This window comes from Micromonospora sp. C95, assembly GCF_018070465.1.
Taxonomy (GTDB): domain Bacteria; phylum Actinomycetota; class Actinomycetes; order Mycobacteriales; family Micromonosporaceae; genus Micromonospora.
Genome location: NZ_JAGPXT010000019.1, coordinates 55,889 through 112,611 on the forward strand (window position 1 = coordinate 55,889; position 56,723 = coordinate 112,611).

50 protein-coding genes, 5 tRNA genes and 1 pseudogene (2 of these 56 running past the window's edge) are annotated in these 56,723 nt (G+C 71.3%); 28 read left to right on the plus strand and 28 right to left on the minus strand.

Going from position 1 to position 56,723, the window contains the following annotated elements; genetic code table 11:
* From KBX00_RS20505 to KBX00_RS20520, 4 genes are all read right to left on the minus strand, one after another.
* A protein-coding gene (locus KBX00_RS20505; protein ID WP_210829340.1) for an ABC transporter permease crosses the window boundary here: on the minus strand, positions 1-626 show its 5' portion. Its footprint begins 127 nt before the window's first position; the window shows 626 of its 753 coding nt (coding positions 1-626); the start codon lies at positions 624-626; its stop codon lies beyond the left edge, outside the window.
* Positions 623-1,549, minus strand: a complete 927-nt coding sequence (locus KBX00_RS20510) for an ATP-binding cassette domain-containing protein (RefSeq protein ID WP_210829344.1) — start codon at positions 1,547-1,549, stop codon at positions 623-625. Before KBX00_RS20510 ends, KBX00_RS20505 begins: the two co-directional genes overlap by 4 nt.
* Positions 1,550-1,634: 85 nt before the next feature.
* Positions 1,635-2,813, minus strand: coding sequence for a cytochrome P450 (locus KBX00_RS20515; protein ID WP_210829346.1), 1,179 nt, complete (start codon positions 2,811-2,813; stop codon positions 1,635-1,637).
* Positions 2,814-2,822: 9 nt separating this feature from the next.
* A complete protein-coding gene (locus KBX00_RS20520) occupies positions 2,823-3,491 on the minus strand; it encodes a methyltransferase (RefSeq protein ID WP_210829348.1) in 669 nt (222 codons plus the stop codon).
* 176 nt (positions 3,492-3,667) lie between these two features.
* On the opposite strand from KBX00_RS20520, the gene KBX00_RS20525 reads away from it, so the two are divergent.
* Positions 3,668-4,564, plus strand: a complete 897-nt coding sequence (locus KBX00_RS20525) for a hypothetical protein (RefSeq protein ID WP_210829350.1) — start codon at positions 3,668-3,670, stop codon at positions 4,562-4,564.
* Between the two features lie 54 nt (positions 4,565-4,618).
* Here KBX00_RS20525 and KBX00_RS20530 read toward each other — a convergent pair whose 3' ends face one another.
* Together KBX00_RS20530 and KBX00_RS20535 are read right to left on the minus strand one after the other, a co-directional pair.
* Entirely contained in the window at positions 4,619-5,194 is a 576-nt protein-coding gene (locus KBX00_RS20530; protein WP_210829352.1) for a TIGR03086 family metal-binding protein, read from the minus strand.
* A 92-nt stretch (positions 5,195-5,286) separates the two neighbouring features.
* Entirely contained in the window at positions 5,287-5,889 is a 603-nt protein-coding gene (locus tag KBX00_RS20535; protein ID WP_210829354.1) for a TetR/AcrR family transcriptional regulator, read from the minus strand.
* A gap of 175 nt (positions 5,890-6,064) precedes the next feature.
* Between KBX00_RS20535 and KBX00_RS20540 the strand changes: the two genes are divergently transcribed.
* From KBX00_RS20540 to KBX00_RS20560, 5 genes are all read left to right on the plus strand, one after another.
* Positions 6,065-6,137, plus strand: a tRNA-Gly gene (locus tag KBX00_RS20540).
* A 34-nt stretch (positions 6,138-6,171) separates the two neighbouring features.
* A tRNA-Cys gene (locus KBX00_RS20545) sits at positions 6,172-6,242 on the plus strand.
* A 15-nt stretch (positions 6,243-6,257) separates the two neighbouring features.
* Positions 6,258-6,332 (plus strand) — tRNA-Val (locus tag KBX00_RS20550).
* 137 nt (positions 6,333-6,469) lie between these two features.
* Entirely contained in the window at positions 6,470-7,066 is a 597-nt protein-coding gene (locus KBX00_RS20555; protein ID WP_210829355.1) for a PadR family transcriptional regulator, read from the plus strand.
* Complete coding sequence (locus tag KBX00_RS20560) at positions 7,063-8,283, plus strand: FAD-dependent monooxygenase (RefSeq protein ID WP_210829356.1); 1,221 nt, start codon at positions 7,063-7,065, stop codon at positions 8,281-8,283. The genes KBX00_RS20555 and KBX00_RS20560 overlap by 4 nt, the downstream gene beginning before the upstream one ends.
* 82 nt (positions 8,284-8,365) lie before the next feature.
* On the opposite strand, the gene KBX00_RS20565 is transcribed toward KBX00_RS20560, so the two are convergent.
* Complete coding sequence (locus KBX00_RS20565; RefSeq protein ID WP_210829357.1) at positions 8,366-8,611, minus strand: DUF6458 family protein; 246 nt, start codon at positions 8,609-8,611, stop codon at positions 8,366-8,368.
* Between the two features lie 155 nt (positions 8,612-8,766).
* Between KBX00_RS20565 and KBX00_RS20570 the strand changes: the two genes are divergently transcribed.
* From KBX00_RS20570 to KBX00_RS20585, 4 genes are all read left to right on the plus strand, one after another.
* Positions 8,767-8,839, plus strand: a tRNA-Gly gene (locus tag KBX00_RS20570).
* Between the two features lie 39 nt (positions 8,840-8,878).
* Positions 8,879-8,950, plus strand: a tRNA-Val gene (locus KBX00_RS20575).
* Between the two features lie 703 nt (positions 8,951-9,653).
* Entirely contained in the window at positions 9,654-12,023 is a 2,370-nt protein-coding gene (locus KBX00_RS20580) for an alpha/beta hydrolase-fold protein (protein ID WP_210829359.1), read from the plus strand.
* A gap of 145 nt (positions 12,024-12,168) precedes the next feature.
* On the plus strand, positions 12,169-13,185 hold the full coding sequence (locus KBX00_RS20585) for a LacI family DNA-binding transcriptional regulator (protein ID WP_301548318.1): 1,017 nt from the start codon (positions 12,169-12,171) through the stop codon (positions 13,183-13,185).
* Between the two features lie 115 nt (positions 13,186-13,300).
* Here the strand turns inward: KBX00_RS20585 and KBX00_RS20590 are convergent, their stop codons facing one another.
* From KBX00_RS20590 to KBX00_RS20600, 3 genes are all read right to left on the minus strand, one after another.
* Positions 13,301-13,969: a polysaccharide deacetylase family protein gene (locus KBX00_RS20590; protein WP_210829361.1), complete on the minus strand. Its 669-nt coding sequence runs from the start codon at positions 13,967-13,969 to the stop codon at positions 13,301-13,303.
* A 98-nt stretch (positions 13,970-14,067) separates the two neighbouring features.
* Positions 14,068-15,261, minus strand: a complete 1,194-nt coding sequence (locus tag KBX00_RS20595; protein ID WP_210829363.1) for an endo-1,4-beta-xylanase — start codon at positions 15,259-15,261, stop codon at positions 14,068-14,070.
* Positions 15,262-15,691: 430 nt separating this feature from the next.
* Positions 15,692-17,314, minus strand: coding sequence for a glycoside hydrolase family 43 protein (locus KBX00_RS20600; protein WP_210829365.1), 1,623 nt, complete (start codon positions 17,312-17,314; stop codon positions 15,692-15,694).
* Positions 17,315-17,566: 252 nt separating this feature from the next.
* Here KBX00_RS20600 and KBX00_RS20605 point away from each other — a divergent pair, with 252 nt between their 5' ends.
* From KBX00_RS20605 to KBX00_RS20620, 4 genes are all read left to right on the plus strand, one after another.
* A complete protein-coding gene (locus KBX00_RS20605) occupies positions 17,567-18,859 on the plus strand; it encodes an extracellular solute-binding protein (RefSeq protein WP_210829378.1) in 1,293 nt (430 codons plus the stop codon).
* Positions 18,860-18,958: 99 nt separating this feature from the next.
* A complete protein-coding gene (locus KBX00_RS20610) occupies positions 18,959-19,996 on the plus strand; it encodes a LacI family DNA-binding transcriptional regulator (RefSeq protein WP_210829380.1) in 1,038 nt (345 codons plus the stop codon).
* 128 nt (positions 19,997-20,124) lie between these two features.
* On the plus strand, positions 20,125-21,138 hold the full coding sequence (locus tag KBX00_RS20615; RefSeq protein WP_210829382.1) for a LacI family DNA-binding transcriptional regulator: 1,014 nt from the start codon (positions 20,125-20,127) through the stop codon (positions 21,136-21,138).
* Positions 21,139-21,413: 275 nt separating this feature from the next.
* A complete protein-coding gene (locus KBX00_RS20620; RefSeq protein ID WP_210829384.1) occupies positions 21,414-22,430 on the plus strand; it encodes an NAD-dependent epimerase/dehydratase family protein in 1,017 nt (338 codons plus the stop codon).
* On the opposite strand, the gene KBX00_RS20625 is transcribed toward KBX00_RS20620, so the two are convergent.
* A complete protein-coding gene (locus KBX00_RS20625; protein WP_210829386.1) occupies positions 22,427-23,401 on the minus strand; it encodes a nitroreductase in 975 nt (324 codons plus the stop codon). The two genes, KBX00_RS20620 and KBX00_RS20625, sit on opposite strands and share 4 nt — an antisense overlap.
* A gap of 264 nt (positions 23,402-23,665) precedes the next feature.
* On the opposite strand from KBX00_RS20625, the gene KBX00_RS20630 reads away from it, so the two are divergent.
* Complete coding sequence (locus KBX00_RS20630; protein WP_210829388.1) at positions 23,666-24,304, plus strand: response regulator transcription factor; 639 nt, start codon at positions 23,666-23,668, stop codon at positions 24,302-24,304.
* A gap of 10 nt (positions 24,305-24,314) precedes the next feature.
* Here the strand turns inward: KBX00_RS20630 and KBX00_RS20635 are convergent, their stop codons facing one another.
* Positions 24,315-25,988 (minus strand): GAF domain-containing sensor histidine kinase, encoded by a 1,674-nt coding sequence (locus KBX00_RS20635; RefSeq protein WP_210829504.1) that lies wholly within the window; start codon positions 25,986-25,988, stop codon positions 24,315-24,317.
* Positions 25,989-26,110: 122 nt separating this feature from the next.
* Positions 26,111-27,145 (minus strand): nitroreductase family protein, encoded by a 1,035-nt coding sequence (locus KBX00_RS20640; RefSeq protein WP_301548302.1) that lies wholly within the window; start codon positions 27,143-27,145, stop codon positions 26,111-26,113.
* Between the two features lie 148 nt (positions 27,146-27,293).
* Between KBX00_RS20640 and KBX00_RS20645 the strand changes: the two genes are divergently transcribed.
* On the plus strand, positions 27,294-29,213 hold the full coding sequence (locus KBX00_RS20645; protein WP_210829398.1) for a heavy metal translocating P-type ATPase: 1,920 nt from the start codon (positions 27,294-27,296) through the stop codon (positions 29,211-29,213).
* A gap of 23 nt (positions 29,214-29,236) precedes the next feature.
* Here the strand turns inward: KBX00_RS20645 and KBX00_RS20650 are convergent.
* From KBX00_RS20650 to KBX00_RS20665, 4 genes and pseudogenes are all read right to left on the minus strand, one after another.
* Positions 29,237-30,124, minus strand: a pseudogene (locus tag KBX00_RS20650) (universal stress protein).
* 13 nt (positions 30,125-30,137) lie between these two features.
* A complete protein-coding gene (locus tag KBX00_RS20655) occupies positions 30,138-32,531 on the minus strand; it encodes a phosphoketolase (RefSeq protein WP_210829400.1) in 2,394 nt (797 codons plus the stop codon).
* Positions 32,532-32,648: 117 nt separating this feature from the next.
* Entirely contained in the window at positions 32,649-33,479 is an 831-nt protein-coding gene (locus tag KBX00_RS20660) for a universal stress protein (protein ID WP_210829402.1), read from the minus strand.
* A gap of 97 nt (positions 33,480-33,576) precedes the next feature.
* Positions 33,577-34,347: a protein phosphatase 2C domain-containing protein gene (locus KBX00_RS20665; RefSeq protein ID WP_307868980.1), complete on the minus strand. Its 771-nt coding sequence runs from the start codon at positions 34,345-34,347 to the stop codon at positions 33,577-33,579.
* Between the two features lie 123 nt (positions 34,348-34,470).
* Here KBX00_RS20665 and KBX00_RS20670 point away from each other — a divergent pair, with 123 nt between their 5' ends.
* The 6 genes from KBX00_RS20670 to KBX00_RS20695 all read left to right on the plus strand — a co-directional run bounded on the left by KBX00_RS20670 (position 34,471) and on the right by KBX00_RS20695 (position 39,877).
* Positions 34,471-34,707 carry an HTH domain-containing protein gene (locus KBX00_RS20670; RefSeq protein ID WP_013732409.1) on the plus strand — a complete coding sequence of 79 codons (237 nt, stop codon included), beginning with the start codon at positions 34,471-34,473 and terminating at the stop codon, positions 34,705-34,707.
* The gene (locus KBX00_RS20675; protein WP_210829406.1) at positions 34,707-35,285 is read left to right on the plus strand and encodes a Clp protease N-terminal domain-containing protein; all 579 of its coding nucleotides are present in this window, start codon (positions 34,707-34,709) and stop codon (positions 35,283-35,285) included. The genes KBX00_RS20670 and KBX00_RS20675 overlap by 1 nt, the downstream gene beginning before the upstream one ends.
* Positions 35,286-35,455: 170 nt before the next feature.
* On the plus strand, positions 35,456-36,451 hold the full coding sequence (locus KBX00_RS20680) for a diacylglycerol kinase family protein (RefSeq protein ID WP_374225340.1): 996 nt from the start codon (positions 35,456-35,458) through the stop codon (positions 36,449-36,451).
* Between the two features lie 39 nt (positions 36,452-36,490).
* Positions 36,491-37,507: a YihY/virulence factor BrkB family protein gene (locus KBX00_RS20685; protein WP_210829417.1), complete on the plus strand. Its 1,017-nt coding sequence runs from the start codon at positions 36,491-36,493 to the stop codon at positions 37,505-37,507.
* Positions 37,508-37,578: 71 nt separating this feature from the next.
* Positions 37,579-39,069, plus strand: a complete 1,491-nt coding sequence (locus KBX00_RS20690) for a phosphatase PAP2 family protein (protein WP_210829419.1) — start codon at positions 37,579-37,581, stop codon at positions 39,067-39,069.
* A gap of 7 nt (positions 39,070-39,076) precedes the next feature.
* The gene (locus KBX00_RS20695; RefSeq protein ID WP_210829421.1) at positions 39,077-39,877 is read left to right on the plus strand and encodes an endonuclease/exonuclease/phosphatase family protein; all 801 of its coding nucleotides are present in this window, start codon (positions 39,077-39,079) and stop codon (positions 39,875-39,877) included.
* Positions 39,878-39,997: 120 nt separating this feature from the next.
* On the opposite strand, the gene KBX00_RS20700 is transcribed toward KBX00_RS20695, so the two are convergent.
* The gene (locus KBX00_RS20700) at positions 39,998-40,960 is read right to left on the minus strand and encodes a TIGR03557 family F420-dependent LLM class oxidoreductase (RefSeq protein WP_210829429.1); all 963 of its coding nucleotides are present in this window, start codon (positions 40,958-40,960) and stop codon (positions 39,998-40,000) included.
* Positions 40,961-41,304: 344 nt separating this feature from the next.
* Here KBX00_RS20700 and KBX00_RS20705 point away from each other — a divergent pair, with 344 nt between their 5' ends.
* A complete protein-coding gene (locus tag KBX00_RS20705; protein ID WP_210829431.1) occupies positions 41,305-42,708 on the plus strand; it encodes a cellulase family glycosylhydrolase in 1,404 nt (467 codons plus the stop codon).
* Between the two features lie 71 nt (positions 42,709-42,779).
* On the opposite strand, the gene KBX00_RS20710 is transcribed toward KBX00_RS20705, so the two are convergent.
* Complete coding sequence (locus KBX00_RS20710; RefSeq protein WP_210829433.1) at positions 42,780-43,196, minus strand: MerR family transcriptional regulator; 417 nt, start codon at positions 43,194-43,196, stop codon at positions 42,780-42,782.
* 152 nt (positions 43,197-43,348) lie between these two features.
* Here KBX00_RS20710 and KBX00_RS20715 point away from each other — a divergent pair, with 152 nt between their 5' ends.
* Positions 43,349-43,927: a hypothetical protein gene (locus KBX00_RS20715; RefSeq protein ID WP_210829435.1), complete on the plus strand. Its 579-nt coding sequence runs from the start codon at positions 43,349-43,351 to the stop codon at positions 43,925-43,927.
* Positions 43,928-44,159: 232 nt separating this feature from the next.
* Positions 44,160-45,161, plus strand: a complete 1,002-nt coding sequence (locus KBX00_RS20720) for a sporulation protein (RefSeq protein ID WP_210829437.1) — start codon at positions 44,160-44,162, stop codon at positions 45,159-45,161.
* An 85-nt stretch (positions 45,162-45,246) separates the two neighbouring features.
* Here the strand turns inward: KBX00_RS20720 and KBX00_RS20725 are convergent, their stop codons facing one another.
* On the minus strand, positions 45,247-45,624 hold the full coding sequence (locus KBX00_RS20725; protein ID WP_210829439.1) for a hypothetical protein: 378 nt from the start codon (positions 45,622-45,624) through the stop codon (positions 45,247-45,249).
* A 198-nt stretch (positions 45,625-45,822) separates the two neighbouring features.
* Positions 45,823-47,865, minus strand: coding sequence for a glycerophosphodiester phosphodiesterase family protein (locus tag KBX00_RS29420; protein WP_307868984.1), 2,043 nt, complete (start codon positions 47,863-47,865; stop codon positions 45,823-45,825).
* Positions 47,866-48,037: 172 nt separating this feature from the next.
* Here KBX00_RS29420 and KBX00_RS20735 point away from each other — a divergent pair, with 172 nt between their 5' ends.
* The gene (locus KBX00_RS20735) at positions 48,038-48,439 is read left to right on the plus strand and encodes a hypothetical protein (RefSeq protein WP_210829441.1); all 402 of its coding nucleotides are present in this window, start codon (positions 48,038-48,040) and stop codon (positions 48,437-48,439) included.
* 139 nt (positions 48,440-48,578) lie between these two features.
* Here the strand turns inward: KBX00_RS20735 and KBX00_RS20740 are convergent, their stop codons facing one another.
* From KBX00_RS20740 to KBX00_RS20750, 3 genes are all read right to left on the minus strand, one after another.
* Positions 48,579-50,801 carry an AAA family ATPase gene (locus KBX00_RS20740; protein ID WP_210829508.1) on the minus strand — a complete coding sequence of 741 codons (2,223 nt, stop codon included), beginning with the start codon at positions 50,799-50,801 and terminating at the stop codon, positions 48,579-48,581.
* Between the two features lie 161 nt (positions 50,802-50,962).
* Positions 50,963-52,948 carry a tetratricopeptide repeat protein gene (locus KBX00_RS20745; RefSeq protein WP_210829443.1) on the minus strand — a complete coding sequence of 662 codons (1,986 nt, stop codon included), beginning with the start codon at positions 52,946-52,948 and terminating at the stop codon, positions 50,963-50,965.
* Positions 52,949-53,016: 68 nt separating this feature from the next.
* On the minus strand, positions 53,017-53,478 hold the full coding sequence (locus KBX00_RS20750; RefSeq protein ID WP_210829445.1) for a MarR family winged helix-turn-helix transcriptional regulator: 462 nt from the start codon (positions 53,476-53,478) through the stop codon (positions 53,017-53,019).
* 48 nt (positions 53,479-53,526) lie between these two features.
* Between KBX00_RS20750 and KBX00_RS20755 the strand changes: the two genes are divergently transcribed.
* Positions 53,527-54,048, plus strand: a complete 522-nt coding sequence (locus KBX00_RS20755; RefSeq protein WP_210829447.1) for a VOC family protein — start codon at positions 53,527-53,529, stop codon at positions 54,046-54,048.
* A gap of 49 nt (positions 54,049-54,097) precedes the next feature.
* Entirely contained in the window at positions 54,098-54,952 is an 855-nt protein-coding gene (locus KBX00_RS20760) for a hypothetical protein (RefSeq protein ID WP_210829449.1), read from the plus strand.
* A gap of 108 nt (positions 54,953-55,060) precedes the next feature.
* On the opposite strand, the gene KBX00_RS20765 is transcribed toward KBX00_RS20760, so the two are convergent.
* From KBX00_RS20765 to KBX00_RS20780, 4 genes are all read right to left on the minus strand, one after another.
* Entirely contained in the window at positions 55,061-55,234 is a 174-nt protein-coding gene (locus KBX00_RS20765; protein ID WP_093402924.1) for a DUF4236 domain-containing protein, read from the minus strand.
* Between the two features lie 88 nt (positions 55,235-55,322).
* Positions 55,323-55,835 carry a GNAT family N-acetyltransferase gene (locus KBX00_RS20770; protein WP_210829451.1) on the minus strand — a complete coding sequence of 171 codons (513 nt, stop codon included), beginning with the start codon at positions 55,833-55,835 and terminating at the stop codon, positions 55,323-55,325.
* On the minus strand, positions 55,835-56,290 hold the full coding sequence (locus tag KBX00_RS20775; protein WP_210829453.1) for an Rrf2 family transcriptional regulator: 456 nt from the start codon (positions 56,288-56,290) through the stop codon (positions 55,835-55,837). The genes KBX00_RS20770 and KBX00_RS20775 overlap by 1 nt, the downstream gene beginning before the upstream one ends.
* 84 nt (positions 56,291-56,374) lie before the next feature.
* Positions 56,375-56,723, minus strand: partial view of an AraC family transcriptional regulator gene (locus KBX00_RS20780; RefSeq protein WP_210829455.1) — the 3' end only. Its footprint extends 551 nt past the window's final position; 349 of the gene's 900 nt are visible here — the last part of the coding sequence; its start codon lies beyond the right edge, outside the window; it ends in the stop codon at positions 56,375-56,377.

Consider the following 56,723-nt stretch of genomic DNA (forward strand, 5'->3'; position numbering starts at 1 on the left):
GCCTCGCCCGGGAAGGCGTCGGCAATCCGGTGCAGCGCGGTGATGTCCGGCTCGCGCAACGACAGCGGCACGATCATCAGCACCGCGAGGAGCACCGTCAAGGTCAGCACGGCGCTGCGCAGCACGGCGCCGAGGCCGAGCGCGAGGACACCGATCAACGCCAGGTAGGCGGCCAGGGCGACCACATCGCGGAGGGTGCCGGCCACCGGCGCGGCGCCCCATTCGCCGAGCACCGGCGAAGCGACAAGCGCGCCGACGCCGCCGAGCAGCAATCCGAGCCCGAAGGTCACGGCCGCCGTCACCGCCGCCTTGGCCAGCAGTACCCGACCCCGCGACGGCGTGCACTGCAAGGTGGTGCGGATCGTCCCGGTGGTGAACTCGCTGGTGATCACCAGTAGGCCGAGGGCCAGCACGGCGTACTGGACCAGCTCCAGCGAATCGATAAGCACGCTGCCCAGCGGGACCACCCCGGCGTCGTCGCTCGGATCGTCGTTCGTGTTGCCGTTGGCGACGTAGATCGCCAGCTGTCCGGCGGTGGCGGCCATGAGCACCACCGCGGCGAGCACCGTCCACCAGGTGCTGCGTACCGTCCGGAGTTTGGTCCACTCCGCTCGGATCGTGGTCATGCCGCACCTCCCGCGCCGGCCGGGTACTCGACGTGGTCGGCGGTCAGGGCCATGAAGGCCCGCTCCAGGGACGCCTCGTGCGAGGTCAACTCGTGCAGGGGCACCCCGATGTCGTACGCCAGCTCGCCGACCCGCTCGACGGTGCTGCCGGTGACGGTCAGCTCGTCAGTTCCGCCGGACTCGACAACTGCACCGGCTGCGGTCAGTCGATCGGCGAGGGCAGCCAGCCCGGCCGGTCGCGGGCTGCGGACCCGTACGGCGAGTCCGCTACCGGCGATCACCTGGGCGGTCGGCGCGTCGGCGATCAGCCGGCCCTGGCCGAGCACCACCAACCAGTCCGCGGTCTGCTGCATCTCGCTCATCAGGTGGCTGGAGATCAGCACGGTCCGGCCCTCGGCGGCCAGCGACCGGCTGAGCTGCCGGATCCAGCGCACCCCGTCCGGGTCGAGGCCGTTCACCGGTTCGTCGAACATCAGCACCGCCGGGTCACCGAGCAGCGCACCGGCGATGCCGAGCCGCTGCCCCATGCCGAGGGAGAGCGCGCGAGCCGGCTTCGCCGCCGCCCGACCGTCAAGCCCTACGGTGGCGAGCACCTCGTCCACCCGGCGTTCCGGTATGCCGTTGCTGGCGGCCATCGCGGACAGGTGGGCCCGGCCGGAGCGGGCGGGATGCAGGGCCCGCGCGTCAAGCAGCGCACCGATCTCGTGCAGTGGCCGGCGCAGCTCGCGGTACGGTCGCCCGCCGATCAGCGCCTGGCCGGCGGTGGGCCGGTCCAGTCCCAGGATCAGCCGCATGGTGGTCGACTTGCCGGCGCCGTTCGGCCCGAGGAAGCCGGTGACCCGGCCGGGAGCGATGTCGACGGTCAGCTCGTCGACCGCGGTGGTCTCCCCGAACCGCTTGGTCAACGCACGTAACGTAATCATGCCCGGACGGTAGGTCCGCGACTGCCCGGCCCACCGTGCCCGAAAGGCACCACCGGGCACTGACTTTCGTCAACTGACGCCCGGGTCAGCGGCGGACGACGAAGGCGTCGGGCATCCGGAAGGTGAGATTGTCGGGGTAGTGGGGCGGGCGCAGCACGCGCACCCCGGACAGCAGCGGCGCGGCCTCGCGCACCAGCGTGGTGGCTTCCATCCGGGCGAGTTGGTCGCCGACGCAGCGGTGCACGCCCGCCCCGAAGGCCAGGTGCCGGCGTGACCCGCGCTGCCCCGGTCGGAACTCGTCCGGCGACTGCACGACCGCCGGATCGCGTCCGGCGCCGGCCAGCCACAGCACCACACTGGTGCCCGCCGGCACCACCGTCCCGCCCAGCGTGGTGTCCACGGCGGCGACCCGCCGCCAGGTGACGATCGGCGGTTCCAGTCGCAGCCCCTCCTCCACCACGTCAGCGACGTCGACTGAGCCGTCGCGCAGCCCGGCGAGCACCGCCGGCTCACCGGTGAGCCGATGCAGCAGCAGGGTGAGGAACTGCGAGGTGGTTTCCTGCCCGGCGACCAGCAGGAAGAACAGCGCGCCGACGACCACGTCGGGCGGGTGCCCGGCGGTGCGCAGGGCCGCGACCAGGCCGTCGCCGGTGGCCGCGAACTCCCGCAGCAGCCGGTGGAAACGCCCCACCTCGGCGGCGAGCGCCTGCTGCCGGTCGGCGTCCAGCGGTGCCCAGAAGAGTTCCAGCGCCGCGCGGGCGAACTCCTTCACCGCCGCGAGGGGCGCGTCGGGCAGGTCGACCAGCCGGGCCAGGACCAGCAGCGGCAGGTCGGCGGCGAGGCCCGCGTGCAGGTCGACGGGTGCGCCGGTGTCCAGGGCGGCGGACAGCCCGGCGACCCGCTGCCGGACCAGCGTGGCCAGCCAGTCCCGTTGGGCGGCCACCCGGGTCGGGTGCAGGGCCTCGGCGATCAGGGCGCGGATGGCGGGGTGGCTGGCACCACCGTTGTTGGCCAGCGTCGGCGGCAGCCTGAACCGGTGGGCGGCGAGTACCCGCAGCGCGGCCACCGGCATCGGGGTGACCGCGTCCAGCGCGTTGTCGGGTCGGAACGTGGTGGGGTCGGTGAGCACCTGCCGGACCAGAGCGTGCCGGGTCACCAGCAGGTGCTCGACGCCCACGTGGTCGACGACCCGGGCCACGTCGGGCCAGTGCGCGACGCCGACCCCGGTACCGGCCGGGGCCTGCTCCCAGCTGCGGAACAGCACGGCGTCACGCTAGTCGGCCGCCGTCGGCCGCCCGGCGCGCAACCGCCACACCGTGGTGTGCTTCACCCGTATGCTCTCCAGCGCCTCGCTCACCGGCACCTGGTAGGCGGCGAGTTCATCGAAGCGTTCGCGGGGCAGGAAGGCTCGTCCCGGGTCGCCTACCAGCACCGCAGCCCCGTTCCGGGCGGCGCGCAGCAGGAACCGCAGCACCCGGTTGGTCATCGCCTCGCTGTAGAAGACGTCACCGGCCAGGACCACCTCGGCGTCGCCCGCGTCGCCGTCGAGGATGTCGCCGAGTTCGGCGTCGACGCGTACCCCGTTGGCCTCGGCGTTGAGCGCGACGGCCGCGACGGCCAGTTCGTCGATCTCCGCGGCGCGGACGGCGGCCGCGCCGGCCCGGGCGGCGGCGATGGCGACCAGGCCGGAGCCGGCGGCCAGGTCGAGTACCCGGCGCCCGGTGACCGTCTCCGGGTGGTCGGTGACGTAGCGCGCCAGGCCCTGGCCGCCGGCCCAGGCGAAGGCCCAGAACGGTGGCGGCCGGTCGCTGCTGAACTCACCCTCGGTCAGCTCCCACAACCCGATCGGCTCGTCCGCCTGGTGCAAGCGCACCTCGGGGACGAAGGCGACGGGCGTGAGCCGGGCGTGCAGCCGGACGAAGGCGGCGGAGAGCGCGGACATCCGGTGATTGTCCACCGTCACCGTGCTCGGCGTGTCGCGGGTGATCCGTAGGCGGTTCAATACCGTACGTGAAATCGGGCATCTTGCTTCACGGTACGTGCGAACACGCCCGTCTACCGGGTGGCTTGCCGCGCTCCTAGCGTTGCCGATGGAGGCGACCAACGGGAGGGCGGATCGTGAAGAGGCTGTGGCGTCACACGCTACGGATCGGGGTGGCACTGGCATGTCTCACCGGGGTGGGCTTCGCCATGGTCGCGCCGGCGCACGCGGCGTTCGCCACCGAACTCGGCGGCCTGCCGGAACAGTTCACCGCCGGTGGGCGGGTGGCGACGGTCTCCGCTGTGGTGTCCCGCGACGATCAGGGTGACTGCATCAAGGTGCGCTGGTCGTTGGTGCTGGGTGTGCAGGGGTTGCGACTGGACCAGGTGCGGGTGGACCGGATCGAGGAGACCGGTTCGTTCCCGGTGGAGGTGCGTGCCGAGGGTGACGCGGCCAGGTTGACCGACCGTCGGCTCGACCCGGGCACGTTGTGCCCGGGACGTACGGTCACCGCGCAGTACCGGATCGCGTTCGATCGGGACGTCGACCGGGGGCGGGTGAGCCTCGCCGCTGAGGCGTACGACCGGAACCTGCGGTTGCTGTCCCGGCAGACAGCGACCCGCGAGGTGGTGGGTCGGGGCGGGCAGGCCCGTCCCACGACCGCGCCACCCACCCCGTCGCCGCCGCCGACGGAGGAACCGACCGAGGAACCGACCGAGGTGCCGACGGTGGATCCGACCGAGGAGGAGAGCGGCCCCGCCGACGACGCGGGGTACGCGGGTGGGGTCGCCGACCCGCCGGCCGCCGATGCGGCCGGCAACCAGACCGGCAGCGGGCTCGGTCTGACCGAGGTGGCCTTCCTCCTCGGTGGTCTGCTGCTCTTCCTCGGGGTGGGCCTGCTGCTGCGGCTGCGGCAGCTCACTCGTGAGCCCGAGCCCGCCGTCGACGGTCCGACGCCCGGCCGTTGGGAACGACGGCCGGACCCACGCAGCCGGTGGCGGACGGTACCCCGCGACGACGGCTACCTGAGTTGACCCGGGCCGCGGTGGGCGCGGTCTCGAACCGGCCCACCGTGGCGTCGCGTCACGTCACGGGGCCCAGTCCGGGTTCCGCCCGAAGGCGGCAAGGAGCCGGTCCTGTTCGTCGGACCCGGCGGGCAGCTCGACCTCGGGTTCGACGAGCCCGTTGCGCCGGTAGTCCTCGACGTGGCGGGAGTACCAGCGGGCCGCCTCGGCCACCGCGTCGGCGTCCATCGTCGGGTCGGCGCCGATCGCCACCGCCAGGTCCCAGCCGTGTACGAGATGTTCGGCCAGCAGCTGGTGCAGGTACTCCTCGGCCGGGGTGGCGCCGGCCGACAGGTGCACGGTCCGGTCCAGCGCGCCCGGGCTGGTGGCGGCGACCTCGGCCTGTGCGGCGGCCTCGCGGGCGACCTCGATCGGGTCGGTGCCGAGCTGGTCGCCGTCATAGCGGTCACCGACCTCGTCGATGGTGCGTCCGGCGAGCAGCGGCACGCTCCAGCGCTCCTCGCTGACCACGTGGTTGACAAGTGTGCGGACGTTCCAGCCGGGGCAGGGGGTGGCGGCCGACCATTGTCCGGGGTGTACCTGTTCCACCCGGTCGGTGAACTCGGCCAGACTGCGCCGGTACGTCTTCAGCAGCTCCATGTCGCAGTTGTTCCCGTCGGCGGCGCGGGTAACCCGCCGGATTCGGTGGCACGAGTAACGGTCGGCTGCCCCCGGCCGCCGACCGCGCCTGCCTACTCCAGCTGCTCGGGGTCCAGCCCGAGTTCGCGGGCGGTCACCAGGCGTACCCACTCGGCGAACTGCCGGCGGGAGATCACCCGGTCGTGCACCGCGAGCTGCACCGCCAGGCCGTCCATCACGGCGCTGATCCGCCAGGCGGCACCGGCCGGGTCGGTGCAGACGAAGCTGCCCTCCCGGACCCCGTCGGCGATCACCGTGGCCAGGTCCTGCCGCCACCGTAGGTCCAGCTTGCGGGAGACCTTCTCCAGCTCGGGGGTGCGCAGCGACTCCGCCCAGCCGTCGATCCACATGGACCAGGAGGTGGCGCGCCCGGCCGGGGTGTAGAGGCGCAGGATGCGACGGAGCTTGGTCAGCGGCGGGGCGCTGGAGCGGGTGACCGCGTCGAGTCGGGCCAGATCCTGCTCGACCGCGTACGCGAAGGCCTGGGCGAGCAGCCGCTCCTTCGTGGCAAAGTGGTAGAAGACAAGTGCCTGGCTCACCCCGGCGGCCTGCGCCACATCAGCCGTGCGGGTGTTCGCCAACCCGCGCTGCCCGATCACGTCACATGCGGTGCGGAGCAGGGCATCCAGGCGGATTTCCGCCGCACGTCTCGTCACGTCCGTCACCGTATCCGATCGAAACGGATACGGCGGGTCACCAAACCCCTGTTGATCCGGCTTGCGACAGTCGGAAGCCGGACAGTTCCGGACTCGCCGGGACGGGAGCCCGATTTGGCATCCGATCCGCCGCTCGGCTAGAGTTCTCATCCGTCACCGGGTACGCCCGGGGCGTGCGGACGTAGCGCAGCTGGTAGCGCATCACCTTGCCAAGGTGAGGGTCGCGGGTTCGAATCCCGTCGTCCGCTCGGAGCTGCCGCCACGTGTGACGGGGGCAACCTCGGTGGGGTGGCCGAGAGGCGAGGCAACGGCCTGCAAAGCCGTGTACGCGGGTTCAAATCCCGTCCCCACCTCGGTAAGAACAGCAAGGGCGATTGGCGCAGTGGGAGCGCGCTTCCTTGACACGGAAGAGGTCACTGGTTCAAACCCAGTATCGCCCACCAGCAGATCCAGCAGTTGACGGCCCGTTACCGGAGATCCGGTAGCGGGCCTTTCGCATTCTCTCCGGCATGCCGCCTCGGCAGCGGGTTGACGACACAATAGTCAGTCCTGGATAGTCAGTCCTGACTAAGGAGTGCTGGTGGAGCGACGTCGGAGAGTGCCCAACCCGCTGGCCCTGGCCGTGCTGGCCTGGCTGATGTGGGAGCCGATGCACCCCTACGAACTGGGCCGACGACTCAAGCAGACCGGTCAGGACAAGCTCATCCGGTACACCCGCAGCTCGCTCTACATGGTCATCGAGCAACTCGCCCGAGCCGGTTTCGTCGCCGCGCAGGAGACCGTCCGCGACACCGCCCGGCCCGAACGGACGGTGTACGCGATCACCGACGAGGGCCGCCACGAGGTGCTCGACTGGCTGCGGTCCCTGCTGGCCCAGCCCCGCCAGGAGCATCCGCACTTCGCCGTCGCGCTGTCGCTGCTCAGCCTGCTTCCGCCCGACGAGGCGGTGGAGGTGCTGCGCCGCCGGTCGGCGGCGCTGGCCGGTCGGATCGAGGAGACCCGCACGACCATCGACGAGGCGCGCGCCGACGGTGTCGGGTGGATCTTCCTGGTCGAGGAGCAGTACGCGCTCGCGCTGCTGGAGGCGGAGCGCCGGTTCGTCACCGAGTTGATCGAGTCCCTCAAGCAGCCGGACTACGCGAAGTCCTGGCAGGAGACCATGGGAGGTCGCGCATGACAGCCGTCCGAACCGCGCTGGTGATCGGCGGCGGAATCGCCGGTCCGGTGACCGCGATGGCGCTACGTCGTGCCGGAATCGAGGCCACCGTCCACGAGGCGTACCCGTCGGCGACCGAGGGGAGCGGGGTCACCCTGACCCTCGCGCCGAACGGACTGGCCGCGTTGCGCTCGGTCGATGCCGAGCGACCCGTCGAGCGTGTCGGCCTGCCCATGCGACGCACCGTGGTCACCGACGGTCGCGGGGGCCGCATCGGTGCCTTCCCCCACGTGACGGTGGAGCCGGTCACCCTCGGGCTGTGGCGCGACGACCTGGCCCGGGTGCTGCGCGAATGCGCCGAGGCGCAGGGCGTGCACATCGCGTACGACAAGCGGTTGGTCGACGCCGAGCAGCGCGGCGACGGCGTACTCGCCCGGTTCGCCGACGGCTCCACGGCCAGCGCCGACGTGCTGGTCGGAGCGGACGGCATCCGGTCCCGGGTGCGTACGCTCATCGACCCGCAGGCACCCGGGCCGCAGGTGCTGCCGCTGCTGAACCTCGGCGGCGCGGCCCGGTACGCGGTGCCCGACGCCGACCCGGAGGCGATGTACTTCGTCTTCGGCTCCCGGGCCTTCTTCGGCTACTGGGTGCAGCCCGACGGCCGCACCGCCTGGTTCGCCAACGTTCCGGACCGCCGGCCGACCAGCTACGCCGAGGCGAGCCGGATCCCGCGACCGCAGTGGTTGCACCGGCTCCGCGAGGTGTACGCCGACGACGTGCCGGCCCGGCAGGTGCTCGCCCACACCGAGCCGGACGACCTGGTGGCCATCGGATCGATCGAGAGCATGCCGTCGGTGCCGCGTTGGCACGGCGGCCGGATGGTGCTGGTGGGTGACGCGGTGCACGCGCCGTCGCCCAGTTCCGGCCAGGGCGCGTCGCTGGCCGTGGAGAGCGCCGTGCAGCTGGCCCGCTGCCTGCGGGACCACCGTGACGTGCCGGCCGCGTTAGCCGCGTACGAGCGGTTGCGTCGGGTGCGGGTGGAGAAGGTGCTCCGGCGGGGTCGGCAGACGACCTCCACCAAGACGGTCGGCCCGATCGCGAAACGGATGATGCGGATCATGATGCCGCTGGCGTTGCGTACCTTCCTCAACCAGGAGCGGACGCTCGGCCCGGAGCAGCGCTACCGGATCGACTGGGACGCGCCGGTCACCACGGAACTGGCCACCGGCCGCTCCTGAGTCGACGAGCTGCGCGCGCCGCGCCGGGTCGCCGACGCGTCGCGGTGGCGGCCCCCGTACGGTGACCGCCACCGCCCGCCGGTCACATCGGCGGCGTGACGTCCCGCCGCTCCTCGACCCGGCGGTACTCCACCGGCTCGTCGGTGGTGGTGGTGGCCGGCTGGCGACGGCGGCCCCAGACGAGCGTGGTCAGGATCAGGCCGAGTACGCCGGCGGCCATCAGGATCCAGCCGACCACGTCAAGATCGAGCCCGCCGATGCTGGCGTTGACCGCGAAGGTGAGGATGGCGCCGAGCGCCAACAGAAAGATGCTGGTACCGATACCCATGACAGCCTCCTTTGTCCGGGGGGTGCGGTGTGCTGTCGGGAGGGGTCTGTACCCGGGTCAGGAGCGGCGCAATCACCGGCCGTCCCGGGGGTGGCGTCCCCAGCGATCTTGTCATCGGGTACAGTGGGCCCGTTCCCGGCGCTTGTCGGGAGCAGGCGGACGTAGCGCAGCTGGTAGCGCATCACCTTGCCAAGGTGAGGGTCGCGGGTTCGAATCCCGTCGTCCGCTCGCGGTTCGGCCACACCTGCCGGTGTCGCCGATCTCCACGGGCGATTGGCGCAGTGGGAGCGCGCTTCCTTGACACGGAAGAGGTCACTGGTTCAAACCCAGTATCGCCCACCCGAAACGCGCGTACCCAGACGTAGCCCGCGCTGGCGGTGAAGCCGCTGGTCAGGTCGTTCTTGGGTGGTTCGTGCAGACAGTTCTTGTACGCCTTCGGGGCCAGGCCCCGGGAGGTTGTCGGGCTTCGGCTGCGATCTGATTGACCTGTCCGTGTGCGCCGCGCGGCATTCGGTGTCCTGTGAACGGCGGGCCCGGCGACAGTTCGGTTTCTGCACGCAACCGTCGGCGAGTACCTCGGCGTCCGCGCGCTGGAGCGGGAACTGGCCGAACACCTCGAGGACGACATTCGACAGCGCCGCCGCAGCCGGGTCGCGCGCCCGTGGGTGACCCCTTCGCTGTCGGGAGAAGTCCGGCGATGTCGAGTACAACGTCCACCACGGAGGTCGTGGGGCATGAAGAGGTGTCTTGCCATTCGCTCTACACCGGTGTAGGAAATGTATTGACTGCTGTGGATGTAGTCCGTCGCGGCTGTCGGGAAGGTCTCGGTGGCCGATCTCGATGGCGAGGCGCGTGCCTTCGATGCGGGAGGCCTTGACGCTCTGAGAGGAGCAGCAACGCGATGTCACACAGCAGGGGCACCCGAATGACCAGCCTTGTCGCAGCTGCGGCTTTGGTGGCGGTGTCAGTCAACGCGGCCGCCCCGGCGGCTGCCGCGACCGACACGTGGCATTCGAACGACGACGTCTATCACTATTTCAAGGTGCCGCAGTCGCAGGCCAGCAGCATCGTCGGCGGAACGCCGGCAACGCTCGAACTGGAGGCGAACATCGGCCCGAGCGGCACCTGGTCGGCGCTCGCGCTCGACCCGAGCGGCTCGGACTACGCCGCGAACGTCGGTCCGCTCGAGCCCGGGCTGTACCACTACCAGTACACCGCGACCATGCAGGACAGGTCGAAGGTGTCCTTCCGTCAGCCGGGCAGCCCGGTGGCGGTGACGTCGAAGCCAAGCTGGAACACCTTCTTCGTACCGGGTGAGTCGGTCGCGTGGATGGACGACATCGCTGCGGGCGGGACGGTGGAGGAACTGTCCTACCCGAGCGCGACGGCGGCGGAGGACCGTACCGCCTTGGTGTGGACGCCACCCGGCTACGACTCCGCCCGGGCCGAGGCGTACCCGGTCCTGTACCTGCTGAGCAGCGAGGGCCAGACAGCTCGTGAGTGGCTGGAACTTGGCCGGGCGAAGCAGATCCTCGACAACCTGGTCGCAGGCCGGGACGCCAAGCCGATGGTGGTCGTGATGGCTGACGCCAATTCCGCCGACCCCCGCGCCGAGCTGCTCACTGCCATCGTCCCCGCAGCACGGGCCGGCTACAACATCTCGTCTCGGCCCAAGAGTCAGGCGCTGGCCGGTGTCGCCACGGGTGCCGAGCAGGCGATCAGCATCCTCCGTAGCGATCCCGGCGCATTCGCCTACGTCGGTTCCTTCTCCGGCTCTGTCGACGGCCGGATCACCAGGGCGGCGGCCAAGGCGATCAACAAGGGCACCAAACTGCTCCGGGTGTACGTCGGCAACACGCTCGATCCGTCCTACAACGACAACTACGACCTGCTGGTGGGCCTGAAGAGGTCCGGAGTGAAGTTCGAGTTCGACGGCGTCAACCCCGACGACGGCGCCACCTGGGATGCGTGGCGGGCGAATCTGCGAGACTTCGCCGCTCGGCTCTTCGGACAGAAGGTCGTCCGCCACGGTGCCAGCAAGGGACACCGCGCGCTGACCCGGCCGTACGAGCCTCCGGCGGCCGGGTCGATCACGACCCCGCACATCGACCCGCACGGCATCGTCACGTTCGAGACCGGCACCCAGTGGGCTGGCGCGAAGGACGTCACGATCTGGGGAAACTGGGCTCCGAATGGCCAGTGGTTCCGGATCCCGATGGACAAGCAGCCCGACGGCCGCTGGCGCACGACGATTGGACCGCTCGACGGCTACTACTACTACCGGTACGTGGTCGACGGCGTCGACGAGAAGGACCCCGCCGACACCGTCAACACCCACGTGATGGAGTCGCAGCTTTTCGTGCCAGGCGAGTCCGATGCGATGCTGGCCGATGTCCCCGAAGGCAGGGGCGGCGAGGTCGCGCTGATGACCTACGACGGAGGCCAGGGCGCAGAGCGCTACGCGTACGTGTGGACGCCGCCAGGCTACGATCCTGACCGCGAAGCTGCCTACCCGGTGCTGTACCTGTACCACGGCGGGGGCCAGAACTACGGCAGTTGGCTCGAGACCGGGCGGGCCAGGCAGATTCTCGACAACCACTACCTCAACGGGACAATGGTGCCGATGGTCGTGGTCATGCCCGACCAGAATGGCGTCGACTTCTGGACCGACCTCAGCCAGCACGTGATGCCAACCGCGGCGGACAAGTACAACATCTCGACTGATCCGGATGAGCAGGCGCTCGCCGGTCTGTCGTGGGGAGGCATGAACACCCTCAGCACGTGGCTCAGCCACCCGGGCGAGTTCGCCTACGTCGGTGTCTTCTCGGGGTTCCTGTTCTCCTACCCCAGCGGCGTCGACGCCGAGGCGATCAACGAAGGCACCAAGCTGGCAAGGCTGTACTCCGGTGACGTCGACTTCACGTACACGTTCACCCAGAACACGATGCAGTGGCTGACCTCCCAGGGCATCGAGTACGAGTACGCCGGCACCTGGGTCGGACCGCATGGCTTCGACATCTGGATGGCGGATCTGATCGACTTCGTGCCGCGGATCTTCGCGCCTGAGTACCGGTTCGGCGGGGTGCGGCCACCATTGGCCGGCGACGGCTCCGACATCGTCAAAGCCGGACGCGCCGTGCCGGTCAAGTTCACCCTGACCGACGCAGACGGCGAGACGGTCACCGACGCGCGGCCGCGCCTCTACCTCGTGAAGAAGACCGACGGTGTGGCCGGCAACCGCGTTCCGGCAACACCTGTGCGAAAGAGGGCGGACAACACCGCGCGCTACAGCGCTGGCAGAGCCCAGTACATCTTCAACTGGAACACCAGCGGGCTCGCCCGGGGTGCCTACGAGTTGCAGATCGACCCGGTCCGCGGCTCCGTTCACACCATCGCCCTGACCATCAACTGACCTCGCGTCACGCGGCTGGCCCGCCCCGGATCGGGCGGGCCGGCCGCTGCGTCCGGGGGTCGTGAATGGGGCGACTTATACGCTGGCCGCGAATCGACGAGCGGCGGGAGAGGCCGTGGCACGCAAGACCAACGGGTCGGCGACGATGCGCGACGTTGCCCGACTCGCCGGGGTGTCGATCAAGACGGTGTCCAACATTCTCAACGGCTATCAGTACGTGCGTCCGGAAACCCGCGAGCGGGTGGACAACGCGATCCGTGAGCTGGGCTACCACGTGAATGTGTCGGCGCGGAACCTGAGCCGAGGCCGGACCGGGGCGATCGCTCTGGTGCTGCCGTCGCTGCGCGTTGTGTACTTCGCCGAACTTGCGGACGCTGTCATGCGAGAGGCGTCCAGGCGAGGCCTGACCGTCTTCATCGAGCAGACCAACGCTGAGCGCGACCGCGAGTTGCGGGTACTGGACGGCAGCTACCGGTCACGCTTCGACGGCGTGCTGTACTCCCCGCTCGCGCTGGGCCAGAAAGACCTCCCGCTGTTCGACGTCGACTTCCCCCTCGTGCTCCTGGGTGAGCGGGTGTTCGATGGCGGCCTCGACCACGTCACGATGAGCAACGTCGAGGGAGCACGTGCGGCGACCGAGCACGTCCTGGACCGGGGTGCGACCACGGTAGTTCCCCTGGGAGTCAAGGACGACCCGTCGCCGAGCAGCGGAACGCTGCGATTCCAGGGCTTCCGGGACGCCCTCCGGTCACGAGGGCTCGACGTCGACCCACGCGCGACCATCGGTGTACCCGACTATTTCCACTCCACCGGCGCCACGACGATCGCTCGCATCCTGGACAGCGGCGTCAAGCCCGACGCGGTTGTGGCGTTCGCCGACACACTCGCGCTGGGTGCGCTCGCCGCCTTTCAGGACCGCGGCCTACGGGTTCCCGAGGACGTCCTGCTGATCGGCTTCGACAACATCGACGAAGCGAACTATTCTCGACCTCCGCTGAGCACCATCGACCCCGGCCGCGACGTGATCGCACACCAGGCAGTCGTCCTGTTGGAAGAGCGGATCCAGCTCCAGTTCGACGGTGTGCCGCGAGAGGAACAGCCGGCGCCCCGGAGGATGGTCGTCGACTTCGAACTGATCCAGAGGCAGTCGACGCTGCGCTGAGGCCGTCCTGCCACACCGGTTGCGCAATTGCTACGACGGCGCCAGTCGGCGTACTGCTGTGACTGGCACATCTGGGCCGTGAACTGGGAACAACGCGGTTCCTATTCGGCGATCCTCAGCGACCGTCGGCGCTGGTGGGCAGGGCGAAGCGCCAGCCGTCCGCGTGCAGGGTGGGGATGGCCCGGTCGACGGCGTCGACGGTCTGGCTGCGGTCGCCGCCGCCGTCATGCAGCAGCACCACCGCGCCCGGTGCGACACCCTCGACGAGACGCCGCAGCAGTTCGTCGGTACCGGGCGGCTCCCAGTCGGTGACGGCGAGCCGCCAGGCCATCGGCCGCATCCCGAGCGCCGTGGCCACGCCGGGCGTCTGGCCCCAGGTTCCGTACGGTGCCCGGAAATAGGGGACCCGGACGTGCGGGACGGCGTGGCGGATGACCGCGTTGGTCTCCAGCAGGTCCGAGGCGATCCGGCCGGCGGTCCAGGAACCCATGTCGTCGTGGTGCATGCTGTGGTTGCCCAGCGCGTGCCCGGCCGCGACGATTCGGCGTACCAGCTCGGGGTGCTCGATGACCCGGTCGCCCTGAAGGAAGAAGACCGCCCGCACGTGGTGGGCGGCCAGGACGTCGAGCAGGCGCGGGGTGTGCTCCGGGTGCGGTCCGTCGTCGAAGGTGAGGCAGATGACCCGCTCGGTGCCGATCACCTCGGTGGGGCGTACCGGTGGCGGTCCGACGTCCAACCTGGACGCGGCACGCGGTGGGCGCAGGGGCTGCGTGGTGGACGACATCGGTCGGACCTTCCGCTGGGTGGTGGGCCGTGTGGGGCGCCGAGCGCCCCACACGGCCCGCTGGTGGTGGATGGCTGGTCCGCCCGCCGTGACGAGGGTCAGCGGCGGGGCTTGGGTGCGATGCGGGGCAGGACGAACGGCGGGCCGGCGAGGATCAGGTCAGACTTGATCTCGTGGTAGGCCAGCTTGGGCTGGTAGTTCTCGTCCATGATGGTGGCCAGGCCCTCCGGCGGGTCGTCGAACCAGCCCGGCACCCAGGAGTGCTTGTCGCTGAAGCCCCAGACGGTGTACGAGAGGCAGCTGCGGACGAGCAGGCAGGCCTTCATCAGCACGCTGTGGTTGGCGGCCGACGCCTGCAACCTCGGGTTGATCTCCTCGGAGTTGCCGGCCTGGACCGCCTCGGTCATCTGGCTGCGGACGTCGACCTCGGTGAACGCGGTCGCCACGCCGAGCGAGGTGAACTTCTTCAGCGCCTCGGTGACCTGGAAGGTGTTGAAGTTGCCGTACTGGGTGCCGAGGTGGCCCTGTGCGCCGACCCCGTCGATCGGTACGCCCTGGGCGCGCAGCCGCTTGACCATGTCGTAGACGAACTGGGTCTTGTCGTCGGCCGGGTTGCCGGAGCCGAACGCCTCGATGTTGTAGTCGTTGTAGAACAGCAGCGCCCTGGGGTCGGCGGCGCGGGCCCACCGGAACGCGTCGGCGATGTAGCCGGGCCCGAGGTTCTCGGCCCAGAAACCCTTGTAGTGCAGGGTGGGCGGGGTGTCCCAGGGGTCGCTGACCGCCTCGTTGACGACATCCCACTGCCAGATCTTGCCCTTGTAGCGCTTGACCACCGTGGTGATGTGCTTGCGCAGCAGCTCGCGCAGCTCCTGCTTGCTGATGGAGCCGTCGGCGACGCCTTCGGTCAGCCACTGCGGCAACTGGTTGTGCCAGACGAGTACGTGACCCCGTACGCTCTGGCGGTTGCGCTTGGCGAAGTTGACCAGTTGGTCGGCCGGCTCCCAGTTGTAGGTGCCGCGGGTGGGTTCGAGGCTCTCCCACTTCATGGCGTTCTCGGCGGTGACCGAGACGAACTCGGAGGCGGCGATCTTGCGGTACTCCGGGTCGGCGGTGTCGTTCAGGGCGTCCGCGCTGACCGCGGTCCCGATCTGCAGGCCATGGCGCAGGCCGAGGGCGCCCAGGGTCTGTGCGGTCGGGTCGTATGGCCGGCCGGCCGTGGCCGGCACCATGTTCAATGTCGCTGCGGTCGCGACGGCGACCGCACCGACGGCCATCCACCGTCTCAACTTCATCTGCATTCCTCTCGATCTTCGATCGACATAAGTCGATCATGAAGTGCCGGGTTCGGGCCGGTGCTGAGCAGGTTGGCAGCGTTGCGTGGCGCGCTGGGCCGGACGTGGCATGTGCCCGGGAGGAGCGCCGATATTTTTCCGGATGTCGATCGGTAACTTGGCCGAAACGTTAGGGCTATCGATGCCCGCAGTCAACCACGAAAAATTCCGGAAGTCGGTCGTATGCACTGCTGGAACGTCCGGTTTACAACCGGAAACTTCCGGATCCAACCTCCGGCTTCGCGGCCCGGCTGAGCCGCCGAACATCGCGCGGAAAGTGGCCGGGCCGGCTCGCTCCCGCGGGTTCCGTGGACGGGGTCGAGCCGGCCCGGGGCCCTGGACCCGGTCGGCAGCGGGTCGATCGGTCGGCGTGGCGGCAGGTCGATGCAGATCAGTGTTCGAGGTAGGTGGCGTGGTCGAAGTCGGCGTAGCGGCCGTCGCCGCCGATGTCCTGCACCCAGAGGCCGAGCAGGGCGCCGGTGAAGCCCCAGGCCGCCGGCTCGCCGTCGACGATCCGGGCCGCGTGTTCGTCCGAGAGGATGGTGGCGTCCAGTTCCACCGGCAGTCGTCGCCAACCGTCACCCAGGTCGTACGCGAAGTGCAGCACCGGGCCGTCGAAGGTGACCCGCAGGCCCACCCGCAGCCGGCCGCCGGTGTCGACGGTCAGCTGTGGATACGCGGTGCGGTGGCCACCGTCGCAGCTGAGCAGCTCCAGCACGGACCGTCCGTCGTCGGCCCGGGTCAGGTAGAGGTGGTGCCAGTTCTCGGTGTTGTAGTAACCGGTGATGCCCGCCAGGTGCCGGTGGTCGCCCGGGTCGAACTCGACGACGGTCTCCAGCGAGCAACGAACCGCGCCCACCGGCCGCGCGACCAGGCTCGGCGTCTGCTTACCGACGGGGGACTGGCCGCCGTGCACCCGCAGATACGACGGGCGGGAGCGCAGGTCGATCCAGTCGTCCGTCGCCGGTCGACGCAGGGTCGACCAGCCGGCACCCAGTCGCGGAGCGTCGAAGTGGTCGGTGGCCGGCTCGTCGGGCCACGGATGGGCCGGCAGGTCCGGGGCGGGGATCTCGTCGGCCGGCACCCGGCCGGACACGCACGGCCAGCCGCCCGGCGACCAGTCGACCTTCTGTATCGCGGTCTCCCGACCGAGGACGCAGTTGCCGAGCGGAGTGTAGGGACGGGCCACCAGATGAGCCAGGTACCACTCGCCGTGCTGGGTGCGTACCAGGCTGCCGTGGCCGGCCTTCTGCAGCGTCAGGTCCGGGCGGCCGACCGAGGTGAGCAGCGGCCCGGCCGGGTCCACCTCGTACGGTCCGAACAGCTCCCGCGACCGGGCCACCGTGACCTGGTGCTCCCAGCTGGTGCCGCCCTCGGCGGTGACCAGCCAGTACCAGCCGTCGTGCCGGTAGAGGTGCGGTCCCTCGGTCAGACCGACCTCGGTGCCGGTGAAGATGATCCGGGGTCGGCCGACCAGTTGCCGCCGGGCCGGGTCATACTGCTGAATCTCGATGCCACCGAAGCGGTCGCGCCCCGGCCGCCAGTCAGCACTCATCGCCAGTAGCCAGGAGGTGCCGTCGTCGTCGTGGAACAGCGCGGCGTCGAAGCCGTGCGAGTGCAGCCGTACCGGGTCCGACCACGGTCCCGTGATGCTCGGCGCGGTGGTGAGGAAGTTCTGTGCGTCCCAGTAACCGCTGGCGAAGCTGGCGACGTCGCTGTAGACAAGGTGGAACAGCCCGTCGTGGTACGTGAGGTCGGGTGCCCAGATCCCGTTGGAGTCGCCGCAGCCGCGCAGGTCGAGCAGGCGGCGTTCGGTGATGATGCCACCGAGTTCCCGCCAGTGGACGAGATCGTTCGAGTGGTGCACCCGTACGCCGGGATACCACTCGAAGGTCGAGGTCGCCAGATAGTAGTCATCGTCGACCCGCAGGATGGACGGGTCCGGATGAAAGCCGGTCAGGACAGGGTTGCGGATCGACCGGGCGATTGCCACGTCTGCGATCTCGGTCGACATGTTCGACTCCTTCAGGTCACGATCCCGGTTTCTTCTCGGAAATACTCCGGAAATGCCAGGATGGCGCTCACGGTATCGGCTGACGTCCGCTCGCGACACCCCCTTGACCGGCGACGCAAGGCCGTCGTAACGTGCCGGCCATCACGTCGAAAATATCGGTATCGAAGCGAAACTTGCGATCCCGCTTTCATGACCGCCGCTGATCGCGGCGGTGTTCCCTCCGCGTTACTACGCCTCCCGAAGGGATGAACCATGACATCGCACCTCACCCGCCGGTCGCTGTTGGGGCTGGCCGGCGCGGGCGCCGGCGCGCTCCTGCTCGGCGCCTGCGGGGATGGGGACGGCGGCGCCTCCGCGAGCCCGCAGAAGATCAGATGGTGGCACGTCCAGGACGCCGAGCCGATGCTCAGCGTCTGGGCTGATCTGGCCCGGCAGTACGAAGGCGCGCACACCCACGTCACGGTCGACGTGCAGCCGCTGGAGGTCGAGGCATTCAAGACCAAGCTGAACGGTGCGGTCGAGGCCGCGTTGCCGCCGGACCTGTTCCAGTCGTGGGGCGGCGGCGCACTGCAACAGCAGGTCGAGGCCGGCCTGGTCAAGGACATCACCAGCGAGGTCCAGGGGTGGATCGGGCAGTTGCTGCCCGCCTCGTTGCAGCCGTACACGGTGAACGACAAGATCTACGGAATCCCGTTCGACATCGGCATGGTCGGCTTCTGGTACAACCGGGACCATTTCGCCAAGGCCGGCATCGAGACGCCACCGAAGACCTGGAGCGAGCTGCTTGTGGCGGTCACCAAGCTCAAGGCCGTCAACATCGCCCCGATCGCGCTCGGCGGCAAGGACAAATGGCCCGGGCACTACTACTGGGCGTACCTGGCGATGCGGATCGGCGGCCTCGAAGCGCTGCAACGCGCGGCCGAGGACCGCAACTTCGACACCCCGGTCTTCGTCGCCGCCGGTGAACGCCTCCGGGAACTTGTCGACATGGAGCCGTTCCAGAAGGGCTACCTGCGCGCGGAGTACGGATCCGAGACCGGGCAGGCCGCGACGATGGGCAACGAGGAGGCCGCCATGGAGCTGATGGGCCAGTGGGCGCCGTCGATTCAGGCATCCTCCTCGACCAGCAAGCGTGGTCTCGGTGACCGGCTCGCTTTCTTCCCCTTCCCGGCCGTCGAGGACGGCAAGGGCTCGGCAACCGACGCGTTCGGCGGCGGCAACGGCTTCGTGGTCGGCCGTGACGCACCGCCGGCCACCGTTGACTTCCTGCGGACGTTGCTCCAGGCGAGGAACCAGCGCCGGGCCGCGCAGACCGGCGCGGTGCTGCCTACCAACCAGGCCGCGGCCGGCGGGATCAAGGACCTGAACAACCAGGTCGTGGCGGCGAACCTGGGCATCGCGACCGGCTTCCAGCTCTACCTCGACCAGGCGTACCCACCGGAGGTGGGCGCGCAGGTCAACGAGAGCGTGGCGCAGCTGATCGCGGGCACCAAGCGGCCGGACCAGATCGTCAAGGACATCACCAGGGTGGCCAAGAAGCAGTAGCGGGCGTCGCCGGCGCTCGGGCACCGCGCCGCCGCCGTTCGTCAGCTCGTCGGCGCTCCCGCCGGCAGCGTCGAGGAGTGAGCGAAGTATGGAGGGCGCATGGGTGCCAACGACAACCGGACAGTGACCATTGCGGCCATCGCCCGCCTTGCGGGGGTTTCGGTGCCGACGGTGTCCCGGGTGATCAATGGTCGTTCGGATGTGGCTCCGCAGACCCGGGAGCGGGTGGAGGAGTTGCTGACGCGGCACGGTTACCGGCGTCGGCCGCCGAGCATGCGGGCCAGCTCGGGGTTGGTGGACCTGGTCTTCAACGACCTGGACAGTCCGTGGGCGGTGGAGATCATCCGGGGTGTGGAGGATGTGGCGCACGCCGCCGGGGTGGGCACCGTCGTCTCGGCCATCCACCGGCGCTCGTCCTCGGCCAAGCAGTGGCTGGACAACATCCGCACCCGGTCCACCGAGGGGGTCATCTTCGTCACCTCCACCCTCGAACCGCCACAGCAGGCGGAGTTGCGCCGGCTCAACATCCCGGCCGTGATCGTCGACCCGGCGGGTGTCCCCGCCCAGGACGCGCCGACCATCGGCGCCACGAACTGGGCGGGGAGCCTGCGGGCGACGGAGTACCTGATCGGGCTGGGGCATCGGCGGATCGGGTTCATCGCGGGGCCGCCGCAGTTGATGTGCAGCCGGGCCCGGATGGACGGCTACCGGGCCGCGCTGGAGGCCGCCGGGATCCCGATCGACGACCGGTTGATCCAGGCGGGCAACTTCTACCACGAGGCCGGATTCTCCGCCGGGGCGCGGTTGCTGGGGTTGACCGAGCCGCCGACGGCGATCTTCGCGTCGAGCGACCAGATGGCGCTGGGCGTGTACGAGGCGGTCCGGCAACGGGGTCTGCGGGTACCGGACGACATCAGCGTGGTCGGCTTCGACGACCTGCCGGAGGTGCGGTGGTGCTCGCCGCCGCTGACCACGGTGCGGCAGCCGCTGGCCGAGATGGGCATGCTGGCGGCGCGGACGGTGCTGCGGCTGGCCCGGGGCGAGAAGGTGGAGAGCCCTCGGGTGGAACTCGCCACCGAACTCGTCATCCGGGACAGTTCGTGCGCGCCACGAGCCGACCGGGGGTCCGCGGAGTGAACTGCGCCAACTACCGATAGTCGAGTGAAATTTCCGGCACTAGGGTGTGGGCGGGCGGCTGGTTGCCCGTCCTGGCCGCCCCGGGGCATGGTGCGGGCTGTCGCCGTACCGGTTGGGTGGGGAGTGCCGTGGTTGCCAGAGACACCCGGAAGATCACAATATCCGCGATAGCGGACCTGGCGGGCGTGTCGGTGCCGACGGTGTCCCGGGTGATCAATGGTCGTTCGGATGTGGCTCCGCAGACCCGGGAGCGGGTGGAGGAGTTGCTGACGCGGCATGGTTACCGGCGTCGGCCGTCGAGCATGCGGGCCAGCTCGGGGTTGGTGGACCTGGTCTTCAACGACCTGGACAGTCCGTGGGCGGTGGAGATCATCCGGGGTGTGGAGGATGTGGCGCACGCCGTCGGGGTGGGCACCGTCGTCTCGGCCATCCACCGGCAGACCTCCTCCGCCGAGCAGTGGCTCGACGGCATGCGCCGGCGGGGCACCGAAGGCGTGATCTTCGTGACCTCGATGGTCGAGCCGCCCCTGCAGGCCGAACTGCGTCGGCTGAGCATCCCGGTGGTGATCGTCGACGCGGACGGACTGCCGGCCCGGGAGGCGCCGACCATCGGCGCCACGAACTGGGCGGGAGGCCTGCGGGCGACGGAGTATCTGATCGGGCTGGGGCATCGGCGGATCGGGTTCATCGCGGGGCCGCCGCAGTTGATGTGCAGCCGGGCCCGGATGGACGGCTACCGGGCCGCGCTGGAGGCCGCCGGGCTGTCCTTCGACGAGAGCCTGGTCTGCCCGGGCGACTTCTACCACGAGGCCGGGTTCAACGGTGGGGCGCGGTTGCTGGGGTTGACCGAGCCGCCGACGGCGATCTTCGCGTCGAGCGACCAGATGGCGCTGGGCGTGTACGAGGCGGTCCGGCAACGGGGTCTGCGGGTACCGGACGACATCAGCGTGGTCGGCTTCGACGACCTGCCGGAGGTGCGGTGGTGCTCGCCGCCGCTGACCACGGTGCGGCAGCCGCTGGCCGAGATGGGCATGCTGGCGGCGCGGACGGTGCTGCGGCTGGCCCGGGGCGAGCAGGTGGAGAGCCCTCGGGTGGAACTCGCCACCGAACTCGTCATCCGGGACAGCGCCGCCCCGGCCTAACCGACTACCGATATTTTTCCGGAAGTTGTTGACGCCGTATCCGGCGGGGCCGACGATGGGACTCGCCGTCCTTTCACCAAGGAACTGGCTGGTGGTGCCCGCCGTGCCCGCGGCACCGCCCGGCCGTGTCCGGCGGACGCCCACGCCGCCCGCCGGACACGGCACCCACCTTCCAACCGACTCGACGCAGGTCGTCGCCAGCTTCTGCCGAGGGCAGATCCGCTGACGGTGAACGAGCCGCCCCGGCACCACCGACGAGGGGCAGGGTGGCTCACATGAAACTCCTCATGCTGGGCGGGTCGGGATTCGTGGGCAGGGCGGTGATCGCCGAGGCGACGCACCGGGGCTGGGCGGTGACGGCGTTCAACCGGGGGCGGCACGGGGCGCCTCCGGCCGGCGTACGGCACCTGATGGGTGACCGCACCGCCGTCGACGGGTTGGCCGCGCTGGCCGAGGGGGAGTGGGACCTCGTCGTCGACACCTGGGATGGTGCGCCCCGCGCCGCCCAGGCGACGGCGCGGATGCTGGCCGGACGGGTCGGACACTACGTCTACGTCTCCAGCGGGTCGGTGTACGCCCAGCCGGTGCCGGCTGGCGTGACCGAGCAGGCTTCGGTTGTCGACGCCGGCCCGGACGATGTCGACGGCGACTACCCGACGCTCAAGGCCGGTGCCGAGCGGGCCCTACGCGCGGTGCTCGGCGACCGGGTACTGCTCGCCCGGGCCGGTCTCATCCTCGGACCGGGTGAGGACATCGGCCGGTTGCCGTGGTGGCTGAACCGTCTCGCCCGGGGTGGTGAGGTGCTCGCGCCCGGCCCGGTCGACCTGCCCGTGCAGTACGTCGACGTCCGCGACCTGGCCGCCTTCCTGCTGGACGCCGGTGCCGCCGGTCGTCCTGGAGCGGTGAACGTGGTGAGCCGACCCGGACACACCACCATTGGCGAACTGCTCACCGTCGGCGTGGCGGCCACCGGCGCCGCCGCTCGGCTGCGCTGGGTCGAGCCGGGGCGACTGCTCGCCGCCGGGGTGCAACCGTGGACCGATCTGCCGATCTGGATCCCGCCGGGGCACGAGTACCGGTGGTTGCAGCAGATGGATGTCAGCCGCGCGTACGCCGACGGGCTCGGCTGCCGACCGGTCACCGAGACCGTCGTCGACACCTGGGCCTGGTTGCGTCGGGTGGGTTCGGTGCCGGCCCGGGCCGGTCGACCGGCCCGGCAGCCGGTCGGTCTGGAGCCGGCCCGGGAAGCCGGCCTGCTCGCGGCGCTGACCACCGACCGCCCACCGCGCTAGCCAAGGGGCACCGGCAGGTCCAGCACCTCGTCGACGGCGCGGCGGGGGGTGGGCCAGCCCGGCTGGCCGTACCCGATCCGCATCACCATCTGCGGCGTACCGAATCGTCCCAGCGACAGCCGGAGCTGCTCCCGGGCCGATGGCACCTCGATCGGTTGGGACAGCATCGACACCGACAGCCCGGCGTCGGTGGCGGTCAGCAGCACCCGCTGCAACGCCTGGCCCGCGACCACCTGGTCGACGGCGGTGTTGCCGGCGGAGCCGAGCACCGCCACGAGCGGCTCCGGTTCGAAGTCTCGCCCGGGTGCCCGTTGGGTGCCGCCGAAGCCGCGCGACGGAAGCAGGTCCTGCGGCTCGGCCCGGGGGCCGCTGGCGGTCACCGGCACGCCGTCCGGCTCGGTTCCGGCGCGTACCCACGCCTCGCGCTCCGCCCGGTAGGCGGGGTCGCGTTCGAGGACCCGGTGCGCGCCGCGAGCGATCTCGGCGAAGGCGTTGACGGCGCTCACCCCGATCAGCAGCTCCAGCCAGCAGTGCTCGGCCCGGGCCGCCTCACCCAGCCGCCAGCGGGAGTCGGCCGGGACCGGGTCGGGCCAGAACGGGGCACGGTTGCTGAACCGGCGCGGGATGGCCGCGTACAGGTTCTGCTCGGCGGGGCTGGGTCGGCGCGGCAGGTCCGGCACCAGCCGGGCCAGCACGTCCGGCTCCGACGGGTACGGGCGCAGTCGCACCGTCGCCGGTGCGCCGGCCACCGCCAGGGCCAGGCGCAGGTTGAACAACGCCGCCCCACCGGCGACGCGGGCACCCCAACCGCTCGGGTCGGTGGCGGGCAGCCGGCGGGTCGGGTCGAGGAGCACCTCGATGCCACCGTCGCGCAGTCGGAACCGCCACGGCTGGACGTTGTGCAGGGACGGTGCCCGGACCGCGTCGGTCGCGGCGGCCCGCAGTTGTTCGACGGTGTAGCCGGTCTCCATGGTCGTGCCCCCTCGCGTCCGCCTGGTACCTCCCCACGATTGCGCCCCGCCAACCCCCGCCAGCAGGGCCACACGTCCCGACCCCCCGGGACCCACCGCCCACCCAGCTCTCGGTCGATCATGAAGTTGTTGCCCGACACGCCGAGGTGAGGTGGTAACAACTTCATGATCGACCGTCTGGAGATGTCGGGGAGGTCGGGGTGGGCGGGGAGGTTGGGACTTTTGGCCCGGGTGGGGGTGGGTGGGAGGGGGTAGAAAGGGGGGATGATCCGGGTGTTTCTGCTTGACGACCACGAGGTCGTCCGTCGTGGTCTGGCCGACCTGCTGCATGCCAGTGGGGACATCGAGGTGGTCGGTGAGTCCGGTTCCGCACCGGAGGCGGCCCGCCGGATTCCGGCGCTGCGGCCCGACGTGGCGATCCTCGACGCCCGGCTGCCCGACGGCAACGGCATCGACGTGTGCCGGGACGTACGGGCCGTGGACTCCTCGATCAAGGGGCTGATCCTCACCTCGTACGAGGACGACGAGGCGCTGTTCGCGGCGATCATGGCTGGTGCCTCCGGGTACGTGCTCAAGCAGATCCGGGGTACCGACCTCGTCGACGCGGTGCGCCGGGTGGCGGCCGGCCAGTCGCTGCTCGACCCGGCGATCACCACCCGGGTGCTGGACCGCATCCGCAGCGGCGTGGAGCAGCCCCGCGAGTTGCAGGCACTCACCGAGCAGGAGCGGCGCATCCTGGAGTACGTCGCCGAGGGGCTGACCAACCGGGAGATCGCCAGCAGGATGTTCCTGGCCGAGAAGACGGTGAAGAACTACGTCTCCAGTGTGCTGGCCAAACTCGGTCTGGAGCGACGCACCCAGGCCGCGGTGCTGGCCACCCGCCTACTCGGCAAGACGCACTGACCAGCGCGGCTCAGGCCGCTAACGGCACCGACCAGTGCAGCTCGGTGCCGTGGGGTTCGGCACCGCGTACCTCGAAGGTGCCGCCGTGCCGTTCGGCGCGTTCGCGCAGGTTCACCAGCCCGCCCCGGGCGGCGGCCGGGTCGCAACCCACGCCGTTGTCGGTGACGGTGACGGCGACCCGGGTGGCGTCCACGCGTACCGCCACCGACACCGCCGTTGCCTCGGCGTGGCGTACCGCGTTGGACAGCGCCTCGCGGAGCACGGCGGCCAGTTCGGGGCGGACCTCGTCCGGCACGGCGCTGTCGATCGGCCCGGTCAGCTCCAGCCTCGGCCGGAAACCAAGTGACTCGGCGGCGGCCTCCACCGCCTCGCGGATCTCGGTGCGCAGCGCCGCGCTCATCGGGGTACGCAGCTCGAAGATGGTGCGGCGGATGTCCTTGATGGTGGTGTCCAGGTCGTCGACGGCGGCATTGATCCGCTTGGCGACCTCCGGCCGCGCCGTCAACGGCACCGCGCTCTGCAGTTGCAGACCGGTGGCGAACAGCCGTTGGATCACCACGTCGTGCAGGTCCCGGGCGATCCGCTCGCGGTCCTCCAGCACCACCAGTTGCTCGCGTTCCTCCTGGCCACGGGCGCGTTCCATGGCCAGCGCCGCCTGGCCGGCGAAGCTGCCCAGCAGGGTCACGTCGTCGTCGGTGGCGCCGCCGTGCTCGGCGCTGTGCGCGATCACCAGCACGCCGTGCAGGGTGTCCGCGGTGGCCAGCGGAGAGATCACCGCCGGCCCGGTGTGCAGCACCGCCGGCCACGGCGCGGCGTGGGCCAGATCCTCCACCGAATCGTGCCGGCCCGCCACGACCGGCCCGGCGAAGCTGGTGTCGGCGGCCGGCAGCACCGTGCCTACCAGCGCGCGGGCCTGGGTGCCGACGCCGTCGACGACCTCGACGGTGAATTGCTCCGCCTCCTCGTCGTATAGCAGCACCAGGGCCAGTTCGGCCTCGGCCACCTCGCGGGCGCGCCGCGCCACCAGGGTCAGTGCGTCGGTACGGCGCACCTCGCCGAGCAGCAGCGAGGTGATCTCGGCGGTGGCGGCGAGCCAGCGTTCCCGCCGGTTGGCCAGCGCGTACAGCCGGGCGTTCTCGATCGCCACGCCGGCCGCACCGGCGAGCGCGACGACGATCTCCTCGTCGTCCTCGGTGAACTCGGCGCCGCCCTGCTTCTCGGCCAGGTAGAGGTTGCCGAAGACCTGGTCGCGGATGCGTACCGGCACGCCGAGGAAGGTGTGCATCGGCGGATGGTGCGGCGGGAAGCCGTACGAGTTCGGGTGCTGGGTGATGTCCGGCATCCGCACCGGCTTCGGCTCGTCGATGAGCAGGCCGAGCACTCCCCGGCCGTGCGGCAGGTCACCGATCTTCGCGTGCAGCTCCGGGGAGATGCCGTGGGTGATGAAGTCGTGCAGCATCCGGTCGGGGCCGATCACCCCGAGTGCGCCGTAGCGGGCCCCGGCCAGGTCGCAGGCCGCCTGCACGATGCGCCGCAGGGTGCTGCGCAGATCCAGGTCGGTGCCGATGCCGACGACCGCGTCGAGCAGCGCCCGCAGCCGTTCCCGGCTGGTCACCACCTCGCCGACGCGATCCAACATCTCCTGGAGCAGCTCGTCCAGGCGGACTCGGGACAGCGGGCTCAGGCCGAGCGACGGTGGCTCGTGCCGGGGGTTGGGTGCGCCGACGGTCACCCGGCGATGCTAACCGGCGACTGCCGGCATCGAAACGCCCGATGCCGGCAGGTGCGGTGGGCCGGGGTCGCGCGTCAGGCGGCGTCGCCGGACACCGCCGAGGTGTCCACCACCTGCTCGCGGGGCAGTCGCGGGGTGTGCGGTGGGCCGGCGTGCGCCGGGTCGGCCACCCCGAGACGCAGGCCGAGGTACGGGTGGCCGAGCCCGGCGAGCAGCTGGCGCAGGGTCTGCCGGGTGGCCGGCACCTCGACCACCCCGCTGAGCGGCACCATCGAGACACCCAGTCGGGTGGCGACCAGCCAGGCTGCGGACAGCGCCTCGCCGGCACGTAGCCAGTCGACCGGTTCGTCCTGGTCGCCGTAGAGCACCGCGTAGGACGCCGCCCGGTCGTGTCCCGGGCCGACCGGCAGCGTGCCGGCGCGACCGAAGTCCCGCCCCGGCACGGTGGTCTGCGCGGGCTGCTCCGGCAACACCTCGGGAGTGAGCCCGGCGCCGCCGGCACGGCTGGTCCAGTACTCCAGTTCCTCCCGCAGCCGGGAGTCCTCCGCCTCGACCGTGGCGGCCTGCGAGGCGGACGCGGCCAGTTGCAGCACCTGGTCGCGGTCGAGGACCTCCAACCGGGCACCTTCCTGGACGGCGGCTGCCGCGATGGCGCTCAACGAGTCGTCGGAGACCGGCTCGTCGCTGACCGGACGCCGGTCGGTGTGCCGCACCTGCATGCACTGCACCGCCCGCATCGCGTCCGGGTCGGCGCCGGTGGCCCGTGGCTCGGTGAGCCGGGCGAGCAGATCGGTGTCGTCGGGGTCGGGCAGCCGTTGCACACTTGTCGCCCATCCTTCGGCGGCCAACGCCAGCCGGGCGTGGTGCAGCGCCGCACCGCAGCTGAGGGTGACCAACTCGCCCTCCGGGTCGGTGGCGGCCAACCTGCTGTCGCGTACCACCCGCAGCTCCAGCGCGTCGGGCAGCACCCGCCAACGCCACGGCTGGCTGTTGTGCACCGACGGCGCGTGACCGGCCATCGCGGCGGCCTCCGCGAGCGCGGTGGTCAGCGGGCGGTGGGTAGCCGGCGTCTGGTGGCTCATCCTCACGACCTTTCCGTCTCTGCCCATCGTGCCGCACCTCGGTACGGCTGTGGGCGCGGTCCGGTTCATCGTGCGCCATCGGCCGACGCCTCGCACGATCCGCAGGTCCCGACCGGGTGGGCCGGGTGACCCGTGTTCCGCCCCGAGGGCCCGGCCCGGCTGAGACGATCCGCAGGTGGGGGAGCAGCGGTCGGCAGGTGACCGGGGCGAGTGCCTGCCGGACCGGCCGGCGCGACCCGAACCCGAGGGGCCCGGTCGGCGGCGTCGGAGCTGGTGGCTGTGGATCCCGCTGGCCGGACTCACGCTGCTGGTGCTGGCCGGTGCGGCGGGGCGACTGGCCGGGCATCCGAGCGTGGCCGACGCGCTGTGGGCGGTGGCGACGCTGGTCGCGTTGCTGCCGGCAGCCGCGTCGGTGCTGCGGGACCTGCTGCGGCGGCGGTTCGGCGTGGACGTCATCGCCGTCCTGGCGCTGGGCGGCGCACTCGTCGTCGGCGAGTACCTGGCCGGTGCGGTGGTCGCGGTGATGCTGGCCACCGGGCGGACCCTGGAGGCGTACGCGCAGCGCCGGGCTACCCGGGATCTGCGGGCGCTGCTGGAGCGGGCACCGCGTACCGCACGGCGGCGTACCCCTGACGGTGGCGTCGACGTGGTGCCGGTGGACCGGGTGGCGGCCGGTGACCGGTTGCTTGTCGGCCCGGGCGACGTGGTCGCCGTCGACGGTGTCACCGAGAGCGCCGCGACGCTCGACGAGTCGGTGGTCACCGGGGAATCCCGGCTCGTCGAGCGGGCGGCCGGGGCCCGGGTGGCCAGCGGCGTGGTCAACGCCGGGGCCGCGTTCGGGCTGCGGGCCACGGAGAGCGCCGAGCGCAGCACGTACGCCGGCATCGTGCGGCTGGCCGAGGAGGCGACCGCCCGCAAGGCACCGACGGTGCGGCTGGCGGACCGGTACGCCGCCGCCTTCGTGCCGTTCACGCTCGTGCTGGCCGGGCTGGGCTGGGTGCTCTCCGGCGAGTTCCTCCGGGCGGTGGCGGTGCTTGTGGTGGCGACACCGTGTCCGTTGCTGCTGGCCACCCCGATCGCCATCGTGTCCGGGTTGTCCCGGGTGGCCCGGCGCGGGGTGCTGGTCCGCGACGGCGGTTCGCTGGAGGTCCTGGGCCGGGCGCGCACCCTGCTTGTCGACAAGACCGGCACGCTCACCGCCGGCCGTCCCCGGGTCGCCGACACCGTCGTGGCTGCCGGGGCTGATCCCGGCGAGGTGTTGCGGTTGGCCGCCTCGGTGGAGCAACTGTCCTCGCACGTGTTGGCGGCGGCGCTGGTGCGCGCCGCCGGGGAGCACGGCCTTCGGCTGGTCACCCCGGCCGAGGTGACCGAGGAGCCGGGCCGGGGAGTGAGCGGGCGGGTGGACGGCCGGCGCGTCCGGGTCGGCCAGTTCTCCGGGACGTTGCCGGCGTGGGCCGAGCGGGCCAGCCGCCGGGCCGGCGCGGCGGGACACTCGCTGGTCTGGGTGACCGACGAGACCGGGCCGCTCGGCGCGGTCCTGCTTGAGGATCCGGTACGCCCGGACGCCCGCCGGACCGTGGCTCGGCTGCGTGCCGCCGGGCTCACCCGGATCGTGATGGTCACCGGCGACCGGCCGGAGGATGCCCGCCGGGTAGCCGACGCGGTGGGCGTCGACGACGTGCTGGCCCGGTGCAGCCCGCAGGAGAAGGCGACCCGGGTCCGCGCCGAGGCGGGCCGGGCGGTGACGGTGATGGTGGGTGACGGGGTGAACGACGCTCCGGCGCTGGCGGAGGCGCAGGTCGGCGTGGCGATGGGAGCTACCGGGGCGACCGCCTCGGCCGACGTCGCCGACGCGGTGCTCAGCGTCGACCGCCTCGATCCGCTGGCCGACGCGGTCGAGGTGGCCCGGTACGCCCGGCGGATCGCGGTGCAGAGTGCCACGGTCGGCATGGGGTTGGCGCTGCTCGCGATGGGGTTCGCGGCGGCCGGTCGGCTGCCGCCCGTGGCGGGCGCGTTCCTTCAGGAGGGCATCGACGTGCTGGTGATCCTCAACGCGCTACGCGCGCTCCGGGGCGGTTCTCGTGGGCCGGCCTGACAGCGGCCGGCCCACGGCGCACCTCAGCGTTCCCGCACCACCGCGACCGGGCAGTGGGCGTGCTGGAGAAGCTGCTGGCTGACCGAGCCGAGCAGCATGCCCCGCAGTCCGCCGCGTCCCCGGGTGCCGACGACGACCAGCTGCGCGTTGCGGCTGGCGTCGACGAGTAGACCGGCCGGCGCGGCGGCGGCGGTCTCGACCGTCACCTCCACCTCGGAAAAGGTGTCCTGCCAGCGGTGCAGCGCCTCGTCCAGCTCGGCGCGCTGGTCGGCCAGCGCCGCGTCGCGGGCCTGCTCGCCACGCAGGCTCCACTGATCGCGTCGAGGCTGCTAGGCCCGCACCACGTGCAGCGGTACCCGACGCAGGGCGGCCTGCTCGAAGGCGAAGCCGAGGGCCAGCAGTGAATGCTCCGAGCCGTCCACCCCGACGGCGACGTGCCCGGCCCGGTCACTCTCGGCCGGCCGGCGACGGACCACCACCACCGGGCAGTGCGCGTGCGCGGTGACGTTGACCGCGGTCGAGCCGGCGAGCAGACCGGCGAACCCGCCGTGCCCGCGGCTGCCCAGCACCAGCAGGCCGGCCTGCGTCGAAGCCTCCTCCAGGATCAGGGCGGGTGGACCGTCCAGCACCTCGCCGCGTACGTCCAGGCCCGGGTTGCTGGCGGCGGCGTCCGCCGCGGCCTTGCCGACCAGCTCCTCGACCTGCCGGCGGGCCTGCTCGTCGGGCCACATCCCCGGCGTGACGCCCGGACCGACCCAGCCGGCCACGGTCAACCACTCGAAGACGTACGCCAATCGGACCGGCCGGCCGTCGTGGCGGGCCTGATCCAGCGCCCACTCCAGGGCCGCCGCGGCGTCCGGCGAGCCGTCGTAGCCCACCAGGATCTCCGCTCCCGCGCCGTGCTCGCTCATGACGGGCATCTCCTCACCGATTGGTCGGGTCGGTCTCGCGGACCCACCGCCACTCGGACACCCGGGGGTCGTCCTCGCCGAACCGGCGGGTGTAGTCGCGGGCGGACTGGCGGGCGTCGGTCATCTCCTGACGCAGGTGTGCGGCGCGGGCGGCCAGCCCCGGCACCCGGTCGATCACGTCGATCACGAGGTGGAAGCGGTCCAGGTCGTTGAGCATCACCATGTCGAACGGTGTGGTGGTGGTGCCCTCCTCCTTGTACCCGCGTACGTGGAGGTTCTCGTGGTTGGTCCGGCGGTAGGTCAGCCGGTGGATCAGCCACGGGTAGCCGTGGTACGCGAAGATGATCGGCTTGTCCCGGGTGAACAGCGTGTCGAACTCGGAGTCCGGCAGGCCGTGCGGGTGCTCGGCGGCCGGCTGGAGCCGCATCAGGTCGACGACGTTGATCACCCGTACCTTCAGCTCGGGCAGGTGCTGGTGCAGCAGGTCCGCCGCGGCGAGGGTCTCCAGCGTCGGCACGTCGCCGGCGCAGGCGAGCACGACGTCCGGCTCGCTGCCGTCGTCGGTGCTGGCCCAGTCCCAGATGCCCACGCCCCGTCGGCAGTGCGCGATGGCCTCGTCCATGGTGAGCCAGCTGGGCGCCGGCTGCTTGCCGGCCACCACCACGTTGATGTAGTGGCGACTACGCAGGCAGTGGTCCATGGTGGAGAGCAACGTGTTGGCGTCCGGCGGCAGGTAGACCCGCACCACCTCGGCCTTCTTGTTCATCACGTGGTCGATGAAGCCCGGGTCCTGGTGGGAGAACCCGTTGTGGTCCTGCCGCCAGACGTGGCTGGAGAGCAGGTAGTTCAGCGAGGCGACCGGCTGCCGCCACGGAATGCCACGGGTGACCTTGAGCCACTTGGCGTGCTGGTTGACCATCGAGTCGACGATGTGGATGAACGCCTCGTAGCTGGTGAAGATGCCGTGCCGGCCGGTGAGCAGGTAGCCCTCCAGCCAACCCTGGCACAGGTGCTCGGAGAGGACCTCCATCACCCGCCCGTCGGGCGAGAGGTGGTCGTCGCCGTCGACCGTGCCGGCCATCCAGGCCCGGCCGGTGACCTCGAAGGCCGCCTGGAGCCGGTTGGAGGCGACCTCATCCGGGCCGAACAGCCGGAACGTCTGCGGGTTTGCGGTGATCACGTCCCGGACCCACTTGCCGAGTTCGCCGGTGGCGCTGGTGACCGTCGCACCGGGACGGGGCACCGCCACGGCGTAGTCGCGGAAGTCGGGCAGGACCAGATCGCGCAGCAGGGCCCCGCCGTTGGCGACCGGGTTGGCGCTCATCCGTCGTGGACCCCGGGGCGGCAGGTCGGCCACCTCGGCGACGGGTGCGCCGGTGGCGTCGAACAGCTCGTGCGGACGGTAGCTGCGCAGCCACCGCTCCAGTTCGGCCAGGTGTTCCGGATTGCTGCGCACCGCGGAGAGCGGCACCTGGTGGGCGCGATAGGTGCCCTCCACCTGCTTGCCGTCGACGTCGCGTGGCCCGGTCCAGCCCTTCGGGGTACGCAGGACGATCATCGGCCAGCGCGGGCGTTCGACAGCCGCGCCGGTGCGGGCCCGGCGTTGGATCTCCGCGATCTCGTCAAGTGCGCGGTCCAGGGTGGCCGCCAGGCTCTGGTGCACCACGGCCGGATCGTCGCCGGCCACAACGTACGGCTGGTAGCCCTGGCCTCGCATCAGGTCGAGCAGGTCGGACTCGGGGATGCGGTCCAGCACCGTCGGGTTGGCGATCTTGTACCCGTTGAGGTGCAGGATGGGCAGCACCGCGCCGTCGCGGGCCGGGTTGAGGAACACGTTGGACAGCCAGCTGCCGGCCAGCGGGCCGGTCTCCGCCTCGCCGTCCCCGATGACACAGGCGACCAGCAGGTCGGGGTTGTCGAAGGCGGCGCCGTAGGCGTGGCTGAGCGCGTACCCCAGCTCACCGCCCTCGTGGATCGAACCCGGCACCTCCGCCGCGACGTGGCTCGGGATGCCGCCGGGGAAGGAGAACTGCCGGAACAGCCGGGCCATGCCGGCCTCGTCGCGACCGATGTCGTGATACAGCTCGCTGTAGGTGCCTTCGAGCCAGGTGTTCGCCACCAGCGCCGGCCCGCCGTGACCGGGCCCGGTGATGTAGATGGCGCTGAGGTCCCGCGCCACGATGGCCCGGTTCAGGTGGGCGTAGATCAGGTTCAGCCCGGGGGAGGTGCCCCAGTGCCCGAGGAGGCGGGGCTTGACGTGCTCGGCGGCCAGCGGTTCCCGCAACAGGGGATTGTCCAGCAGGTAGATCTGCCCGACGGTGAGATAGTTCGCCGCTCGCCAGTAGGCGTCGAGCCGGCGCAGTTCGTCGTCGGTCAGGGGGCTTCGCAGGTCTACGGCGGTGTCCATACTGCTTGAGCCTCTCGCGGGTCGGTGAGTCCTGCATCCGCAACGCGCGGTTTCCTCTGTCAGCTTCGCCGAATCGGCGATCCTGGATCAGGGCCGTTGGTCCCGCCGGCCCGGGTGTCACGACCCGTCCGGGTCGGGTGTGTCGGTCACGCCGCGGATCACCAGCACGGGGGACGGGGCGTGGTAGAGCAACGACTGGCTGACCGCACCGAGCATCCCGCGCAGCGGCTCCTCACCCCGGGCGGCGACCACCACCAGCTGCGCCGAGCGGGACTGGTCGACAAGTACGTCACCGGGTTCGCCCCGGATGACGTGGCACTCGACCGGGGCGTCGGGATGGTCGGCCCGATGCCGGGACACCGTCTCGCTGAGTCGTTCGGTGGCCTCCTCGACGGTGCCGTCGGAGTCGACCACCCAGATCGCCAGCAACCGGGCCTCGTGCCGGGTGGCGCAGGTGAGGGCCCAGTCGAGTGCCATCTCGCCGGAGGCCGAGCCATCGACCCCGACCAGCACCGGACCGGAGGGTGGCGGTTCCCGCCGGGCGACCAGCACCGGGCACTCGGCGCGGGCGGCCACCTGCACGGCCGGACTGTCCGCCGGGATGCAGCGGTCGCAGTGGGCCATCCCGCCGTCGCCGACCACCACCAGGAAGGCGGTCTCCGACCTGCGGACCAGGTTCGCCACCGCCGAGCCCTCGGCGATCTCGGCGGTGACCGGTACACCCGGCTCGTTCGCGTTGGCCGCCGCGGTCGCCTCGGCGATCAACTGTTCGGCGTGGCCCCGGGAACTGGAGACCGCCGGCGCGTCGAAGGCCGCCCAGTTGAAGGCGTGCAGCAGGTGCAACCCGCGTCCGTGGGCGGCGGCGACCCGGGCGGCGAGACGGGCCACCGGCAGGGCGTCCTCCGGACCGACGCCGACGAGCACCGGCGCGTCGCTGGCTGCGGCCATCCGCCATCACCCCCGCAGCTGTCGCGCTCGGCCTGCTGTTGAGGCTAGTCGCGCCGGTGCGGCGCCGGGGCGTGATCGCCGGACGGCCGGTGGATGGTCAGGACGCCGGCCCGGCCCGGAGCACGACCGCGCTGGCGTTGTCGGCCCCACCGGCGTCCAGCGAGGCGCGCAGCAGTGTCCGGACCGCGTCCGCCGGCTCGGGCCGGATCAGGGCCTCCTGCATCACGTGGTAGCTGACCTGGTCGCTCACCCCGTCGGTGCAGAGCAGCCAGGTGTCGCCGGGACGCAGGGTCACGGCCAGCAGATCGGCTTCCGGTGCGGCCGGGTGGCCGGCGTAGCGGGTGAGCTGGTACCGGGCCCGGGCGGCGGCGGGCGAGTCGGTCGGGTACCAGCCGTGCAGCACACCCAGCCAGGCGACCGTGTGGTCGGTGGTGGCCAGTTCCAGCAGGTCGTCGCGGAGTCGATAGGCCCGCGAGTCACCCAACTGGATCACCCAGCCCTGACCGCCGTGCGGCTCGACGACCAGGCCGGTCAGGGTGCAGCCGGTCAGCTGAGGGCTGCCTCGACCGGCCTCGATCACGGCGGCTTGGACCGCGTCGGCAACGCTCCGTAGCCGGTCGGCCCCGATCTCGGGCCACGCCTCGCGGACCAGCGCGGCGAACGTCGGTACCGCGGCGGCACCGGCGCGACGGCTGCCCGCACCGTCGCCCATGCCGTCGGCCACCACGGCGAAGGGAAGCGTGGAATCGACGTGGATCACGTCGTAGTTGTCGCGGTACCGGTTGCCGACCACGCTGCCGCCGGCCACCTCGAGGGTCAGGTCGGTGAGCGTGAAACGGCGTGACTCGTGTCCCGCGTCCTGGCTCACTGGGGCCTCCAACCGACGGCTGGCGCGGAGTCCCCGCGCGATCCCGACCCTAGCGAAGACGAACCATCAGGAGGTTGTCAACCGGGGTTGACGCACGCGCTGACGTCAATGTAGGTTGACAGCATGAGTCAGGCAACGGAACTCGCGGCCGCGGCCGGCAGCACCGATCCGCGGGTCGGTCTGCGTGCCGTCCGCGCCCTGCGCCGGCTGCTCGAACGGCTTGAGGTGGTCCAGGTCGACAACGCCCGACGACAGGGCTGGTCGTGGCAGGAGATCGCCGACGCGCTCGAGGTGAGCCGACAGGCGGTGCACAAGAAGCACGCCGGGCGACCGGCGGTCGAATCCTCCTGGGAGGCGTGATGTTCGAACGATTCACCGACCGTGCCCGCGAGGTGGTGCGGCGGGCCCGCGAGGAGGCCCGCGCCGAGGGCCAGCGGCCGGTCGGCACCGAGCACCTTCTGCTCGCCGTCCTCGCCGACGATGACGGCCTGGCCGCGCGGGTGCTCCGCGACGCGGGCGTCACCGCCGACGACCTGCGCGAGCGGGTCCGCCGGCACACCGAGACCGGTGGCAGCGGCCTGGGCGAGGCCGACGCGGCGGCGCTGCGTGAGATCGGCATCGACCTGTCCGCCATCGTCGCCCGGATCGAGGAGTCGTTCGGTCCGGACGCTCTCCGTGCGGCGATGCCGGCTCCGCGCCGCCGGTGGGGCCGGCGGCGACCGACCGGCGGCCCGTTCTCCGCCCGCAGCAAGAAGGTGCTGGAGCTGTCGCTGCGCGAGGCGCTTCGGCTGCGGCACCGCCACATCGGCACCGAGCACATCCTGCTCGGCCTGCTGCGCGAGGGCAACGGCCTCGCCGCGCTGGCGCTCACCGAGGCCGGAGTCGACCTGCCCGACCTACGCCACCGCGTCGAGCTAGCCCTCCGCGCCAGCGCCTGACGTTCCCCGCATCCCCAGCAGACTCCTGCCGCGATCTTGCAGTTTTGGTCCTTGTTATGTGGCTTCTGCGGCATATGCACCGACGAAAACTGCAAGATCGCCGGTGGAAGGTGGTTGTCGGTGACCGGCGTCGAGTCGCCCAACCCGGCACCGTGCTGCACACTGACGCCGTGGAAGCTGGACGGGACGAAGGGCCGCTGCGCAGCGCGGTGGTGGTCAATCCGGTAAAGGTGACCGATCTCGACGCGTTGCGCCGGACCGTCGGCGACACGCTCGACGCGGCCGGCTGGCCGGAACCGCTGTGGTTCGAGACCACCCCCGACGATCCCGGTCGCGGCCAGACCGAGAAGGCGCTCGCCGCCGGGGTCGAGGTGGTCTTCGCCTGCGGCGGCGACGGTACGGTGATGGCCTGCGTCGACGCTCTGGTCGGCACCGAGGTGGCGCTCGCCGTGCTGCCCCAGGGCACCGGCAACCTGCTCGCCGCCAACCTGGGGCTCTCCGATGAACTACCCGCCGGGCTGGCGGTGGCCATCGAGCGTGGCCGCCGCCTGCTCGACGTCGGTGCGGTGGACGGGCAGCATTTCGCCGTGATGGCCGGCATGGGTTTCGACGCCCAGATGCTCGATGCCACGAGCGAGACGACCAAGCGGCGGATCGGCTGGCCCGCGTACGTGGTGGGGGCGGCCCGACACCTGCGGGACCGGCCGATGCGGGTGTCGATCCGGCTGGACGACCAGCCGCCGCTGCGCCGCCGCGCCCGTTCGGTGCTGGTCGCCAATGTCGGCCGGCTCCAGGGTGGGGTGACCCTGCTCACCGAGGCGGAGCCCGACGACGGCTACCTCGACGTCGCGGTGCTCACCCCGCGCACGCTGCGGCACTGGCTCACCCTCGGTTGGGCGGTGCTGCGTCGGCGCGACCGGGTGCCGCGGATGGAGGTGTACCGCGCCCGTCGAGTGGAGATAACCAGCAACCGGAACCAGCCTCGGGAACTGGACGGCGACCTGATCGAACCGGGTCGTGAGCTTCGGGTACAGATCCGGCGGCGGGCGTTGTGGCTGTGTGTACCGCGGCCGGAACAGGCACCGGACCTGGCCGAGGACGCGTCGGCCGCCGCCGAGCGCGGCGAACGCCTCGTCGAGGAGGGCAGGGGTGAGCGCGAGGAGTGAGCTTGCGAGCCCCGCAGTCGCGAACGGGAGGGCCGCTCGGTGAGCAGCACCAGGATCGTGCCGGAGACCCGGCTGATGTCCGACGAGCAGCTCTGCGCCGACCATGCCTGGCAGACGTTGCGCCGGGAGGGCGGCTGGCACCTGCTACGCGACGCGTTCACCCGGTTCCGCTACGGCGACGGGTTCAGCCACTCCCGTGCCTTCGCGTTCCAGCTCTGCCTCGCCGTGGTGCCCTTCCTGATCGCCCTCACCGGGCTGATCTCGGAGCTGGGCGTGGCCGAGGGCGGGGAGGTGGTCGCCGACACGGTGCTGGCGTTGACCCCCGGCACCAGTGACCAGATGGTCGCCGAGCTGCTCGGCGGGGGCGACGACGCGGGCGCCGAGCGGGTCGAGGAGACCGGTGAGGTGGCGCTCACCCTCGGTCTGATCACCGGGCTGGTGGCGCTGACCAGCACGATGGCCCAGATCGAGCGGGGTGCCAACCGCATCTACGGCGTCGAGCGGGACCGGCCGGCGCTGTGGAAGTACCTACGCGCGGCCGTGCTCGCCGTGAGCGCCGGCCTCCCGGCGCTCGCCGGGTTCCTCATCCTGGTCGGCGGTGGACCGATGGGCGACTCGGTGGAACGGCACTACGCCTGGGGTGATGTCGCCAGCACGGTGTGGGACGTGGTGCGTTGGCCGCTCAGCCTGGGCCTGACGGTGCTGGCGGTGGCGGTGCTGTTCCGCCACGCGCCCCGGCGCCATCAGCCCGGCCTGTCCTGGCTGTTGTTCGGTGCCGGCATCGCGACCACCATGTGGTGGCTGGCCAGCCTCCTGCTCGCCGGGTACGTGCGGTTCAGCGGGGACTTCGGACAGACCTACGGCGCGCTGGCTGGGATCATGGCGCTGCTGCTCTGGGCGAACCTCACCGGCATGGCGCTGTTCGGGGGGCTCTCGTTCGCGGCGCAACTGGAGGCGGTACGCATCGGCGTGCAGGAGCCGGCGAGGCCGGACCTGTGGGAGCCGAACGTTCAGCGGGTACCGGTGCACGACACCGGCGAGATGACCGCACTCTGACCACCCGGTCGCCGGGTGTACCGCGGCGGCGGATCGGGTACTGCGCCACGCCAGAAGCGAAGGAGGCTGCCGTGGGCGCGGTCAGGGACGTACTGCGACGACCCCTGGGACATTTCACCGAACGTACGCTCGCTGGTCTGGCGCTCGTGCTCGGTGCCGGGGTGGGCTTCGGGTTGCTGCTGGTGCTGGTCCGGGTGCGGTGGTCGCCGCTGTACGACGTGGACCACGGTGTCGCCGAGTGGCTCAACGACCGGGTGGCACCGATCGGGCCGCTGGTGACGGTGCTCAACGCCGTCACCGACCTCGGTGGGCGGGCGGTCATCATCTGGTTGGTGACCGTCGCCGTGGTCGGGTTGCTGATCCGCCGGCAGGGCCGCCTCGCGGTGTTCCTGATCGTCACCGGCGCGGGCGCGCTGATCCTCGACCCGTCGCTCAAGACGCTCGTCGACCGGCTGCGTCCCGAGGTGGAGGTGCCGATCGGCGCGTACGCGGGGCAGAGCTTCCCCAGCGGTCACGCGCTCGGGTCGATGGTGGCGTACGGCGCGTTGCTGCTGGTGTTCCTGCCGGCGATGGCACCGCGCTGGCGTCGGCCGGCGATGGCCCTGGTCGCCACCGTCGTCTTCCTGATCGGGTTCACCCGGGTGGCGCTCGGCGTGCACTTCCTCTCCGACGTGATCGGCGCCTGGCTGCTCGGCGCGGCCTGGCTGGGCGTCACCGCGTACGCCTTCCGGTTGTGGCGGTTGGAGCGGGGGCGGCCCGCGGCGCCGTTGATCGAGGGGTTGGAGCCGGAGGCCGGGCAGGAGGTGGCGCCCGCGCCGGACGAGGAGAAGCTGCTGCCGCACGCCCGGGCCGGCGTCGCCGAGATCATCGTCGGCTGGGTGCTGGTGTTCGGCGCCCTCTACGGCTTCGGCATGTTCGTCAGCTATTACGCCGACAACACCTTCCTCGCCGGCCTCGACGAGGCGGTGCCCAACTGGTTCGCCGACCGTCGGACCGCCGCGCTCGACGATTTCAGCTGGTGGTGGAGCAAGGTCGGCGACACCCACGCCATCCTGGCGATCTCGCTTGTCTTCTGCCCGCTGGTGCTGGCCATCTGGCGGCGTTGGCGACCGGTGCTGTTCGTGGCGTTGACCATGTTCGGCGAGCTGACTCTCTTCCTGGCGAGCGCGGCGGCGGTGGACCGGCCGCGCCCGCCGGTGGAGAACCTGGACGGTCCGATGCCGACCTCGTCGTTCCCGTCCGGGCACATCGCGGCCAGCCTCTGCATCTGGGTGGCGATCGCCGTCATCGTCTTTCCCCGTACCGACCGGTGGTGGCGGTGGGTCTTCGTGGCGCTCGCCGTGGTGATGCCGGTCGGGGTGGCGATCTCCCGGATGTACCGGGGCATGCACCACCCGACGGACTTCATGGGCGCGATCCTGCTCACCACGCTGTGGATCGGGCTGTTGTACTGGGTGGTGCGGCCCAACGAGGACGTCCGGCAGGGCAACCAGCCGGCCATCGAGTCGGAGGACGTGGACACCCTCGACGACGAGCTGGCCCGGGCCGGCCGGCCCGGCTGAGCCGGCCGTGCTGCGGCTGATGACCTGGAACATCCGCACCGGCGGCCGGGACCGTGGCGGTCCGGACCGGCGCGAGCTGGTGGCCCGGGTCATCGACCGGCAGCGGCCGGACGTGCTCGCGCTACAGGAGCTGGGTGGTCTCGACGTCGCGGGTTTCGCCCGCGGCGTCGGGCTCCGCCCGTACCTGGCCCGCTCGTGGCTGGGGCAGCCGGTGGCGGTGCTGGTGCGGGCGCCGTGGCCGGTGCTGGCCGCCGCACCGGTACGGCGGCCGTTCCACCACGCGGCCCAACGGGTGGTGGTGGGCACCGACGCCGGTCCGTTGACGGTGCTCGGCACCCACTTCGACCCGTACTCGGGCACCCGCCGGCGGGTCGAGGCGGGGTGGGCGGCCGCCGCCGTGCGCGCCGGCCGGGACCGCCTGGCGCTGCTCGCCGGTGACCTGAACACCCTCGCCCCGTACGCGGAGCACGCCGACCGGGTGGGGCGGCTTCCGCCCGCGTACCGGCGCCGGCATCTGCGTCGTGACGGGCGGACGGTGGAGACCCGCGCGGTGGCCCGGCTGCTCGCCGCCGGCCTGGTGGATCTCGGCGCGAGCGCCGGACCGACTGTGCCGACCGCCCACGGTGGTGCCGAGTTCGCCGACATGCGCCTGGACTACCTGCTCGCCACTCCCACCCTGGCCACCCACCTCACCCACGTGGAAGTGATCCGCACCCCCGACACCGACCACGCCTCTGACCACTACCCCCTGCTGGCCGAGTTCGCCCTCACCCCGCCCACCCCGCGGAACGTCACAGGAGCAGGTTGAGTAGGACGGTCAGGACGATCGAGGCGACGATCGAGAAGAGGATCATCAGGAGGCAGCCGACGCCGCCGCCGGCGGGGCGGATCTCCGTGTTGCCGAATCGCATCGGTCACACCTCGTCGCTCACAGGTCGCGGAGTCGGGGTAGCAGCTGATCCTGCGCCCAGTCGAGGAACATCGGCTGGCTGTCGCCGCCGACCTGGACCAGAGCCACGTGGGTGAAGCCCGCATCGACGAACTTCCTGAACGCCGCCACGTGCCTGTCCACGTCCGGGCCGCAGGAGAGCCCGGCGGCCACGTCCTCCTCGCGGACGCTGCGGGTGGCCGCCGCGAAGGAGTCGGTGTCGGGCAGGTCGCTGTTGACCTTCCAGCCCAGGTCGAACCAGCGGAACTGGTCGTGGGCGATCTTGCGGCACTCGGCCTCGTCGGGGCCGTAGCAGATGGCCACCTGCCCGTACCGGGGGCGTCCCGCCCCACCGGCCTGCTCGTACATCTCGACCAGGTGCGGCTCCGGATCGGTGGCGATCATGCCGTCGGCGTACTCGGCGGCGAGAGTCGCCGACTGCCGGCCGGAGGCGGCCACCGCCATCGGCACCGGCGTGTCCGGACGGTCCCAGACGTAGGCGTCCGGCACGTCGAAGTGGTTGCCGGAGAAGGTGAGCGTCTCCCCGTTGAGCAGCGGGCGGATGATCTGCAACGCCTCCTCGAACATCTCGTGCCGCTGCTGCACGTGTGGCCAGCCGCCCACCACGTGCTCGTTGAGGTTCTCCCCGGCACCGAGGCCGAGGGTGAACCGCCCGTCGGAGAGCACCCCCAGCGTCGACGCCTTCTGCGCCACCACCGCCGGGTGGTAACGGCGGATCGGGCAGGTCACGAAGGACATCAGCGCCGCGCGGGAGGTGGCGTGCGCGACCGCGCCCAGCACCGACCAGGCGTACGGCGAATGGCCCTGCGACTCCAGCCAGGGGTAGTAGTGGTCGGACATGACGAGGTGGTCGAAGCCGGCCGCCTCGGCCCGTACCGCGTGGTCGACGAGTTCCTTCGGACCTGCCTGCTCGCACATCAGGGTGTAGCCGACGCTGACCATTGACGTCTCCTTCGGGCCGGGGCGGGTCATTCCGGATACCCCGGTCCGGATCGGTCAACCCTGCCTGATGCTTGACGGCGCAGCGGGCCCGTGCCTACGGTTGCCTGAACCGGTTCAGATGTCGGCGTGGTGGGCATTCTGTGGTGGGGATGTCCGACCCCGTGACGACCCGGTGTCTCCCGGGTCGTCACGGGTAGCCGGCTTACTGAACCGGTTGCTTCCGTTATCCCATCGGCATACGCTGATGCCTCGCCGGGTCTGAACGCGGCTGTCGGGCTGCAGCCGCGCACCTGCCACTCACCGCACCCCCTGGGCACGGGGGAGACACCTCCTGCGAGGAATGCATGAGAAAACTGTTCGCGGCCGTCGGTGCCGTCCTGCTGGCGACCGTCGCCGCAGTGTTCGCCTTCGGACCGTCGGCGCACGCCGCCGCCGGCTTCACGGTCAGCAACGGGCGGCTCTACGACGCCAACGGCAACGAGTTCGTCATGCGTGGGGTCAACCACGCGCACACCTGGTACCCGAACCAGACCAGTTCCTTCGCCGACGTCAAGGCCCTCGGCGCCAACTCGGTGCGGGTCGTGCTCTCCAGCGGCGACCGGTGGACCCGGAACAGCGCCAGCGACGTGTCGAACGTGATCCAGCTCTGCAAGGCCAACCGGCTGATCTGCGTGCTGGAGGTGCACGACACCACGGGGTACGGCGAGCAGAGCGGGGCGGTCAGCCTGGACCGCGCGGTCGACTACTGGCTCAGCATCGCAAGTGCGCTGAACGGCCAGGAAGCGTACGCGATCGTCAACATCGGCAACGAGCCGTACGGCAACCAGAACTACTCGTCGTGGGCCACCGACACCGCCAACGCGATCCGGCGGCTGCGTACCGGCGGTCTCACGCACACCATCATGGTGGACGCCCCGAACTGGGGTCAGGACTGGTCCTTCACCATGCGCGACAACGCGCCCACGGTGTTCAACGCCGACCCGGCCGGCAACACGGTCTTCTCGATCCACATGTACGGCGTCTTCGACACCGCCGCGGAGATCAGCGACTACCTGGGGCGTTTCCGCAGCCGGGGCCTGCCGATCGTGGTCGGCGAGTTCGGGCACAACCACTCCGACGGCAACCCCGACGAGGACGCCATCCTGTCCTACACCCAGGCCAACGGCATCGGTTGGCTGGGCTGGTCGTGGAGCGGCAACAGTGGTGGCGTCGAGTACCTCGACATGGCCACCAACTTCAACCCGAACCAGCTGACCAGTTGGGGTGAGCGGTTGTTCAACGGCACCAACGGCATCCGACAGACCGCACGGCAGGCGAGCGTCTACGACTCGACCCCGCCGACCACCCCACCCCCGTCGACTCCGCCGCCGTCGACGCCGCCCCCGTCGACTCCGCCGCCGTCGACGCCGCCCCCGTCGACTCCGCCGCCGTCCACGCCGCCGCCGAGCGCCGGTTGCACGGCGACCTACTCGATCGCCGGGCAGTGGCAGGGTGGTTTCCAGGGCGACGTGCGGGTGACCGCCGGCTCCACCGCCATCAACGGTTGGACGGTGCGCTGGACGTACGCCAACGGACAGGCGGTGACCCAGACCTGGAACGCGACAATCTCCAGCAGCGGAGCCACCGTGACCGCCCGCAACGTCTCCTACAACGGCCGCCTCGGTGCCGGGGCCAGCACCAACTTCGGCTTCCTCGGCAGTTGGAACGGCACCAACTCGACGCCGGTGCTGACCTGCACCGCGAGCTGACATCGCACCGTCGGTGGCCGGGCCCGCACGGGCCCGGCCACCGCTGCGTCCCTGATCAGAGCGGAAAGGGCTCAGTCGGATTCGCCGGAATTACGGGAGAGGGCCGGCTGGCCAACGCAGTTGTTCACCGAATTCACCAGTTCGGTGCATTCGGTGAGGTCCCGGTGATCACAGTCCAGAGCGTGGGAAATAATTGCCAACGAGGCTCGCGAGTCACTTATTCGGCGGCGGAGTACGTTTCGCTGTTCGGTCAGCAGTTGCCGCCATACCGTCGGGTCGTCCCGGTTGGCCAGTAGTGCCCGTAGTTGGCCGAGGCTGAACCCGGCCTCCTTGCCGAGCAGGATCAGGCCGACCTGGCCCGCGTGTTTACGCTGGTAACGGCGCCGCCCGTTGGGTTGCCGCTCGGGTGTGAGCAGACCCATCGCCTCCCAGTGCCGCAGTACGTGTGGAGCCAGGCCGAACCTGCCGGCCAGCTCGCCGATAGTCATCGATCGCCCACCAGATCTTGACTTCATGTCAGCATTAACTTGCATCATTGTGATTGGCGTCAAGCCGCGGCGGCCGACTCCCAGAGAATTGATTAAAGTCTTGACAAGTGGAGGCGTCAGTGCAGTTGTTGCGTCAATCGGGTCATGCAAGGTTGCGGGCCGTACTGACCATGCTGGTCGTTCTCGCCGCGGCAATCGGCGTCAACCTGGCGGCGTCGTCGCCGGCCAGCGCGGCGACCACGACCATCTGCAAGAGTTCCCCGGTGCCGGCCGGCTACGTGATCATCGCCGAGGGTTCGTCGAGCTCCTGCCCGTACGCATACCCGAACACCTGGACCATCACCACCCCGTCCACCACCGGCACCACCACGGTCTGCAAGGTGTCGAGCATTCCGGCCGGCTACGTCATGATCAGTGAGGGCAGTTCCACCCAGTGCCCGTACTCGTGGCCGAACACGATGACGATCCGCATTCCGTCCACGAGCAGCACGACGGTGATCTGCAAGTCCTCGCCGCTGCCGACCGGATTCGTGATCACCGCTGAGGGCAGTTCCACGCAGTGCCCGTACTCCTGGCCCAACACGTACAGCATCCGGATCCCGGCGGCGTCCGGCACCACTGTCGTCTGCTCGATCTCGCCGGTGCCCGCAGGCTACGTGGTGGTCGGAACCGGCTCGTCCACCCAGTGCCCGTACGCCTGGCCGAACACCAAGTCGATCCGACGCGCCTGACCGGAGCGCGGTGTCGTAGAACGCACCGGACCTGGTTCGGACGCCGCCCTCTGAGACACCGCACCAGCTCTACTCGCCGGGCGGCCCGAACCCGGGCCGTCCGGCGAGACGGTGCGAATCCGCACCGCATCGGCTTGTTTTTCAGCCATCTCACAGGCCCGCTCGATAAAGTTCGCTGGTCCGCGTCCGCTCCCACAATGGAGTACGGGCACCAGACCCCGCAGGAGTACCGATGGTCTTCAAGAAGATGCTGAGCGCGTTGGGCGTGGGCGGTCCCAGCGTGGACACCGTCCTGGTCAACCCGAACACCAGACCCGGACTTGCCCTCGACGGCCAGGTCAACCTGCTCGGCGGCGACGCGGCGGCGGACATCGAACAGATCGCCATCGGTCTGGTCGCCCGGGTCGAGATCGGTGAGCAGGCCGGCGTGATGGAGTTCCACCGCCAGGTGGTCAGCGGGCCGCTGCAACTCGCGGCGAAGCAGGCACTGTCCATCCCGTTCCAGCTGCCGCTGCCCTGGGAGACGCCGATCACCGCGGTCTACGGTCAGCGTCTGCACGGCATGGCGCTGGGTCTGCGTACCGAGTTGGCGATCGCCCGCGCGGTCGACAAGGGTGACCTGGACGAGATCAACGTGCACCCGCTGCCGGTGCAGGAGCGCATCCTGGAGGCGTTCCTCCAGCTCGGCTTCCGGTTCAAGAAGGCCGACCTGGAGCGTGGCCTGATCCACGGCGTGCAGCAGACCCTGCCGTTCTACCAGGAGATCGAGTTCTTCGCGGCACCGCAGTACGCGCAGAGCATCAACGAACTCGAACTGACCTTCGTCAGCAACCCGCACGGCGTCGACGTGGTGCTGGAATGCGACAAGCGCGGCGGCTTCCTGGCGCCCGGCCACGACGTCTTCGGCCGCTACCAGGTGGCGCACACCGATGCGGAGCGCTCCGACTGGGTACAGGTGGTCGACGGCTGGTTGCAGGAGACGATCGGTCGCTTCGGTGCTCTGCGCGCCCAGGCGTTCGGACCGCACGGCTACGGCGGAGCGCAGAAGTTCGGCCACCCGCACCAGCGGGGCGGCGTCGGCATGGGTGGGGTGGTGGCCGGCGCTGCGCTGGGTGCCGCCGGTGGCATGCTCGCCGGCCACATGATCGGTAACGCCTTCGAGGGTGCCGAGGACGAGGTGTCCGAGGCCGCCGGTGACTTCGGTGGCGACTTCGGCGGCTTCGAGGAGTTCTAGGCACGACGAGACGGTGGCCCTTCGGGATCTCTCCCGAAGGGCCACCGTGCGTACGCGGGCCGCTCGCGGCCACGCCGTCGCGGGGTCACCGTCCCCGCTTACGCTCCTCGCCGGAACGCTTGGCGCTGCCGGCCTTGGCCAGACCACGGCTACCCAGGTAACCGAGGGTCAGCAGGGTGATGAAGAACCACGCCTGGCCGGGGTTGTTCAGGTTCAGCCCGTACGAGCTGGTGCCACGCCAGAAGGCGGCGATCACCACGGTGGTGACGGCAGCGGCGTAGATCCAGAACTCGGTGGTCAGGAACGCCTGCTTCGTCTCCGTGCCCGGTGCCGGCATCGGTTCCCGGTGCCCGTCCTGCATCATCGGCATCTGACGGGTGGGTGCCTCCTGCATGGCCGCGCGGTTCTGCACGTCCTGCGCCGGGCGGTTCATCGGCCTGGTAGATGCAGCCTGCGTGCTCATCTGTCCTCCTCAGGATTGATGAGTCGTAACCTGCGACCCTCGCCCCGCTACCGCGTGTCGGCCACGGCACGGTTCGCGCACTTGGCGGGGGCACCCCGCGTCTACCCCCGCCGACGGGGGCAGTAACGCCGATCCGATCCCGCGATTCCCGCCGTTCGCGCGGGCGACGCCGGAATGTCGCGTCGCCCGCGCTGCGCCTCACCGCAGGCCGTTGCGGATGGCCACGCCGACCAGCAGATCCGGGTCGTCGGTGATGATGCCGTCGACCCCGAGGTCGATCACCCGCTGCATCACCGTCGCGTCGTTGACGGTGTAGGGGATCACCTTCAGGCCGTACCGGGCCTGGAGGGTGCGTACGTCCGGTCCGTGGAAGTACGTCGGGTCCTGCCGCAGGTACCAGTCCGGGTGGCTGACCGAACCCTGCGCCGGGTCGTGCACCTGCCAGTTCGCCGACACCGTGGCGGCACCGGCGGCCCGGGTGAGCCGGCCCAGGTCCCGGTACTTCCACCAGTCCAGTCCGGCGGTCCACGGGCTCTTGACCGACCGGTCGCCGTACACCGCCCGCAGCGAGCACTCGTCGGCCAGCCCGGTGCACTCCGTCGGCCCGTACTGCCAGACCAGGGCGACCGTCTCGATCCGCCGGTCCAGGTGCCGGGCGTAGGTGATGGTGCGCCAGTCGAAGGACTGGATGGTGACCCGGCTGGTCAGGCCGGCGCGCTGCACGGCGGTGACCAGCTTGCGGGTGAAGCTGCGGTACGGCTCGGTGTCGTCCACCAACGGGCTGATCTTCGTCTCGATGTTGAACCGGATGTCCGTCCGGCCGCTGGCCCTCACCAGCGCGAAGACCTCCTCCAGGGTGGGGATCCGGGCACCCGGGACCGGCACCTGGCCGGGCATGTCGGCGGCCGTCTTCGTACCACAGTCGAGGGTCTTGAGCTGCGCGAGACTGAGCGAGTGCACCAGCTTGCCCACGTACGGGAACTTCGGGTCGCGCGGTCGCACCGGCGCGGTGTCGAGGCAGTGCGAGCCGTTGACGGTGCGGTCGTGCAGCACCACCAGCCGGCCGTCGGAGGTCACACCGGTGTCCAGTTCCAGGGTGGAGATCGCCGGGTTGGCCAGGGCGTTGGCGAACGCGGGCAGGGTGTTCTCCGGCCGGGTCGCCCGGCCGCCACGGTGCGCCTGGATGTCGAACGGGGCGGCGTACGCCCGGGGCAGCCGGTAGCCGCGCTGCTTGAGCAGGGTGCGCAGCCGGTCCGGGTAGTCGGTGATGAGGCCGTCCACCCCGTCGTCGATCAGCTTGGTCATGGTCGGCACGTCGTTCACCGTCCACGGGATGACCCGGATGCCGTTGCGGTGGGCGTGGGTCACCAGCTCCCGGGTCACGTACGGCCGGTAGCCGGGATCGGTGACGGTGCCGTTCTGCGGAAAGCCGTGCACCGGTGAGAAGGCGGTGACACCCAGGCTGCGGATCGCCCGGATCGGGTCGCCGCCGAAGTCGTCGATGTCCAGCCCACCCAGCCACGGAGAGGCGCCCGGCTGCCCCACCTGGAGGAAGTCGTAGTTGGTGAGCGCGACAAGCGGCAGCCGCGGCTCGACCTGACGCATCCGCTTGAGCGCGCCCCAGTCGAAGCTCTGGATGGTCACCTGCCGCAGCATCCGGGCGGCCCGGATCTCCTTCGCGGTGACCTGGACGAACTGCTCCCGTGGCGCGGTCTCGCTCGGCGCTCCCGCCTCCACCTTGGTCTCGATGTTGAGCATCACGTCGTTCGCCCGGTACCGCTTCACCAGGGCGAAGACCTCACTCAGCAGCGGCATCCGAGCCTCCGGCACGGCGAGCTGGCCGGGCCGGTCCGGCAGCGTACGCGAGCCGCAGTCGAGGGTGCGTACCTGCGCCAGGGTCAACGTGTTGACGTACTTCCCGACGTACGGAAAATCGGGGTCGTCCGGGACGGCCGGGGCGGTGTCGGCGCACTTCGTGGCGCTGACCCGCCGGTCGTGGGTGACCACGGCCTGTCCGTCCTCGGTGATCTGGACGTCCAGTTCGAGGGTGCTCACCCCGAGTTGAAGCGCGTTGCCGAACGACGCGAGGGTGCTCTCCACCCGCAGGCCGAGACCACCCCGGTGGGCCTGTAGGTCGAAGTCCCGGTCTGGTCGCGGATGTGTCGGGGCGGGTGCCGCCAGCATGGTCGTCACGATCGTCGCGGCCAGGGCCGCGACGGCGGTACGGCGTACGGTGCGCACGCTGTCCTCTCCCTCCTGCGGGGATCTCCCGCCGAATCCGCTGCACAGCATCGGCAGCCGGCACGGCGGGCAGGCAAGCGCAGTGCGACCGTCGGGTGAACCGGCGGTGCGGGTTTGCCGCGCCGGTCACCGGGCACGCACCGAGACCGACCCTTCTGCGAGGTGATGGATCGTGCGTGAGGACCAGATGCGACAGGACGCCGCCCGCCGGGCCGAGGAGCGGATCACCGGCGACGGGTACGGCGAGGGTGCCCTGGACGAGGTGACCGTGCCGCCGACCGATGTGGAGAGCCAGTTGCAGCGCGAGGACCCGGACGACCCGGCCGACGTGCCGATCGACCCGACCGTGCTGCGCGACGGCGGGCCGACGCGCGGCCAGGGCGCGATCACCACGACCGGCGGCACCGCCGGCCCGGCCAGCGCCCGCCGGGTGGCCCGCCAACCGGAGCGCCACCGCGGCAAGGTCGCCCCGACCACCACCGGCGACGCCACCACCGGCGGCCTGAGCACCCCAGCCGCCGGCCCCACCAGCGACAACTCCACCCCCACCACCCACCAGGGCAACTTCGACTAACCCGGTCCCGGTCTCACTCCCACTCACTCCCGCTCCACCCGGTTGATCATGAAGTTGTTGCCTGCCGTCGTCGGCGTGTCGGGCAACAACTTCATGATCAAGCGGGCGGCGGGGGTGGGGCGTGGGGGGCAGGGGGATGTTAGGGGGTGGGGGTGAGGGTGGTTAGGTTTTGGGTGGCGCGGGTCAGGGCTACGTAGAGGTCGTTGCGGCCTCGGGGGGACTCGGCGATGATGTGGGCCGGGTCGACCACGATGACGGAGTCGAATTCGAGGCCCTTGGCCTCGGCGACGGTCAGTACCACGACCCGGCTCTCCAGCTCGGGTTGCTCGCCGACGGCCGCCTCGGGCACCGCCGCCGTCAGCGCGGCACCGAGGTCGTCGAGCCGGCCGGCTGGGACGATCACCCCGAGCCGCCCGTCGGTCAGCCCGGCCGCCTCGGCGGTGGCGGTCGCCACCAGCTCCGCAGCGAGCGACTCCGCCGGCACCGCACGCTGCTGCGGCGGAAAACCACTCGAGCGTACGGCGCGCGGCGGGCGCAGCGTCGGATCGATCTCGGCCAGTACGTCTGCGGCCACCTCCATGATCTCGGCCGGGGTGCGGTAGCTGACGGTCAGCTCGGTCAGCCGCCACCGGTCCGCCACGTACGGCGCCAGCGCCTCCGCCCACGACGGCGTGCCGGCCAGCGCCCCGGTCTGCGCCACGTCACCCACGATGGTCATCGAACGGCTCGGGCAGCGGCGCATCAGCAGCCGCCACGCCAGCGGCGACAGCTCCTGCGCCTCATCGACGATCACGTGCCCGAACGCCCAACCACGGTCCGCCGCCGCGCGTTGGGCGGTGGTGAGCCGGTCCGCCTCCTCCTGCCGTTCCAGCAGCCGGTCGGCATCGAGCAGGTCGGTCACGCCGAGGATCTCGCCGCCCTCGGCCTCGTCCTCCACGTCGATCGAGCGGGAACCCCGGGCGATCTCCAGTACGCCCTCGGCGTACTCGCGTTGCAGGGCGCGGATCCGGTCCCGGCGGGCGGCGGCGGCCCGGTCGTCCTCACCGAGCAGTTCCGCCGCCTCGTCGAGCAGCGGCACGTCCGCCGGTGTCCAGCCGCCCGGCTCGCGGTGCAGGGCGGCCCGCTCGGCGGCGCTGAGCATCGGCGCGGCGGTGTCGATGCGCTCGGGCGCGGCGTAGAGGTCGGCGAGCAGGCGCTGCGGCGTGAGTACCGGCCACAGCTCGTCCAGGGTCGCCCGGACCTCCGGCTCCTCGCGCAGCTCGCGGCGGATCTCGGCGCGGTCGGCCTCTTCGAGCAGGTTCTCCCCGCCCAGCGGGTCGGCACCGATGCGTTCGGCCACCTGGTCGGCGAGCGCGTGGATGATCTCGATGTCGAAGACCGCGCGGGCCAGGTTGTGCGGCCGGCCGCTGCGCCGGGCCCGGTCGCGCGCCGCGCGCACGGTGGCCGGGTCGAGGACGAGAACCTCCCGCTGCGGCAGCTCGATCTCCAGCGGCTCGTCGGGCACCCGCTGCCGATCGCGTACGGCGTTGGCCAGCACCTCGACCATCGTCAGGCGGCCCTTCAGGGCGGCGGTGCTGGCCGGCTCGGCCCGGTGGGCGCTGACGCCCGGGAAGAGATCACCCTGGGTACGCAGCAGCACGCCCGTCTCGGCGAGCGCCGGCAGCACCTGCGAGATGTACCGCAGGAACGTCACGTTCGGACCGACCAGCAGCACACCCCTGGTCGACAGTTCCCGCCGATGGGTGTAGAGCAGGTACGCGGCCCGGTGCAGCGCCACGGCGGTCTTGCCGGTGCCCGGCCCGCCCTGCACCACGAGCACGCCCGGCAGGTCGGCCCGGATGATCCGGTCCTGCTCGGCCTGAATGGTCTCCACGATGTCGCGCATCCGGCCGGTTCGGCCGGCGTTCAGCGCCGCGAGCAGTGACGCCTCGCCGGTCAGCTCCTCGTGGGCGGTGGGGGAGGCGGTGGCCAGGTCGAGCACCTCGTCGTTGAGGCCGACCACCTTCCGTTGCCGGGTACGCACGTGCCGGCGTCGCCGGATGCCCTGTGGGTTGGCGGCGGTGGCGAGGTAGAAGGCGCGGGCGGCCGGGGCACGCCAGTCCATCAACAGCGGCTCGTAGTCGCCCTCGGTGTCGAAGATGCCGATCCGACCGATGTAGTGGCGCTTGTCGCCGTCGGTGTCCAGCCGGCCGAAGCAGAGGCCGTTCTCCACCGCCGAGAACTGCTCCACCTGATCGGCGTACATGCGTACCGAGCTGTCGCGTTGCGAGCGGGCCTGCAACGTGCCACCGGTGGACCGCAACTGCTCGGTCAACCGCGTCGCCGCCTGGTCCCGCAGGTCGTCGAGGCGCTGGTAGAGCATCGAGACGTACTCCTGCTCGCGGCCGATCTCGTCGTCGGACGGTGAACCGCCGGAGTGCCTTGACAATCCGTCTCCCAATTGGCTAGAATTCGCATTCAGAACGGCTTTCTCAAGCCGTTCTTTTTTGTGCCTGAACTGCCAAAGATAGCGCGCCCCGCGGGTCAGCGACGCTCGGTGCAGACCGCGTCGGAGCGGGCGACGGTGTCGGTGGACCAGGCCACCGCGACCGTGAAGCAGTAGTCGAGACTGCGGTTGAGTCCGTAGACCACGAAACTGTCGCTGCCGGCGGGCAGGTCCGCGAAGGGATTCTGCGGCTGACCGTCGCGACCGCCGGAGACGATCACCGGCCCCTCCGCCCCGGCCGGGTACGTCCACCGCAACGTCACACTGTCCCGGTTGTCGCGCAGCGACAGGCCGGTCGGTGCGGTACCCGGCGAGGCGGGGGAAGCCCCGCTGTCGGTGGCGGTGACGGCCGGAGACGCCGCGCCGCTCGGGCCACCGCTGGCCGCCGGCGGCCCCGGATCTCCGCCGTCGACCCGGGACACCCCGGCGATGACCGCCGCGGCGCCGAGCAGCACCACGGCCACGCCGGCCGCGACGATCAGCACCAGCCGATTCGGGCGGGCCGCCGGTTCCGGCGCGGCGGCACGGCGTACCGGAACCGGCAGCAGCCGCGACGGCGGCCCGGGGCGTTCCGGCTCGACCCGGCGCAGCCGGTACACCCCGGGGGCCTGTGGCGTGCCGGTCAGCCCGACCACGTTCGGCGGTACGGCGCCGCCGGCCGGTGGCACCTCCGGATAGGGGTTCGGGTCGGGCTGCTCGGCGGCGGGGCCGACCCACCAGTCCTCGGGCGGCCCGGCCGGGCCGTCGACCGGCTGCCGGGGCGTGGGCACCGCAGAGGCGGCACCGGACGCCGCGGAATCCGCCGTCGGGTACCCGTTGCTCGGGTGGTAACCCTCCGCCGGATGGTCCTCCCCGGTGGCGTGGTGCGCCGACCGCCACCGCTGATCGTCCTCCGGACTGTCCGCCCACGATGGTGGGGATGCCTCGTGGTCCGGCATCGTCGTCCATCCCGACGGCGATCCGGTGGCGGGTGCCGGCTCGTCCGAGCCCCAGGGCGTCGGCTCGTCCGCCCAGGGCGGCGTGGCGGTGGTCCAGGTCGGGTCGTCCGGCGCTTCTTCCTCCGATGCCGTGGCCCAGGCGGGCGGCCAGGTGTCGGGCGGCGGTGCCGCGGATCCGGACTCGTGGTCGGGCCAGGTGGCCGGCGAGTCCGCCGCGCCTGTTCCGACCGGTGTGGTGCCCGCTTCGGTGGGTGCGGGTGCCGCCGAGGTGGGGGCGTCGTCGTCGGGCCGGCGCGGATGCGGCCAGCTCGACGTGGGCTGGGTGGGCTCGGTCGGCGGGGTACGGGCGGACGGCACGACCGGCTCCTCGGCGCTGACCGGCGGGTTGTCGGCGCAGACGTGGTCCGGATTGGCCGCCGCCCGGGCCAGCGTGACCACCTGGGCGGCCAGCGGGTCGTCCGCAGCGAGGTGCTGGCGGGCCAGTTCGCGGGCCAGGGCCAAGTTGTCCTGCGCCTCGGCGAACTGGCCGCAGTCGCGCTGCATCGAGCCGAGCCGGGCCAGCATCTTGATCCCGCTCGGGTGCCCGTCGCCGTAGACCTCGCGGTGCAACTCCCAGGCGTCCTGGAGCCGGTCGCGGGCGACCTGGCACTGGCCCCGGGCGTACTCCACGGTGGCCAGATCGGCGTGCGCGGCGAGCACCCGCAGCGACTCCGGTCCGTCCGACGCGGTCAGCTCGATGATCACTTCCTGGTACAGCCGCGCCGCCCGGGACCAGCTACCCACCCGGTGCAGCACCGCTGCCAGGGTGGCCGCGGCGGCCACCGTACGCGGGTCGGAGCGGCCGTAGAGCCGGGAGCTGGCGGCGTACGCGTAGGCGGCCCAGCCCCGTGCCGAGTGCGGCTCGCCGAGCGCGACAAGCACGCGCGCGTGCAGGCTGGCCGCCTCGGCCAACTCGGAGGTGGCGTTGGCCGGGCGCGGGTCGGCGCCGGTCAGCGCGTCGGCGAGCAGCCGTTGGGCGCCGGCGAGATCGCCGGCGGAGACCAGGTCGTGCGCCTGATCAGTCAGTTCACCGAAGCCGGAGGGCACGCCCCATCGTGCTCATTCAGCGACGTTTAGTACAAGACCCGCGCCGGAGTGGTTCGGTCAGTATCCGGTCACGCTGACCTCAGGCGTTCGGCCAGCACCTCGCTGATCCGGCGTAGCTGCTCCACCTGGGTGCGGTCCAGGGGGTCGAACAGGTGCCGGCGTACCCCCTCGACGTGGCCGGGCGCGGCGGCGGCCAGCTTCGCGAAACCGTCCTCGGTCAGTTGGGCGACCTGGCCGCGCCGGTCGGTGGGGCAGTCCTCGCGACGCACCCAGCCGGCCGCCTCCAGGCGGGCCACCGCGTGCGACAGCCGACTGCGCGAGGAGCCGCTGGAGTCGGCCAGCTCGCTCATCCGCAGGCGGCGTTCGGGTGCCTCGGAGAGTCGTACCAGGATCTCGTAGTAGGCGTGCGGCATCCCGGCGTCGCGTTGCAACTCGCGGTCGAGCGTGTCCATCAGCGCCCGGGAGGCGGTCAGGAACGCCCGCCAGGTGCGCTGTTCGTCCGGGTCCAGCCAGCGGGTCATGACGAGCATCATAGCGCCTTAGTTGAACGCTCAACTAAAGCGGGCTAGTCTTGGCGCATGGGAATCCATCGCCTCAACCACGCCGTCCTCTACGTCAGCGACCTCGACCGCAGCGTCGCCTTCTACCGCGACGTGCTGGGCTTCCGCCGGGTACCGATGACCCCGGAGGGCTTCCGGGGTGCGGCCTTCCTCCAGGCGCCGGGCTCCACCAACGACCACGACCTCGGCCTGTTCGAGATCGGCGCGGGCGCCGGTCGGTCGACCGCCGGCCGGGCCACTGTCGGCCTCTACCACCTGGCCTGGGAGGTGGACACCCTCGACGAGCTGGCCACCACCGCTCGGCGGCTGACCGAGGCGGGCGCGCTGGTCGGCACCTCCGACCACGGCACCACGAAGAGTCTCTACGGTCAGGACCCGGACGGGCTGGAGTTCGAGGTGGTCTGGCTGGTGCCCGCCGACCAGCTCGACGAGGCCACCCTCGCCGCCCGGACCAGGATCGGTCGCCTCAACCTGAGCGCCGAGATCAAGCGTTACGGCGGGGACACCCGCGGCGGCGTCGGCATCTCCGTGCCGGTGTGACCCGCCGTCCAGGCCGACCGGCGGGAGCGGTTGCGGTAGAAACGGCAGCATGCCGACCGACGTCGTAGGGCACGCACCGTTCCTCCGCCACCTGGACAGGTGGGTGCCGGCCGCGCTGCGCCGCGCCCGCCGGGCCACCGTCGCCCTCGGGTACGACGGCAGCGACCCGCACCTGGCCGAGCAGACCGTACGCCTGGCCGGCGAGCACGCCGCGCGGCTGCGCGGCTGCCGGCTCACCGTCCTCGTGCTCGCCGAGGGCACCGAGGAACTACCGAGCAGGATCGGTGCCGCCGAGGCCGAACTGCCGGCCGAGGTCGCCGTACACCTGATGCCCGGCCCGCCGGCCCGGCTGCCGGTGGCCCTGCGGGCGGCCGGTGCCGCGGGCGCGCCGGTGCTGTCCTACCTGGAGGCGGACGACCCGGTGGCGCTGACCGCCGCCGCGACCGGTCGGTCCGCCGAGGCGTTCGTGGTCGCGGGGGCGGCCACCGCACTGCGCGCGGGACTGATCGACGCCGGATTCGCGCTGGCCACCGAGGTCGAGCTGGTCGACGCCGACCGGCGGCTCGGCTTCGGCACCGGATCGGACCGCAGCCTGGAGGAGCTGAAGGAGACTCTGTGGGCGAGCGGGTTGCGGTTCCGTGACCCGGACGGCGAGCCACTGTCGTCGGCCTCCCCGGTGGATACCACACCCCTGGGCCGTGCCCTGCTGGGCGAGCTGACCCGGCACGGCCCCCGGACGGTCACCGAGCTGCGTCGGTACGCCGTCACTGCCACTGCCTACCGGGCGGCGGACGCGGTACGGGCCCTGAACGAGCTGCTCGACACCGGCCAGGTGACCCGGACCCCGCCGGACGGCCGGCTCGGCGGCGACGTGCTCGTCACACCCGTGCGGTCAGCCGCTTGACCACAAGCGAGAAGCCGGCGACCCGCCCGGGTCAGCGGAGACGGTTGGTGCGGCCAGAGACAGTGTCGGGGCGCCGGGGGTGCCGGCGCCCCGCAGAACGTCGGCGTTTCAGGACTTGTCCTGCTTCCAGTGCAGCGGCCCCGGCAGGTCGACGCGGTGTGCCTTGGCCCGCGAGTTCCAGGACCACCGACCGAGCTTGATGCTCCAGGACGAGAAGCCGTTCTGCGTGAAGTGCAGGATCAGCGGCCCGAACTTCTTGCGCTTACGCAACATCACACCCATTGTGGGGCTCCCTTCGAGACTTCCCGTACGGGCTCGAAGATTCCCGTTGCGTCGATTCGTCAAACCAGGCCGGATCCGCAGTGGAGAATCAGTCGAGCGGCCGGTCGACGAACAACACCCGGGTGGTGCTGCCGTTGGGCTCGGCGACATCGCGCTCGTGACCGAAACCGAGCCGCGACAGCAGGGCCAGTGACGCGTTGTTCTGCTCGTCCACGGTGGCATGGATCCGGGACAGTCCGAGGCAGTCGAAACCGTAGCGGAGCAGCTCTCGGACGAGCTCCGTGCCCAGACCGTCGCCCCACGTCGACTTCGCCAGGGCGTACACGATCTCGTGGCCGGACACCTCGTCGGTGCGTTTGATCTCGGCGTGTCCGACGAACCGACCGGCGCTGTGGACCGCCCACACGTCGAACAGGTCATTGGCGTAGACCTTGCTGAACACCCGCTCGAACAGCGCCTCGGCCGCGGCCGGGGCGAGTGGCCCGTCACCCATGAACCGTCCGACGTCGACGTCGGTGAACAGCGCGACGAAGTCGTCCCGGTCCGTCGGCCGGTACGGCTCCAGCAGCAGTCGCGCGGTGCGCAGGGTGGGGGTGGGCATCAGCGGGGTTCCCAGGCGTCCGGCAGGGTGGTGAGGCGACGGACGTGCGGAGGCAGCCGACCGTTCACCAGGTCGGCGAGGCTCACCTCGTCGACCACCCGGCGCAGGGCGGCGCGGACCGCGACCCAGAACTCGGGCAGGTGCGCGGCCACCCCGTCGTACCGGGTCTCCTCCGGACGCCGGCCGCGTACGCCGGCCAGCGGCCCCTCCGCCGCCCGCAACACAGCGCCCACGGTCACCTCGCCTGGCGGTCGGGCCAGCGTGTAACCGCCCTCCGCGCCACGCTGGGCCCGCACGATGCCGGCCCGACGTAGGTCGGCGAGGACCGCTTCCAGGAACTTACGGGGCATGTCCTGCTCCGCCGAGATGGCCTGGGTGGACAACAGCGACGGGTAGGTGGCCGCGAGACTCAGTGTCGCCCGTACCGCGTAGTCGCCACGCGCGGAGATCTGCACCCCGTCATCATGCCCAATGGGTGGCCGCCGGTCCCGTGCCGAGGCCGCCGGATCGCCCGGTGGTGCGTCACGTGCGCCGTGTTGTCATGCCCGATGGGCGTCGATGCGCGCGTCGGCGGGTGGGCGGGGGCGCACCACAGGTGCCGGCGCGGGCCGGTCGCGGGCGGCCCGGAACGCGCCCGGGCTCATGCCGACCTCGCGGGCGAAGAACCGGCCGAAGTTCGTCGCCTCGGTGAAACCGAGCTGCCGGCCGATCCGGGCGATCGGCTCGTCGGTGGCCGCCAGCAACCGGCTGGCCTGGAGCGCGACCCGCTCGTCCACCACCTGCTTGGCGCTGCGCCCGGTGATTGCCAGGCAGGCCCGGGTGAGGGTACGCACCGAGCAGCCCAGCCGGTCGGCGTAGTCCTCGACCCGCCGGGTGTCCTGGTATCCC

Bases quoted from the DNA above. Each gene is read 5' to 3' on its own strand.
- KBX00_RS20510 (WP_210829344.1), bottom strand. From the start codon at position 1,549: ATGATTACGTTACGTGCGTTGACCAAGCGGTTCGGGGAGACCACCGCG.
- KBX00_RS20520 (WP_210829348.1), bottom strand. From the start codon at position 3,491: ATGTCCGCGCTCTCCGCCGCCTTCGTCCGGCTGCACGCCCGGCTCACG.
- KBX00_RS20530 (WP_210829352.1), bottom strand. From the start codon at position 5,194: ATGGAGCTGCTGAAGACGTACCGGCGCAGTCTGGCCGAGTTCACCGAC.
- KBX00_RS20560 (WP_210829356.1), top strand. From the start codon at position 7,063: ATGACAGCCGTCCGAACCGCGCTGGTGATCGGCGGCGGAATCGCCGGT.
- KBX00_RS20565 (WP_210829357.1), bottom strand. From the start codon at position 8,611: ATGGGTATCGGTACCAGCATCTTTCTGTTGGCGCTCGGCGCCATCCTC.
- KBX00_RS20585 (WP_301548318.1), top strand. From the start codon at position 12,169: ATGCGCGACGTTGCCCGACTCGCCGGGGTGTCGATCAAGACGGTGTCC.
- KBX00_RS20590 (WP_210829361.1), bottom strand. From the start codon at position 13,969: ATGTCGTCCACCACGCAGCCCCTGCGCCCACCGCGTGCCGCGTCCAGG.
- KBX00_RS20595 (WP_210829363.1), bottom strand. From the start codon at position 15,261: ATGAAGTTGAGACGGTGGATGGCCGTCGGTGCGGTCGCCGTCGCGACC.
- KBX00_RS20600 (WP_210829365.1), bottom strand. From the start codon at position 17,314: ATGTCGACCGAGATCGCAGACGTGGCAATCGCCCGGTCGATCCGCAAC.
- KBX00_RS20605 (WP_210829378.1), top strand. From the start codon at position 17,567: ATGACATCGCACCTCACCCGCCGGTCGCTGTTGGGGCTGGCCGGCGCG.
- KBX00_RS20610 (WP_210829380.1), top strand. From the start codon at position 18,959: ATGGGTGCCAACGACAACCGGACAGTGACCATTGCGGCCATCGCCCGC.
- KBX00_RS20620 (WP_210829384.1), top strand. From the start codon at position 21,414: ATGAAACTCCTCATGCTGGGCGGGTCGGGATTCGTGGGCAGGGCGGTG.
- KBX00_RS20625 (WP_210829386.1), bottom strand. From the start codon at position 23,401: ATGGAGACCGGCTACACCGTCGAACAACTGCGGGCCGCCGCGACCGAC.
- KBX00_RS20630 (WP_210829388.1), top strand. From the start codon at position 23,666: ATGATCCGGGTGTTTCTGCTTGACGACCACGAGGTCGTCCGTCGTGGT.
- KBX00_RS20640 (WP_301548302.1), bottom strand. From the start codon at position 27,145: ATGGGCAGAGACGGAAAGGTCGTGAGGATGAGCCACCAGACGCCGGCT.
- KBX00_RS20655 (WP_210829400.1), bottom strand. From the start codon at position 32,531: ATGGACACCGCCGTAGACCTGCGAAGCCCCCTGACCGACGACGAACTG.
- KBX00_RS20660 (WP_210829402.1), bottom strand. From the start codon at position 33,479: ATGGCCGCAGCCAGCGACGCGCCGGTGCTCGTCGGCGTCGGTCCGGAG.
- KBX00_RS20670 (WP_013732409.1), top strand. From the start codon at position 34,471: ATGAGTCAGGCAACGGAACTCGCGGCCGCGGCCGGCAGCACCGATCCG.
- KBX00_RS20675 (WP_210829406.1), top strand. From the start codon at position 34,707: ATGTTCGAACGATTCACCGACCGTGCCCGCGAGGTGGTGCGGCGGGCC.
- KBX00_RS20700 (WP_210829429.1), bottom strand. From the start codon at position 40,960: ATGGTCAGCGTCGGCTACACCCTGATGTGCGAGCAGGCAGGTCCGAAG.
- KBX00_RS20705 (WP_210829431.1), top strand. From the start codon at position 41,305: ATGAGAAAACTGTTCGCGGCCGTCGGTGCCGTCCTGCTGGCGACCGTC.
- KBX00_RS20710 (WP_210829433.1), bottom strand. From the start codon at position 43,196: ATGACTATCGGCGAGCTGGCCGGCAGGTTCGGCCTGGCTCCACACGTA.
- KBX00_RS20720 (WP_210829437.1), top strand. From the start codon at position 44,160: ATGGTCTTCAAGAAGATGCTGAGCGCGTTGGGCGTGGGCGGTCCCAGC.
- KBX00_RS20725 (WP_210829439.1), bottom strand. From the start codon at position 45,624: ATGAGCACGCAGGCTGCATCTACCAGGCCGATGAACCGCCCGGCGCAG.
- KBX00_RS20740 (WP_210829508.1), bottom strand. From the start codon at position 50,801: ATGCTCTACCAGCGCCTCGACGACCTGCGGGACCAGGCGGCGACGCGG.
- KBX00_RS20750 (WP_210829445.1), bottom strand. From the start codon at position 53,478: ATGCTCGTCATGACCCGCTGGCTGGACCCGGACGAACAGCGCACCTGG.
- KBX00_RS20755 (WP_210829447.1), top strand. From the start codon at position 53,527: ATGGGAATCCATCGCCTCAACCACGCCGTCCTCTACGTCAGCGACCTC.
- KBX00_RS20760 (WP_210829449.1), top strand. From the start codon at position 54,098: ATGCCGACCGACGTCGTAGGGCACGCACCGTTCCTCCGCCACCTGGAC.
- KBX00_RS20765 (WP_093402924.1), bottom strand. From the start codon at position 55,234: ATGGGTGTGATGTTGCGTAAGCGCAAGAAGTTCGGGCCGCTGATCCTG.
- KBX00_RS20770 (WP_210829451.1), bottom strand. From the start codon at position 55,835: ATGCCCACCCCCACCCTGCGCACCGCGCGACTGCTGCTGGAGCCGTAC.